This is a genomic window from Bifidobacterium sp. LH_743, assembly GCF_056355775.1.
The window spans coordinates 1-57671 of sequence record NZ_JBKESZ010000010.1 but is presented as its reverse complement, the minus strand read 5'-3'; the positions used below and the strand labels follow the sequence as shown (position 1 = coordinate 57671).

Below are 57671 nucleotides of genomic sequence, written 5' to 3'. Positions count from 1 at the left end.
CATGGGTGCCGGATGCGGTGATACGGCCCTCCTCCATGACGAGGATCATGTCGGATTCCTGCACGGATGCGATGCGCTGGGCGATGATGATCTTCGTGGTGTCGGGGATCTCGTTGCGGAACGCGGAGCGGATCAGCTGGTCGGTCTTGGTGTCGACCGCCGAGGTGGAGTCGTCGAGGATCAGGATCTTCGGCTTCTTCAGCAACGCGCGGGCGATGCACAGGCGCTGGCGCTGGCCGCCGGAGACGTTGGTGCCGCCCTGTTCGATGTACGTGTCGTACTTGTTCGGGAACTCCTGGATGAAGCCGTCGGCCTGAGCGAGCTGGCAGGCATGGCGGACTTCCTCGTCGGTGGCGTTCGGGTTGCCCCAGCGCAGGTTCTCGGCGATGGTTCCGGAGAACAGCACGTTCTTCTGCAGCACCATGGCGACCTGGTCGCGCAGGACCTCCATGTCGTAGTCGCGCACGTCGACGCCGCCGACCTTGAGCGAGCCGGAGGTCACGTCGTACAGACGCGGCACGAGCTGCACGAGGCTGGATTTCGCCGAACCGGTGCCACCGACGATGCCGACGGTCATGCCGGAACGGATCTTCAGGTTGATGTCGTCGAGCACCGGCTTCTCGGAATTGTCGGAGTAGCGGAAGTTGACGTTGTCGAATTCGATGGAGCCGTCGGCCACTTCCTTGACGGGGTTGGTCGGGTTGGTCACCGTGCTTTCCTCGTTGAGCACCTGGCAGATACGTTCCGCGGACGCCTGGGAGATGATGCACATGACGAAGATCATGGACAGCATCATCATGGCCATGAGAATCTGCATGGCGTAGGTGACCAGTGCGGTCAGGTCGCCGGTGGTCAGGCCGAGGGCGGCGTTGTTGCCGGAGGCCACGATCTGCTTGGCTCCCATCCATGCGATGAGGATCATCGAGACGTACACGCAGACCATCATGAGCGGGTTGTTGAAGCTCATCACGCGGTCGGCCTTGCTGAAGTCCTTGTAGATGCGCTGGGAGATGCGGCCGAACTTGTCGACCTCATGGGATTCGCGGGTGTAGGACTTGACCACGCGGATGCCCTGCAGGTTCTCGTCGACCACGTTGTTGAGCTTGTCGTAGGTGTGGAACACGCGCTCGAACACCGGGTGCACGTACACCGCCAGACCGCACAGGCCGATGGCGAGGATCGGGATGCAGGCCAGGAACACGAAGGAGATCGACGGGCTGATGCGGAACGAGAAGATCCATGCCACGATCATCATAATCGGGGCACGCACGCCCATGCGGATGATCATGGAGTAGGCGTTCTGCAGGTTGGTCACGTCTGTGGTGAGCCTGGTGATGATCGAGCCGGTGGAGAAGCGGTCGATGTTGGTGAAGCTGAAGCCCTGCACCTTCTCGAACTCGTCGTGGCGCAGGTTCTTGGCGAAGCCGGCGCCGGCGATCGCGGCGAACTTTCCCGCGAGGAAGCCCGCGGCGAGCGAGCACAGCGAGCACAGCAGCAGAATCAGGCCGTATTTGATGATGGCCGGCATGCTGCCGCCGGTGATGCCTTCGTCGATGAGCGATGCCATCACCGTGGGGATGAGGATTTCGAGAATGCCCTCGATGGCCACGGCCACCGGGGTGAGGATGCTGACTTTTTTGTATTCACGCAGGGATCTGCCGAGCGTGCGCAGCATGTGCTGCTTGGGCCGTTTGGCCTGTTCGGGCCGCGTCGCGGCCTGTGTTGTTGCCGTCACTGTTCTTCCTTTCCTTCTTCTTCGTCTTGTTGTTTGCAAATCTCGTCGATATCCAGGCGTGAATATCTGCTTTCGTCGCCTATCTTGCCGGTACTGACCAGATTGGTCTGCATTTTGTCGAGCACACGCATGAGCTGGCGGATTTCATCATCGTCCAGCCCTTTCATCAACTCGTTCTCCATGCGTTTCGCGTTGTCTCGCATCGCTTCGGCTATGGCACGCGATTTGTCCGTCAGCACGATTTTCTTCAATCGTGCATCACGCGGCACCGGTTCGCGTGCGATCAGCCCCTTGCGCTCCATCAGGCCGAGCACACGGCATGATGTGGAGCGCGTCACCCCGAAACGGCGTTCGATGTCCTGCGGGAAGATCTCCTCGCCTTGATGGTGTGCAAGGAAGACGATGATGTCGATATTTCCCCCGCTGACATCCTTCACCTGTTCGGGTCGGGTGACGTACAGATACCGGTTGATGACGTTGTGCAGCGCCCGGATGGCGACGCTCGGTGGCTTGCACCGATCGTTTTCCCAAATCTCGATCAGCTGCGGGCTGATCGATGATTCCTCGCTCGTTGCGTTGTCTGTCACGTCGGCCATCATAATCCGTTGCATATACAACAGTTGCATATACAACAATCAGCGTGTCGCGAAAAGCACCCCCGAGAACGCGGAAAACCGGGGGATTCGACCGCGTCGTTTCATTCGCGGACCAATCCCCCGGTCATATTCCTAGCGAATCATCTCTAGACAGACGATCCGCCGATGTGCGGTTACCAGCAAATCACCGATTCATCAGGCGACCTTTCTGATCAGCATGATGACGACCGCACCCACCAGCACAGACGCGACCGCGATTGGGAAGATCTGCGCGTAACTGCCGGTGGCAACCACGACGGCGCCGGTTACCACAGGAGCAAGCACCTGGCCAACGGTGTTGGCGAGATTCAGGATGCCAAGATCCTTGCCAGCTTCGTCGGCGCTCGGCAACACATCCACATTCAGCGCTTGATCGACGGCGATGTAGATGCCATAGCCGACACCGCCGACACCCGCGTACAGCAACATGCCGGTGGCAGTGGGCATGAAATACGGAATCGCCAGTCCCACGGCGATAATCACCGAACCGACCGCCACGATGATCTTGCGCTTGTGCAGCTTGTCGGAAATCGGCCCGGACACAATCGAGCAGACGATAAGCACGATCATCGAAATCACCGACATGGTGGCAAGCGTCGAGGCCGCCGATTCCTTGCTCAGCCCACAGAATTTCTTCAGGATGTACAGCTGGTAGCCGGAGACCATGGACCATCCGAAGATGAGCAGCAGACGGCCGACCAGAGCAAGGTAGAAGTCACGGCAGTTCCTGGTGGGCGGAATGAACGATTTGGCGATGGCCGCCGGGCTCAGCCTGACGTTCTGCTTGGTATCGTCCAGGGCACTGCCCACTTTGGACGAACGTTCCGCAGGCCAGATGATCACCGCCAGAATACCGGTGATGCCGAAGAGTACGGCGCCAATGATGAAGCCCGCGCCCATGGCGTCGATGAACTTCGATCCGAGGAAGGTGCCGGCGGACTGACCGACGATCATTGCACCACCATAGAACGACGAGAAGGTACCGCGCACATTCTCGGGAATACGGTCGGACAGCACCGCCACAGCCGGAGCGATCATCATGTTGACGCCGACCTGCACGACCGACCAGCCTGCGACGATGCCAACCAGCGAAGTACTGGAGAAGGCCAGCACATAACCTGCCGCTGTGACCAGACCGCCCGCCACGATCCACGGCGTACGCTTGCCGAAACGCGAGCGGGTGATGTCGGACAGTGCGCCGAACACGATGTTGGCGACGAGCGCGAACACGCAGCCCACCGAGTTCATGGCGCCGAGAATCACTTCCGGAGTGCCGATATCAAGCTCGTCGAAGCGCTGCGGCAGCAGCACCCCCGACCCCGATGTGCCGGCCGTCATCCATAGCAGCGAAAACAGCGCAAAGCCGATGCCGAAGCGGATTTTCTCGCCTGTCGACAGTCTTTTGCCCGTATCGGGCGCCAGATCCGACGGAACAGCTGTAGATTGCGTCATTGCAATTCCTTTCCTTGCGATTCTTTACGTGTCATCCGGAGCATCACACCTGGCATCACAGCGCCATGGTGAGATGATGGGTTCCCGCCCCCAGTTCGACAGGTTCATGATCGGGCAGATCGACCACGGCCGAGGTACCGACGGGAACCGTCACCTCAAGATCGAGCTTGCCGGCGGCCGTCATCCAGCTGACGGACGCCTTCCCATACGGCGTGATATGCGAAGTACCGGCATGGTCGAGTGCGGCATACGCCCGAGGCGAGACACGGAAACGTTTCCAGCCCGGTTCGATGGCTTCCAGTCCACCGACGCGTGAATGCAGCCATTCCGCCACCGACCCGAGGGCATAGTGGTTGAATGAGGTCATGCCGCCCGGATTGAGAGACCCGTCCTCGCGCATGGAATCCCAACGCTCCCATGTGGTCGTGGCACCCATCTTGACTTGGTAAAGCCAGCTCGGGCACTGCGTGGAAAGCAGCAGGTCGTACGCCTCCTGGTCATGTCCGGTCGCGGAAAGCGCAGGCAGCACGAACGGCGTGCCGGCAAAACCGGTGCTGACCTTGCCACCGGATTCGCGCACCAATTCGGCCAGGCGGTTGCCTGCCTTGATGCGGCGCACCGGTTCGCCGTCCAACAGACCGAACGCGATGGACAACGCATAGGCGCACTGCGTATCGGATGTCATGGTGCCGTCCAGCTTGGTGAATCTCGCGATATAGCCCTGGGTCACGTGATCACGAAGCGCCGCAAAACGGACCGCATCGTCTTCACGCCCCAGAATCTGTGCGATGCGGGTGGCCTGCGCACACGAACGCGCGAAGAATGCGGTGGCGACAAGTTCCTTTTCGGTCATCGCCTGCGTCGGATCGTCCGGCGGGGCCGTCGGGTCGAGCCAGTCACCAAGCTGGCCCAGTATGTAATCCGGCTTGCGATCCCACACGCCGTCCTCGGAAAGATAACCAGCCACCTCATCGATCCAAGCGCAGGTCAGATCGTACGAATCCGCAAGCACTTGCGGATCACCAGAATCCATATACAGCACCCATGGCACGTTCACCGCGGAATCGCCCCACGTGGAAATAGCCTTCGGATGCGCCCAACCTCCCAGCGGAACGAAGGGCACGTAAAACGGCACAGTCCCCCACTTGACCTGTTCGTTGCGCACATCGCGCAACCACGATCCCAGGAACCCTTGGACGTCATACAGGTAGGCGGCCGTCGGCGCAAACAGACAGATATCGCCGGTCCAGCCCATACGTTCATCACGCTGCGGGCAGTCGGTGGGAATGGAGACGAAGTTGGAGCGCATCGACCACACCACGTTGCTGTGCAGCTTGTTCAACAGCTCGTTCGAGCAGAAGAAGTCGCCTGTGCGTTCCATCACCGAATGGTATACATGGCATTCAAGGTCATCCGCAGTGAGTTCGCCCGGAAGACCCTCGATGGTCGCATAGCGGAAGCCGTGCATGGCGAAGCGCGGCTCCCACCATGCGTCGGCACCATTGGAGGTATACACATCACACTGCTGACCGCGACGCAGCGTACGAGTGGCAAGCGAGCCATCGGGTTCCAGCACCTCCGCGTGATGCAGCGTCACACGCTCCCCCGACTTCAGACCACGCATATGCAGTCGAATGCGCTGCGAGCAGTTCTGTCCGAAATCCACCAGCCAGATGGTTCTGCCCTCGTCGTTCACTCCATATTTCGCAATCGACTTGGGCGCGTGCAGCTCATGGCCACGAACCGGTGACGTCATGGGGTTCTCGATGCGCGCGGGGTCGTACTGTATTTCTGCGACCGGTCTCCAAGCGGAATCATCGAAGCCCGGCATCGACCAGCCGCTCATCTCTTCGCGAGCGTCGTATCGCTCGCCCTCACACATGTCGGAGCAGATGATCGGACCGGGTGCGACCTTCCACTGGCGATCCCATGCATTGGAATACACACGCGTCTGGCTGCCGTCGGCGTACTCGACCTCCAATTGGGCGAACACGCCGATTCTGTCACCATAGAAGTTCGCATACCCTCCATCGAATCCCAGACGGCCACGGTACCAGCCGTCACCGAGCCAGAAACCAAGCGCATTCGCGCCGGCCTGTAACTCGTCGGTGACGTCGTAGGTCCAGCACTCGACGCGGTTGTTGTAATCGGTCCAGCCTGGAATCAGCGCATCATTGCCGACTTTCCTGCCGTTGATTTCGGCTTCGACCAAACCCAAAGCGCTCAGGTACAGCCTGGCACGCACCGGTTCGTCATCAAGCTCGACTTCCGTGCGGACCAAGGGCAGACGTCTGTGATCGGTCTCGGCTTCCGGCCAGGACGGTCCCACGAAATCGGCTATATGGTCGAACTCCTCGAACAACCCAGCCTCGAAATGCAGCACCTCGCTCACCGCGCTCAGCGGCTGGTGCGCGGCGGACACGATCTGCACTGTGGCGAACACCTCCTCACGCGAGGCCAGCGGCTCAAACTGCCATGGCACCAGCACGTTGGAATCGGCAGGCAGATAGGTTTCCTGCGCACGCGAGCTGCCACCCGGCATACGGCGGGTGACGCTTACATGAATCTGGGAACCGTCGGGAACCGGACGGGAATAGATCCAGTTCATACGCGGCGTCGCGGTGGGGATGCCCAGCGCATCACCGGGGAAATGCTCGATGGTGAATCGGGTGATGCCCAGATCACCCGTGGCCACAGGCTTGATGACCTGAACCTGCGCATGTGTTGAATCTGCAGCAGACATTGAAAACTCCTTCGTCGCGTCTATAGCTTGGACCGCCGAATCAATCGGCAGTCGGGAAAAATGTAGATGATATGAATCAGGGCCCGGGAAAAGAGAGCAAAACCGGGCCCTGTTCACGGATTGTGTGTAGCCGTCAGGCCTCGACGCCGGCTTCGCTGGCCTTGGCCTTGAGCTGACGTTCCTCGTCGGTACCGTACTTCTTCTGCTTGGTGATCATGACCGAGCCGGCGATGAGTTCAAGCACGACCACACCTACGAAGCACCACATGGTGGTCTTGATGGTAGACGGCATCACAAGAGCCGGGGTGACGAGTGCGAACAGGCCACACAGCAGGCGGGAGAAGCCGTTGATGAAGCCCTGGATGGACGCGCGGATCTCAATCGGGAACGACTCCTGGGTCCATACCTTGTACAGGGCCTCGCCGGCGAACGGACCGCCAAGGTTCATCAATGCGGTGGCGCCGAAGATGACCCACATGTTGGTGCCGCCCAGAGCCAGGCAGACCATGGCTGCGATGGAGATGCCCATGCCCACGAAGAACAGCTTGTTACGGTACTTGCCACCGGCGATGGAGGCGAAGGCGATGTTCAGAGCGAGGGTGATGAAGTTCAGGATGATGCCGAGACCAGTAGCCAGGGACTGGGAGGCGTGCGCCTGCACCAGCATGTAGGTCTGGAACTGTCCCCAAGTGTTGGCCAGCAGGTTCCAGCCGCAGTAGAAGATGGTGATGGCCAGGAAGAAACCCCGCAGCATCCTGCTGTTGGCGGTGCCGGAGAACAGCATCTTGACGACGGAGACCTTCTTGTCGGAAGAGACGGCATGGCCGGCGGCGGCATCACGGGCGTCGGCCTCCTCATGGAATCGGCGGAACGTCGGGGAAAGCAGACGCCACAGCCAGGCGACGACGGCGAAGACGGCGAGGATGGCGAAGACCACACGGCCGCCCATCGCGCCGTCCATGGTGGAGACGAGGAACGCGCAGATGAAGGAGATGAACACACCTACCTGCCAGAACACCTGGGTGGTGGAGACAAGCTGAGCGCCGACCTTATCGTTCGGAGCATCATGGGAAACAATGGTCATGGAGATCGGCAGATCCGCACCGGAGGCAACACCGGCGATCACCAGGCCGATGAGCAGCACGGTGAAGTTCGGGGCGAATACGCAGATCGCCGCACCGATGGCATACAGCAGGTTGATCCAGTTGAAGACCAGCACACGGCCGATCTTATCCGCTAGTCTGCCACCGAACAGCGAGCCGAACGCAATGGCGAATGTCAGGATGCCGGACAGCAGGCCGACCTGGGCAGTATTGAGCCCAAGGCCCTTCTGCCAGACGGTGATGGTTGCGGACAGACCGACGATGATGCCGGAACCAAGCATGGAACCGATACCTGCGGCCACGGCAAGCGGCATGTATCCGCCGAGTTTCTTCTCATTCTGCGCTGCAGTACTCATTTCTATTCTTCCTTTGAAATGTTCAACGAGCCTTGCGACCCCATTGTTGCAGTTGTTTTCTTCATTGACAGTTGAAATACTAACGCCGCGTTTTGAAAATTTCAACTTATTTCAGCATCCGCGTGTTGAATTTTTCAAATTCTTATCGTTGAAAAAACGTATACTGAACATAGATTTCAATGAAAAGCACGATGGCGCTTCAAGGAGGACCAATGCCGGCCAATAAGAAAGTGGGGATTTCGGACATCGCCAAACATGCCGGGGTATCCATCGGCACCGTATCGAACTACCTCAATTACCCGGAACGCGTATCCGACACATTGAAGGCCAGAATCAGCAGTTCCATCGCAAAACTCGGCTACGTCCCCAGGCATAGCAACGCGCAGATTCCGCGCTCCAACACCACACCGATCATCGGATTCGTGATGACCGACATCGAGCATTCGCTGTTCACGTCGATATTCGAGGGCGCACAGGAGGTCTGCGAAGACCATGGCATGCAGGTAATCGGATTGAACGCGCTATCCGACAAACAGCGCCAGAGTGACATGGTCCGTTTGCTGATTCAAATGAACGTGGCCGGCATATTGCTCAGCACCGTGGAGGACTCCCCCGACGACGTGGCCGCCGCACGCGCCGCGAACATCCCGATCATCCTGATCGACCACACCAATCCGCAGGACGCCGATCCCGTATGCAGCGTGATGACCGACAACGTGGCGGTCGGGCAGATTGCGGCGGCGGAACTCATCAGAACCGGATGCACCAGACTCGCGTTCCTCGCGCATTCCTTCGATTACGAATCCGTACAGGACCGGCAGCTCGGCGCGCAGAAAGCGGTGATGCTTGCCGGTGGAGACGTTTCGCTCGAAATCATAGATTCCGGCGGACTGTACATAGAGGATGGACACGAAGCGGGATTGCACATAGCCGAACGACCGGCGGATAAACGCCCAGACGGCATCATCAGCGCCACGGATACACTGGGCATCGGATGCATCAACGCGTTCCTCACCGAAAGCGATATCCACGTCCCCGACGATATCAGCGTAATCGGATGCGAGAACGCCAAAGTCGAGCCAGCGGGAATGATGCCGCTGACCTGCGTGGAGCCGTCGGCTGCGGACATCGGGCGAAAAGCGATGACGCAGCTGCTCGACCATATCGAGGACGAGAACGCGCATGTGCATGCCACCACGTTGATCAAACCCACTTTGGTGCGAAGGAGCTCCACAAGAAAATAGCCCCCGCACATCCTATGGACCTATATGAGAAAAGTCCGGGGATGAAAACCGCATGCCGGTTCATCGCGCGGTTTTCGTCCCCGGACCAAACATCAATGCTCCCGATGCCTACTTGGTGAGCCTGTCATATTCGGCCAGCATGAAGGCAGTGATCTTCTTGCCACCCTCGCTCATGAGCATGGGCATGGAATTGATCGGCATGGAGCTGAGGAACATGCGCATCATGTCGTTGTCCGGCAGCTTCGGCAGTTCGCCGCGTTCGCCCGCCGCGCGCACGGCGTCAACGACCTTGGAGCCGACCGGATCACAGGACCACTCGCCGAACGTGGACCATTCGGTCAGCGGTTCGGCCTTGCCGTCGCCATCGAGCGTGACCGTTGCGACGCCGGCGATATCGCGGCTGGACGTGCCGACCTCGATGCCGTATTCGCCGGCCTCCACATGCCAGTCATCGAACTTCTCGGACCAGTAGGCGAAGGCGCGCTCGTCCAGATCGAAGGAGACCTCCGCCGATTCGCCGCCCTTGAGGAACACCTTCCGGAACCCCTTGAGTTCATGCTTCGGTCGCGCCACCGCGGCCTTGCCCGGCGCCACATAGACCTGCACGGTCTCGGCGGCGTCCACATCGGAGGTGTTGGTGACGGTCGCAGTGACGCGTGCGGTGTTGGCGCCGGTCTTCTCCGCCTTGACGCCGGAGACCTCGAAGGTGGCATAGCTCAGGCCGTATCCGAACGGATAGTCGACGGTCTTGCCGTAGGTGTCGTAGTAGCGATAGCCGACGAACACACCTTCGCCGTAGTCGACATGCCCCTCCTCGCCCGGCCAGTTGATTATGCTCGGATCGTCGTTGATGTCCATCGGAACGGTCTGCGCCAGCTTGCCGGAAGGACTCACCTTGCCGAAGATCACGTCGGCGAGTGCCGGTCCGCCGGCCTGGCCGAGCAGCCAGGATTCGAGGATGCCTTTGGCGTTGGCCGCCCATGGGGCCACGGAGACGACGGAGCCGTTGGAGAGCACGACTACGATGTTCTTGTTTTCGGCTGCGACGGCTTCGAGCAGTTCGACCTGCTTGGCGGGGATGTCGAGGGTTTCGCGGTCGAAGCCTTCGGATTCGGCGGCTTCCGGCAGACCGAGGAACATGAGTACCACGTCGGCGTCCTTGGCGGTTTCGACGGCTTCGGCTTCGAGCGTCTTGTCCGCCGGTTCGAGGTCGAGGGTGAATCCGGGCGCGAACTTCGCATCAACGCCGTGTGCGGCGAGGGTGTCGAGGAAGCTGGTCATCTTGGTCGGGGTGATGTGCGAAGAGCCGCCGCCCTGGTAGCGCGGGGTGCGAGCGAATTCGCCGATGACCGCGATTCTGGCGTCTTTGGCGACCGGCAGGATGGCGTCGTCGTTCTTGAGCAGCACCATGGATTCGATGGCGGCCTGGTGGGCCACCTCGTTGTGGGCGTCCACGTCGAAGCGGTAGCCCTCGACGCTCATGGCGGCGCGCGTCTTGTTCACGAGGTCGATCATGCCCTGAGCCATGCGGTCGAGCTGTTCCGGCTGGATGCGGCCGTCGCGGGCGGCGTACACGATCTGGTCGTCCGTGTAGCTCGGCGGCATTTCGAGGTTGAGTCCAGCGTTGAGGGAGGCGACGCGGTCGTGGTCGGCGCCCCAGTCGCTCATGACGATGCCTTGATATCCCCATTCGTCGCGCAGCACGTCGGTGAGCAGCCAGCGGTTCTGCGCGGAGTGCACGTCGTTGATGCGGTTGTAGGAGCACATGATGGTCCACGGCTGGGCGGTCTTGACGATGTGCTCGAAGGCCGGGAAGTAGATCTCGCGCAGCGCGCGCTGGGAGATGTTGGCGCTGATGCGCAGGCGGTCGGTCTCCTGGTTGTTGGCGGCGAAGTGCTTGAGCGAGGTGCCCACGCCCTTGGACTGCACGCCGGCGACGATGCCGACGGCCTCATGGCCGGCCAGATACGGGTCTTCGGACCAGTATTCGAAGCAACGGCCGCCAAGCGGATTGCGCTTGATGTTGACACCGGGTCCGAGGATGACGGCGACCTTCTCCTGGATGCATTCCTCGGCCATGGCTTCGCCCACCTGATGGATGAGGTCCGGATTCCAGGAGCTGGACAGTCCGGCGGCCGGCGGGAAGCAGGTGGCCGGCACGGAGTCGTTCAGGTCGGTTTCGCCGGTGCTGGACGCCAGGGACTTGCGCAGTCCGTGCGGACCGTCGGTGATCATGTAGCCGGGGATGCCTTTGGATTCGACGCCCTGCAGGTGCCAGGCGTCGCCGCCGGACGTCAACGAGGCCTTCTCCTCAAGCGTCAGATCGTCGACGGAAGGGTATGCGGTGTCGTTCATATGCGCCTCTTTCATAGGTATGGTGTTCGTTTGTCTGCGGTCTCGGTCGGTTCCGGCAACAGCTCAGCTCCGAGCTATCTACCAACCGATTGGTAAGTACTTTATCAAACTCCGCCATACGACACGCCAACCACCTTGAAAAGGTGGCTAACCGACCATACAGTAGGTTGCCGAGTGAAGAATGACCATGGCATGTATGTATTGCCGGCGATAAAGATGGGAGAATAGCGCGATATGGCCAACGATGAAGTCGACCGTAGAAGCGAAATCCTCAATGCGGCGATCGAATATTTTGGAAAATTCGGCTATTACGGCACCTCGCTGCAGAGGATCGCGGATCGGGTGAAGCTCACCAAGGCGGGCGTACTGCATTACGTCGGCAGCAAGGAGGGCCTGCTCATGGCGGTGCTCGACGGCATGTTCGACCGCGGTACCGAAAACGTCGTGTCCGACATGCTGACCCTGAGCAAGCCAACGATCGCGGAAATGTGGCGTCGGACCATCGCCATCAACGCCAAGCGACCGGAGCTCGTGCACATGTTCTCCACGCTCAGCGCCGAAGCGCTTGACCCGAGCCATCCCGCACATGACTATTTCGCCGAGCGTGAGGAACGAGTCGTCGGCGTGGCCAAGAACATCCGCTGGTATCTACCCGAAGGCGTCGACGCCGAGCAGTTGCTGCGCGCGGGATTCTCCATGATGGATGGCGTGCAACTGCGCTGGCTGCGCGTGCCGGGCCGTGACCTCGTCAAGATGTGGGCCGACTGCGAGGAGATGCTGTTCCCCCTGCCCCAGTGGGAGGGCTACCGGTAGGCCATGCGCTATCTGCTGGCACCGGATTCGTTCAAGGAGGCCGCTTCCGCACAGGCCGTGGCTGAGGCGATGCGCCGGGGCGTGGCGGCCGGCGATCCCGACGCCGAATGCCGCATGATGCCATTGTCCGATGGCGGCGAGGGATTGACCGACGCGCTGGTCCAGGCCACCGGCGGCGAATTGCAATCGGAGCACGCGCATGACGCGCTGGGCCGGCCGATCATCACACGATATGGATTCCTTGGCGAGGGTGGTTTCGGAACATCCCACGATGGAGAGAATCCGCGCACCGCGGTGGTCGAGTTGGCTGCAGCGAGTGGCATCGAGCGCATCTCTCCCGCCGACCGCGATCCGTTAGCGGCGTCCACTTTCGGCACCGGCGAGCTGATTCGCGCCGCGATCGACGCCGGAGCGGAACGCATCGTACTTGGATTGGGCGGCAGCGCCACCACCGACGGCGGCACTGGCCTGGCCCGAGCGCTCGGCTATCGTTTCCTTGATGCGGACGATTGCGAGCTGCCGCTTGGCGGCGGCGCACTCCCCCGGCTTGCCCGCATCGACGACGCCGAGGTTTCCGACGACGTACGAAACATCCCGATCATATTGGCATGCGACGTCACCAATCCGCTGACCGGGCCGGACGGCGCCGCCGCCGTGTTCGCGCCGCAGAAAGGCGCGGATGCGCAGCAAGTGACGACGCTTGACACCGGTCTTGCCCAGCTTGCCGACGCCATCGAGGCGCTGAACGGCCGCATGATCGCGAATCGGCCTGGGGCGGGCGCGGCAGGTGGTACCGGCGGTGGCATGCTGGGCCTGTTCAACGCGTCCATGCGTCCCGGCATCGAGCTGGCACTCGATGTGCTGCATGCGCGCGAAGCCTGCGCGTGGGCCGATATCGTGATCACCGGCGAAGGATCGATCGACGGACAGACGCCCTATGGCAAAGTGCCGAGCGGCATCGCACGGCTGGCGAAATCGCAAGGCAAACCGGTCATCGCCATCGGAGGCAAGGTGACGCGGGATCCGCAGACCATGGCCGCATTGCGTGAAGCCGGCATCGTCGCGACGTTCGGCATCGCGCCGGGCCCAGCCGCCCTGCCGCAACTGCTCGCCGACACGGAACGCAACGTGGAAGCCACCTGCGCCGCGATCGCCGGGCTGCTGAGCGTCGCGTGCAAGTATGTGCGTTGAAACCACATCGATTCGGTCATGATTGACCAGAATCATATTTTGGCCGATCACACTGGCGTAGCGTCATGAACATTCACTAAAAGCCGATGCCGCAATGGTCTTTCGTGTCGAGCAAACAGACAATATTCAACGTGCATCACCCGGTCCCGTCGCTGTACGCGTACGAGAGTAATCTGGGCGAAAGAGCAGGCACTCAGTCTGCCGCACCGACATAAGGACTGCTTTTTGGTCATTGTTCTGTAAGGAACGGCTTGCCACCGTTATGCATCCACACTTCGCGGAGGCATATGGCTCGGTTTTGGCATGCCCGTTTCACCCTTTGATTTATTCGTAATCGATATTTCAATGACATACAGAACAAGGAACAATCATGCGTTTTTCGAAAGCGAACACATTCGATCAGACCCTTATCCGATCCAAAATCATGGGTCCGAATCCCCTCAAACTCTGCGAAGAGCTCCTTGCCGACGCCGGAATCCCCGCCGGTTCGACGGTATGCGATCTTGGATCAGGAACCGGCATCACCAGCGCGATGCTCGCCCGTGAATACCATCTCGACGTCTACGCCGTCGATCTGTGGAGCGATCCGGATGACAACCGGAGGTTTTTCGACGGACTCGGCATTCCCGCCAAAACCATCCACCCCGTCAAAGCCGATGCCTCGCGGGGCCTGCCGTTCGGCCATGGTTTCTTCGACGCGGTAATCAGCATCGATTCGTACAACTACTACGGACGTGATCCGCAGTATCTTGGCACGAGACTGTTGCCGTACGTCAAGAACGGGGGCATGCTGTACCTATCGATTCCTGGCATGAAACACGATTGCCATGACGCGTTGCCCGATTGTCTGCTCAAGTCGTGGACGCCCGAGCAGCTCGAATACATGCACGACATCGATTGGTGGCGGGCGATGATTTCGCTCACATCCGGCATCGACATCATCGACATGCATGAGATGCATTGCACCGCCGAAGCGTGGAACGATTGGCTGGCTTGCAACAACGCATACGCGGACGGCGACCGAGCGGCCGTTGAGGCAGGCGCGCTCGAGTATCTCAACACCATCGCCATCACCCTGCGCAAGCGCTGACACGCACGACTATCGACTCGGCTTAGGCGGGTACACGGCATCATCAACCGGCCGCTCGCCTGAGCCGCGCATGACCGGCTATGCGGCGCGCTTGGAGAAGCGGAACATGAGCAGGGCCAGGATCTCACCCGTCACGGCCATGCCGAAGAACACCCACATGCTGGTGGAAAACCCGGCGACGTAGGCGGCCGCGGACTTCATGCCCGCGGCACGGTTCACTGCGGAAAATTCGGCGATCAGCGTGGACGCGACCGCGGTGCCGATGGCGCCGGCGAGCTGCTGCACGGTGTTCATCACCGCGGAACCGTCGGCGTTCATCGCAGCCGGCAGCTGGTTCAGCGCATGCGTCTGGTCGGGCACGAGCACGAATCCGGATGCGGCCATGAACAGCGCGTAGGCGATCGCGACGGCCCATTCATGCGCGCCGCCGAGCATCATCACGATATCCATGATGGCCACGCCGACAAAACCGCAGGCGATGAATTTCGGCGGAAAATGCGCTTTCAGCGCACCTCCGATCAACGGCGCGGAAATCGCGCCGACCACGGCACCCGGCAGCAGGATCAGGGCTGCGATCATGCTGGTGTGGCCGAGTCCGCGCTGCAATAGAATCGGCAGCAGGAAGTTCACGCCGAGCACTCCGCCGGACGACATCAGCAGAATCAGCATACCCAATGTGAATCCGGGAAATGCGAACGTACGCACCTCGATCAGCGGATGCTCCATCTTGAGCTGCACGGCCGCGAACACGCCCAGCACCACGATCGCGCCGGCAAGCACCGTCCAGAACCGCCAATCGCCATTCCACTGCGCGAAGAAGCTCGCAGCCACGATGATGCCGGCCAACCCAATCGCCACCAATATCAGCGACGGCACCGACAGGTAGCCCTTCCCGCCATGGCGGATGTCGGGGACGGTGGCGCATCCCAGCACGAGGGAGAGAATAAGAAACGGAATCATCGTGTAGAAGATCCAATGCCAGTTGAGGAATTCCATGACGAGCCCGCCGAACACCGGACCGATGGCAGGGGCCGCGCAGGTCACCAGACTGACCAGTCCAAGCATCATGCCGCGCCTGTTGAACGGCGCTTTCTCCAGGATGATGTTGGTCAGCAGCGGCAAGGAGACTCCAGTGCCCAGCGCCATGATGAGCCGCGCCGCGAGCAGCATCGGAAAGTTCACGGCGAGCGCGCCGACCACCGTGCCGGCCGAGAACAGCGCCACCGCGGTGACGAACAGGCCTTTGGTGGGGAACGTGCGCACCATGAACGGCGAGGTCGGAATGGCGATGGACAGCAGTAGCAGGTAGCCGGTGGTGAGCCATTGCACCACGTCGGCGGAGATGGCGAACTCCCCCATCAGCGTGGAGTACGCGATGTTGAGCGACGTTTCGGACAGAATGCCGAGGAAGGTGAGGATGGCGAGCGCCACCACCACGATGGTGAGTCTGCCTTCGCTCATGGTGCCGGCGGAGCTGGCTGCCGGTGTTGTCCGATGGTTGTGTCGTTCGTCGTGGATGCTCACGGTTCTCCTTGTCGTGTTGGTGTCGTCGGCGTTGACGTCCGCCGGCGATATCCGCATATCGTATTGCCTCGCCTATATCTAGGGAGGAAAAGTTACGCGAAATTGCATGCGCGCATTCGGACACGCCTCCGATTGCACCTGCTGCCTATGATGAGATGAAAGCGTGCCGATTACGAAGGGTGCGCATCAGTATAAGGAGAGACTGATGAGAAGGACACCGTTGCTTGTGTTGCGCGGCGGCATCGCGGCGGCGGCCGCGGCCGTCATGGCGCTGGGCGTCACCGTGCAGGCGCAATGTGCTGAACCGTACCCCTCAGATACGAGCCAGCCGGACTATACGGCGCTGCTCAGCGATTTCGGCAACTATTACCAGCCGGATCTCACCAAGCCCGCCACGGGTCTCTATGGCCACGTGGTCAATGCGGACGTGCTCAGGGCGAACAGCGACGCCGCGGTTTCGGTGAACCATAAGGCCAACGAGGGGCGGACCGGCAACGACGCTCCGCTCAACGCGCAGCAGCAGCGAGCGTTGAAGGACAGCGATCTTCTCTTCGAGGAGACGTACCCCGATGCGCTCGGCTCCACCTTGGGCGAGTTTCTGAGCGAGGGCATCGAACGGGGCGACCTGCCGCTGTCCACGACGCTGCTGGTCAAGCAGCCTCAGGACGGCGCCGCCTCCGGACATGACCGGACCGCGCTGCTTTCGAATTACGTGAAGAGTTCCGCCGTGAAGAAGAAGTACGTCCATCCGCGCCCGTTCGCGGACCGCACGAACGGCGGCTACGTGGAGGCGGGACTGCCGAAGACCGAGGACATCATCCGCCTGCCGGAATGGACGGACGGTTCCGGCAATCAGCATGATCCCGGCTACGATTCGCTCGTGTCCACCGGATCGTTTCCCTCCGGGCATACCATCGTCGCCTATGCCGGCGGCATAGGGCTGGCCACGCTGCTGCCGCAGCTTGCGCCGGAAATTCTGACGCGCGCATCGGAGGCGGCCAACAATCGTCTGATCATCGGCGTGCATTACCCGCTCGATCTGGTGAGCGGGCGCATTCTCGGCGAGGCCGGGCTCGCGACGCGTTGGTCCGATGAACAGTTCCGCAACGACAAGCTGATGCCGGCATATCAAGAGATGCAAGCGTATATGGCGAAGCGTTGCGTGGGCGCCAATATCGTTACCCGCGCGGCGGATGATCCGACGACCGTGCAGAATTGCGTGACCGCGTTGAACGCGAATTCCGCTGATTCCTCCAAGCCGAGCGGCGGATACACCAACGATTTCACCGACGATTTCAGCACACAGCCGGTGACCAACCGCACATCGGCATTGGCCGCCTACCAAGCACGCATGAGCTACGGATTCAAGCCGACCTCCGCCACCGGCAAGGCCGCCGTCGTACCGGAAGGCGCGGAAAATCTGTTGATCACCGCGTTCCCGACGTTGAACGCCGAACAGCGGAGGGCCGTGCTGGCCGCTACGGAGATTGATTCCGGCGAACCGTTGGATGCAAGTTCGAACGGCTATCAGCGGCTGAATCTCGCCGCCGCCTACAGCGCCAAAGTGACGCCGTCCGCAGACGGTTCCGTGGTCAAGGTGGAGCCGGGGCAGGCCGTTGCCTCCGTGGTGTGCGAGAACGGTTCGGCCGATTCCGACTCCTCGAATGGAAGCAATGATGCCGCTGCCGGCACCACCAAAACCATTGCGAACACCGGCTCGGACATGCTGGCTCCGGCGAGCATGATGGTTGCCTGCCTCATGCTCGGCATCGGATTGATGCTGACCCGCCGACGCGCGTAAGGCAATAGGTCGGGTCACCCTATGGGAGGTCCGACCTTCACTTACCTATTGGAACGGCAACGACGCCGATGCTCATTGCAGCTTGTACTCCAGATACACCTGATTCTCCTCTATAAGCCCCTGAAGCAGAGCCTTCCCCCACCCTGCGATGCGGAATCCGCACCGTTGGTACAGGCGTTTCGCCGGCTCATTATGCGCATAGGTGTCGAGACGGACGACCGCGCAGCCGTGCCCGGCCGCATATTCCGTCGCGTATTGCACCATCCGGCTTCCATACCCGTGGCCCGCGAACCGCGGCGGCACGCACAGCGTATGCACGACAAGCACATCCTCGCCTTCGCCGGGATACCGCCATGCCACGTCGGCGTATTCCGCGGGCTGGGCATGGTTCAATATCATGCTGGCACGGATCTCACCATCCTCTTCCAGCACGACCATCTCCCCTGCGGGCACGGCGCGCTTCGGCACAGCGATCGTCGGGTATACGCCCAATTCCCAATGGGAATCGCCTCCATGCTTCTGCTCGTAGGTCAGCAGGTCCTCGTAGGTCGCGGCAATCGCCGCGATATCCGCAGATGTCGCCTGTCGTATCATGCTATTCCTTCCTTTTCGAACCCCGGTGAGCCGTAACCGATGTGTCATGGCGAGATTCCGTAGGGGGTTTCACTGTTCCGTAGGTGGTCGCCGGTGGTATCGGGGATGAGGAACGGCTTTATTCAAGCCATTCCTTCGGCAGGCATTCGGCCCCAACCACCTACGGAACCCGAAAACCGCCTACGGAAAGACCGGACCTTGCCGCGACCCGGCCCGTATGCATGCACGGAGCCGATACGGCAACCAAGAAGTCATTGTAGAACCGCCCATACGAGCGATGCCCACAATATGCGCGACATGCGCTGCGGCGATTTGTGAAATTACCTGAATCATCGTAAAATACCAAGTGGTAATTAAAGGACACCGCTTCAACGAGGAAAGTGAGCAATCCATGACCAACACCACCGATCTGCCGTACAAGAACCCCGGACTTCCCGCGTCCGAGCGCATCGCCGATCTGCTCGGACGCATGACCCTCGAAGAGAAGGTCGGCCAGATGATGCAGCTTGACGCGCGCAGCGGCGACTTGGACGACCTGATCGTCAACAAGCACGTCGGCTCGATCCTGCACACCTCCCCCGCGGATCTGCCCCGCGCGGTCGAGACCGTGAACACGAAGACCCGTCTCGGCATTCCGCTGATCATCGGCGACGACTGCATCCACGGCTATTCCTTCTGGCCTGGCTCCACCATCTTCCCCTCCCAGCTGGGCATGGCCGTGAGCTTCGATCCGGCCAAGGTCCAGGCTGCGGGCCGTGCCACCGCCGAGGAGGTTTCCACCACCGGCGTGCATTGGACGTTCTCCCCTGTGCTGTGCATCGCCCGCGACACCCGTTGGGGACGCGTGGACGAGACATTCGGCGAGGATCCGTATCTCATCGGAGAGATGGCCTCCGCCATCGTCAAGGGCTATCAGGGCGGCGCCAAGGCCGGCGAGCCGCTTGCCAAGGACGCGATTCTGGCCTGCGCCAAGCATTTCGCGGGCTATTCCGAAACCCAGGGCGGACGCGATGCCTCCGAAGCCGACCTGAGTCACCGCAAGTTGGAATCCTGGTTCCTGCCGCCGTTCGAACGTGTGGCGAAGGAAGGCTGCGGCACCTTCATGCTCGGCTACGAATCCATTGAAGGCGTGCCGGTCACGTTCAACAAGTGGTTGCTGTCCGACAAGCTGCGTGGCGCGTGGAACTACCAGGGCACGCTGATCACCGACTGGGACAACGTCGGCCGTTCCGTGTGGGAGCAGAAGATCAAGGCCGATTACGTGCATGCCGCCGCGGACGCTGTCAAGGCCGGCAACGACCTGATCATGACCACGCCGAAGTTCTACGAGGGCGCCATCGAGGCCGTGAAGACCGGTCTGCTGGATGAATCGCTAATCGATGAGGCCGTGTCCCGCATTCTCGCGCTCAAGTTCCGCCTGGGTCTGTTCGAGGATCCGCGTCTGCCGGACGAGGAGCGCATCAAAACGGTTATCGGATCCAAGGCCCATCAGGAGCTCAATCTGCAGATCGCGCGCGAATCCGTGGCGCTGCTCAAGAACAATGGCGCGCTGCCGTTCTCGGCCGCTCCGGGCAAGCGCATCGCCGTCGTGGGCCCGCTGGCCGACGACGCCCAAGAACAGCTGGGCGATTGGGCCGGCAATTCCGGCCAGGTCAATTGGATGCCGGACGGCCAGCCGCGCGGCATGATCACCACCATCCTTGATGGATTCAAGCAGCTTGCGCCCGAAGGATGCGAGGTCGTGTATTCGCGCGGCGCGAACATCATCGACCTGGTGGACGATCCGGAAGGCGAGTTCTATCCGGACGGCCAGCCGCGTCCGAAGCTCGGCGTCTCCGCCAAATTCGACCAGCAGCTGCTGGATGAGGCTGTGGACAACGCGCGTCATTCCGATCTTGTCGTCGCCGTCGTGGGCGATGTGGTGCAGCTGGTCGGCGAGACCTGCTCCACCGCCACGCTGGAACTGCTCGGAGGGCAGAACGCCATGCTCGAGGCGCTTGCCAACGTAGCCCGCGAGACCGGCAAGCCGCTGGTCGTAGTGCTGATGAGCTCCAAGCCGCAGGTGATGCCGGCATGCGTGATCGGCACCAATGGCGTGATTGTGGACGAATCCGCGGCCGATGGCGTCAGCGCGTTCATGTGGGCGCCGAATCCGGGCATGAAGGGCGGTCAGGCCATCGCGGAGATCATCCTTGGCAAGACCGAGCCGAGCGGCAGGCTTCCGATCACCTTCCCGCGCCATGCCGGACAGCTGCCCGTCTACTACAACCAGATCCGTGGCCAGCATGGCAACCGGTACGCCGATCTCACGCAGGATCCGGCATTCGCGTTCGGCGAGGGCCTGGCCTACACGACCTTCGCATATGGCGAGCCGACGATCACGAACGTACCGGCTTCCGGCACGTTCGCCAAGACGGACACCGTGCATGCGGAGATCGCGCTCACGAACACCGGCGAGCGCAAGGGCACCGAGGTGGCGCAGCTGTACATCGGTGATATCGTGACCTCGTACAGCTGGACGGACCGTGAGCTCAAGGCGTTCCAGCGTGTGGAGCTCGAGCCGGGCGAGACCAAGACCGTCGGATTCGATATTCCGGTCGCGGATTGCACCATCGTCGACCCGGACGCCAACCGCATCGTGGAGCCTGGCGAGTTCGAAGTGCTGATCGGACATTCGAGCCGCCGCAAGGATCTCAAGCGGACCACGTTCACCGTGGCGTGAATGGTTCCAGCTTGGTAGTGGTCGGCAATCGTCATCGATGGTCGGCCACTACCGGCGACTTTTTTTTGGGGGGGGGCGGCCATCAGACTGCCCCCAAATTCATATGCGGATCATCATATACGGATCATCGGCGGGAATCAGCGATAGGAGTCCCACAACGGTGCGGGGAACAGCATGTTCTCCATTTCTGCCCACTCGCCGCATAAATCGACTTCCGGTTCGCGCAGCCACCACAGCTGAATGCCATCCATGATTTCCATGGCTTTGCGCACCACTGGCCGCATGCTGCCGGCCCATGCGCCCAATTGCGGCGGAACCACCCACGGGTATTCCGAGTAGTGTTCCCAGATGTCCTCCATGCGTCCCATGAATTCGTCATGCAATGGGTGATCCGGGTTCAGGGATTCCGCCGACAGCACGGTGAACAGCTGCACCATCATGCGGCGGCGCGAGTTGTGTTTCACCAGGTAGCGCAGATACGCGGGAAAATGCGGCGCGGACGGGTCGCTGCCCGGCATGCCCGAAGAGAAGAAGTCCTCCGGCGTGCCGGTCTGCCCGTAGTATTCGTCATATACCAGCGCCAGCATTTTGTCTTTGTTGTCGACGTATCGCAACACGCCTTGTTTGGAGATGCCGACGCGATCGGCCACGTCCTGGATGGAAATGCCGTTGAATCCGCGTTCGCTGATGAGCTGCACCGCCGCATCCAGCACTTCCGCACGACGCTCTTGTGGCGATTTGCGGGTACGTTTCAAAGTCTCTTCCTCTGCCATGACTCCGAGTCTAATGCCCTTTGCGTCGATTGTCGTTGATTGACGGCGCCGATGCCACGTCATCGTGGGGCGCATCCGCTTGAATCCATCCGTGACGCCATACGCGGGTCAGATCCCATGCTTCGAGATTGCCGCCGTTGCGCGGGTCACGTGGCGGTTTTCCTTCGCCGCTGCCTGGTTTCGCGGAACGCGCAAGCTGGTAGCTCCAATAGACCTGCCCCGCCGACGCATCCCATGCCGCGCGTTGCAATCGCGATACTTGACGGTATGCGTCCGCTCGGTTCCGGCCGTGCAGGGCCCACCGGTTCTCCACGCACCACTCGCCCACAAGTACAGGGATATGGCGGGCCGCCGAACGGATGGCGATTTCGCGCGCACCCACCAGCATTCGGTACAGCCATGGCAGGTGCCGCGATTGCAGGTACAGTCGGCGTGCCGGTCCCGCGAACAACGGCTCCTCCATGGCGATGAGATATTGGTGGGTGTCGAGCATGACGTTGCGCATGCCGGCGCGACGGAACCAGTCGCCCCAGCGGAGCAGTCGGAAGCCGTCATGGAATACGATTATGGTTTCCGGGCGCAGTATGGCGCGCAGCCGGGTGTAGGCGTCGCGGTAGAAGCGCTTCAGAAAGCGTAGTGGGACATGCGTGCTGCCGGAGGCCTCGCGGACGTCCTTCGCCGTATTCGACGTGCCATGGAACACCGACCAGCTCACCGGTTCGTTGAGCACTTCGATGCTGTGTAGGGTCGGCTCGTCACGATATCGGCGGGCCAATCGTTCCAGCACATTCAGCGCGTATTCCACCAAGTCCGGATTCTGCGCCCATTTGCACACGCCCGTCAGACCGCCGTTGTCGAAACCATTCTGTGAGCCGGGCACGGTATGCAGGTCGATCATGATCTTCAGTCCCGTCTCCCGCGCCCAACGGAACGCGCGGTCGAGGTATGCGATGCAGCCCGGATGTCCGGGCCAGTCGCCGAAGATGAAATATGGTATGGGAATGCGCACGAGATTGAGCCCATGGTCGGCGATGATGCGGAAATCCTCCAGGGTGATGTAGGCGTCGCGGTGCCGGCGCAGTTCCTCGGCGAGATTCCGCTCGGACCAGAGGGCGCCGTGCGTGCGGTGCATCCAGATTTCGTCGTCTTCGTCAGTGCGGACGAACGGTTCCGGATCCATCCATTTCTCCAGCACCAGCCAGTTGCCGAGGTTCACGCCGTTGATTCGCTCGTCGATGCCCAGCACCATGCGTCTCACCGCCCTTACATTCGGGGGTTGCCCGACTTTTCGTTTCCGCCCATCACAACCCATGGCAAAACCCATTCAGCCCAATGGGCCAAGGAACCGCGCGTCATTCGCAACGTTCCTTAGTCCATTGTATGTGCCCCGCGAGGGCCCATGGTCACGGCGCGACATGTCGCCGTGACGAGAGACGGGCTACTTCTGGAGGGGGAACCAGTCCTGGGCGATGCAGCGTCCAAGGTCCCATGCGTCCCAGCCGATCCAGCCGGGAGTGTTGACAGTGTCAGTGAGCAGCTTGTAGTTCCAGTAGTAGAAGCCGCTGCCCTTGCTCCATGCGGCGAGCTGGGATTCGGCTACGCCCTGGTACAGCGAGCGCTTCTGTTCGGCGGTCAGGGTTTCGACCTGAGCCCCTTCCTCGCCGTTGAGCACGCTTTGGCCGCCGTGGGTGTCCACACCGCAGCCGACGGAGTTGAACAGGCACCACTCCCCCACAATCACCGGGAAGTATTCGCTCATCTCGGCGATCATCGGCGCGTAGGTATTCCTCACGAAGTCGTCGTAGCCCTCCGCTGTCTGCGGGCAACCCATCGTTTCGGCGGTCATGAGGTATTGGTGGGTATCAAGGACCACGTTCTTAAACTCGGGCGCGAGCTTGCCGTCGGGGCCGCGCATGAAGTCTTTCCACTGTTCGATGTCGAAACCGTCGTGGAACACCACGACTTTGTCGGTCGGCAGCGCGCCCTTGTCGGCGTCGCGTAGACGGTGGTAGGCGGTGATGTAGAAGTTCTTGAGCCAGTCGAATGCGATCGGGCCGGTGCCTTCGGCGAGTTCCGGATCGACCGCCTTGTAGCGTTCGGTCACGTTCGCCATCGGCCAGCAGGTGGTGGTGTTCGGCTCGTTGATGATTTCGATGCCCATCAGCGCCCGACGATGGCCGTACCGCCTGGCGAGGCGTTCGAGCACGGACAGCACGAATTCGACTTCGTCGGGCAGCTGCGCCCACTTGCACACGCCGGAGATGCCGCCGTTGTCGAAGCCGTTCTGGCTCATCGGCGCGGTGTGCAGGTCGATGAGGATGGTCAGGCCGTATTTCTCGGCCCAGTTGAAGGCCTTGTCGAGTTCGTCGATGCAGCCGATGAACGGCGCGCGGTCGCCGAAGATGAAGTACGGCACGGGGATGCGCACGGAGTTCAGTCCCCACGATTTGATGGTGGCGAAGTCGCGCTCGTTGATGTATTCGGCGCGGTGGGTCCTGATGCGGGCCTCGTAGACGGCCGGATCGAGTTGCGTCGGCAGATAGTATTCGTCATCGGCAGTGGTTCCATCGAATAATGCCGGGTTCATCCACTTTTCCAGCACCAGCCAGTTGCCGAGGTTCACACCTTTGATGTAGTCGAGGTTCATATGCACTCCTTTGTACGTTTTCAATCATATTTTCTATTACTTAGTAATCACTAAGTTAGATGATAGTACATCATTTTTCTTCTCCCCGCAACCCGTCTCGGACATCTCTCCGAACCGCTGTCGCACGATTTCGCATAAAGTACCCTTTGCGAAAATCGTGGGGCCGACAATCAAAATCGTGCAGCAATTTCGCAGAATCATGCGATTAATCATAAGGAAAAAGCCTCTTTCTTGCGGGAAGAAAGAGGCAACCTGCAGCCGGAGAGACGATTACTGCTTATCGCTGGCGAATCGTTACGTGCAAGGCACTCACCGAGGCAGCGGGCAACGTTACCGTCAGCTCGGCGCCGCCGGCGGATTCGTGCACGCTCACGGCACTATCCACGTCCACGGCATGAGTGCGCACCAGATCCGGATGCTCCACCGTGTTGCAATCATGCGGGTCTTCGGAAGCAAGCGTTTCCATCGAATCAACCTGAGCGCCGCACGGCAAATGCAGCCGCACTTCGGCACCATCGTTCATATGCGCATTGGTGAGATTAATCAGCAGCTGCGTGCCATCCTCATTACGTGACGCAAACGTATACACGGCAGAATCCTCGGAATCGTTACGCGCCACGTCAAGTGCGGTCATGCCACGATGCATCTTATACATCATGAACACATCGTAGTTAGGCGTAAGGATGGTCCGATCGCCTTCAGTCAAGATCAGTGAGTTAAGCACATTGATGGTCTGCGCGTTACACGCCATGGTCACCTTGTCGCAATTACGCTGCAGCAGATCCAACGTAAGCGCGGTGGTGATGGCGTCGCGCATGGTCACCTGTTGCTTGAGCGCAGGGCGTGCGAAGAATGCGGTCTTGTGCCAATTGCCCCATTCACCGATGATTAGATCGACATGCGCGAGCTTGGAATCCATAGCCACCTCCGGCTCATGAATAAGCGCCAGGCCGTCATTCATCAAACGCCACTGATCACGCAGAATATCTTCAAGTTCGAGGCATCCCTCAATCACCGCATTCCAGCCGTCTTCATCGAACCGGGTGGGAGTGTCGGCATCGTTGTCCACGTTCCAATTGTAGAAATGCAGATCATAGCCGTTGATATTCGGCTGACGATATTCGGCAAGACCGCGGAAGAAATCCTGGGTCCACTGCACGCGTTCGCGCGGCTTGTTGCCGTCGGGACCGCTCGCAATAGCATACATTGGGGTCGGCGCGAACACATCGGTGGTGAAGCTCGGCATGGCGGATGCGAACCTGCGGTATTCATTGAGGTAGGTCCGCGGAGTCATGGTACCGCCACCAGCCCACACTTCGTTGCCGATCCCCCAATATTTCACCCCGTAAGGTGCCTTATGGCCGTTAGCCTCACGTTCCTTGGCAAGATCAGTGGGCTGCGCACGATTGCAGTACTCCATCCAATCCTTCATTTCGGCGACCGTGCCGGAAAGCATGTTGATATTGATCCACGGTTCAGCGCCGAGCATTTCACACAAACGCAGGAATTCGTCGGTGCCGAAGCTGTGATCGTCCAGCTCATAGGTGGCGAAATTCTCGTTGAAAGTGGTTTTACGTTCGCTTCGCGGGCCCACACCGTCACGCCAATGGTAGGTATCCGCATAGCATCCGCCCGGCCAGCGAATAACCGGCGGCTGCAATGCACGCAAAGCATCCAATGTGGCCTTGCGGTAGCCACGCTCGTTTTCGATCGGGGAATCCTCTCCCACCCATAGACCTTCATCAATGCATTCGCCAAGGAATTCAATGAATTGGCCATGCAGTTTCGGATCGATACGACCAATCGTACTGTTCGGGTCAATGCAGACAACCATGGTTTGCTCCTTTTGCCGTAGTGCTCACATCTGCAACGTTCGTAATTCGTATGGTTCTTGTAGTTATTGTGCCGCACAATATATGCGAAATGGCCGAAGATTCCAGGAGAGATAATGAAAGAATCTCCGGCCAAGTTATTTCGAAAAGCGCCGATGCTACTTCACCTTTTTAATCATCAGAATGAAGATACAGGCGAGCACCACCATAATGATTGCCGTCGGGAACACCAGTCCGTACGAGCCGGTAGCTACCACAATGGCGGAGGTGACAATCGGGCCGACCATCTGACCGAGAGTAGTGGCAATGTTCAAAATGCCCAGATCCTTCCCGGCCTCTTCTTCATTCGGCAGAACGTCAACATTGAGCGCCTGATCGACAGAACCGTACATGCCGTAGCCGAAGCCACCGATGGCGGAGAAGAGAATCATGCCCAACGCGTTGTGCATGAGCCATGGCAGAGCATAACCGATGGCGAGCAGCACGCTTGCGGCCACAACCGGAATCTTACGGCGACCGATTTTGTCGGAAATCGGACCTGCGGAAAGCGCGGAAATCAGGGAGACAACCATCAGCACCAAGCTCATGGTGGAAATGGTTGCCGCGGAATCTTCAACACTTTGACCAATGTAGTCCTGCAGAATATACAGCTGGTAGTTGAGAATCATGTAGTAGCTGAACAGCAGCAGGGAACGGCCGATAAATGCCAGCCAGAAGTCGCGAGCGCCTTTGGTCGGCGGACGGAAGCTCATGATAATACCCTTGAAATCAACCTTTTCCTTAGGCATATCCTTGCTGGACTTTTCCTTCGGCCAGAAGACCACGGCAAGCACACCGGAAAGACCCATAGCCACACCGGACACGATGAAGCCCGGGAGCTGCAGGGTGATGAACTGCGCACCAACAATCTGACCAAGAGCAGAACCGAACAACGTACCTGCAGAGATAAATGCGGACATGGTGCCGCGCATATCTTCAGGAATACGGTCAGACAGAGATGCGATGACCGGTGCGATCATCATGTTCAGACCGACCATGGAAATGCAGTAGCTGATGCCAATGCTCACACCGTCCGGCAGAATGCCGATGAGGAACAGCGAAATGCCCGCAATAATGCCGCCCGATGCGATCCATGGCGTACGACGTCCGAAGATCGAGCGCGTACGGTCAGACATGTTGCCAACCACGAGGTTGGAAATCAGCGAGGCCAATGCCGTGGCCGAATTCAGCACACCGAAAATGGCGTCTTTGCTGTCGGGCGCGATATCAGCCAAACGCTGCGGCAGCAGCACTGCAGCAACGATCTGCAACGCCAGCATCCATGCGAATGAGAACACGAAGAACGCTACGCAGAAACGCGTTTTGTCGATTTTGGAAAGCGCGTTGGCATGTTCCGTAGGCCGTGCGTCAGTCATGCTTGTCTCCTTGTCTTTCTTTTTCAAAGTCAGCCCTCTACGTTTTTGCCGAATCTTCAATGATCATGCAAACAACAGGCAAAAGAGGCGTTGTGTTGAAGTCAACTCTCATCGGCTTCGTCAGTTATCTTATATCTTAAAGATATAAGATAACAAATCGGCGTGTTGAACAACGACCTACTTTCAAGCACAGCAATCAACCGCATAACCGCAATATCGAAACCACATGAAAACGCATGTGGGCAGCGGCAATAGTATTCTTCAAATCAGTATGGAACCACAGGAAAACACATCAGCAAACAGCATCAAGAGCCGTCCAATCAACCAAAGAAAACGACTCTCCCCAGCGCAGCGACGCAAGCAAATCGTACAAGAAGCGGTAACCCTAATCACGCAATACGGGTCATACGGCTTCCCCATGCAAGCATTAGCCGATGCAGTTGGCATGACCCTGCCCGGACTCAACCATTACGTCAAAAACCGAGAAGAATTACTCTCATTGGTCATCGAAACGTTCTACGACTCCGAAGAAGAAGGCAATGCCCACACAGCATTGGGCGCAGCCATCAGCCACTGCAACCAAACGGATTCAGCAACCAAAGAACGCCGACATCTGCCCAGCACATTGCATGAAACCGTGCGCTTCAACGCCAAACGTCCCGAACTTGTCGCACTGTTCATGCGCCTCGCCATCGAAGCGTCCGATCCAGAACACCCAGCCCACGAGTTCTACCAGAACAGACACAATTCGATTTTGACCGACATGACCAGCGTGGACTGGGAACTACCGGAAGAATACCGCGATCCAGAACGCCTGCATGACCTCATCGTCACCGCGTTCTTTGCCATGGACGGCGTGCAAATCCAGTCGTTAACCAATCCCAACGAATCCATGATGCAACTATGGGAACGTGCAGAACACATCCTATTCCCCTCCCCCACATGGGACGGCTACCGCTGAACAGAGCGCAAACAAGCAAAGACACCGCAAAAGCAAAAGGCGTTTGCCCGCGGCGACCGGTAACCGATCACCATAGGCAAACGCCCCGCAACACAACACCGGCTTGCGAAGATGACAGGAAGAGAAGGAAACCTGCCACCCGGCATTCAACAAACCGTTGCCACAACCAAGCCGACGCGTTACGCACACATTCGCATCAGCCAGGCAGCTCCCGTCAGTCCAGCACGAAGGTGTTGAACGATCGAGGGGCAAGCGTTGCCTTGAAGCCGCGATCGGCATTGCAAGGATCGGCAAATTCAAACGGACGCTCCTCTTCGAGAGCGTTCTGGGCCACCACCACAATGGTGCCATCCGGATTACGGAACGCAATAGCCATCGAATTGAAATGACCCGTAGTGCCAAGCACATGCGCACCCGGCTTAACGAAATGCGAGAAATGACGCATCACATAATATTCCGGATTACGGCGAACCTCATGCGTATCCGCAGTAATGGTGAACAGTGAATTCTGCCACCACCCCCACGTAGAATCCTGATCGTCAAGAATCATATTCCAATAAGTGTAAGCAGTCGCGCCATTACGCAAATAATGGTTGATCAAGTGGAAAATATACTCCGCATATTCCCACGTATTATCGCCCATACCGCATTCGGATTCAGACTGAATCAGCTCGATTTCAGGCCAGGATTCATGCGTACGCGCAATACAGTTCTGGCCGGCCCACTGGTAAGCGATGCCCTTGATGTACTTGCGAGCGCCATCGTCGAACAGAATATTGTCGACAAAACGGTTATAATTATTCAGCTTCATGCCGTAGCCGCCGGTCCACGCCATATCTTCCGGACCATTCAGCGTACCCAGCCAAATATCGGTGTCAAGACCAGCTTCGTCAAAAGCAGGTCCAAGATAATCGCGGATGAACACCTTGAGCGCTTCGGAATCCCACAGGGCGCTCGGGAACTTCTGGTCGGCGAACACCTCGTTCTGCACGTGCAGCTGGTTCACAGTGATGCCGTGCTCGGCGTAGGCCTGGATGTACTTGACGAAGTACTTGGCGTAGGCTCTGAGGTTCTCCGGGGTCTGCACGAGACGGCCGTAGTTGTAGGCCTTCGGACGCTTCATCCACGTCGGCGGACTCCATGGGCTGGAGAACAGCTGCATGTTCGGCTGCCATTCCTGCGCGCGGTGGATGTATGGAATCAAGGTCTGCTCGTCGTGTTCGACGGAGAAATGCTCCATCTCGTAGTCGCCGTCGACCTCGTCGTAGCTGTACCAGTGATCGGCGAAGTCGTTGGCGCCGACGGGGGCGCGGTTGAAGGTGAAGTTCATCTCGTCGGGGCTGAACAGCTCCTTGATGATCTGGTCGCGTTCGGCTTCGCTGACGTTCTGCAGCGGCAGCCAGCCGAGTTCGTTGAAGCAGCCGCCGAAGCCGCGCAGGGCTTGGTATTCGTTGCCGTCGAGCTGCAGGTCGGCCGCGGTGGTGGCGTTGGTGGATTCGATGTCGGAGGTTCGGTCGGCAAGCTTGTCGTCTTGCGTCGTTGCAATCCAGGTGGTCATGATGCTCCTTGGTATCGTCGTTGATAATTCGAATATGCGTTGATGGTTGGTATGGATGGGAGGCGGGGCGATTCGGCCCCGCGGAGGGGAGACGGTCTACGGTACGGCCGTCTCCCCCGGTTTGCAGCAGCTGTCTTACTTGACCTTCTTGATGGCCATGATGAAGAAGCAGCCGATGATGGCCAGCGCGATGGATGTCGGGAACGCGAAGTTGTAGCCGAGGTTGACCACGATGGCGGACATGACGACCGGGCCGCACATCTGGCCGAGGGTGGTGGCCATGTTCAGGATGCCTAGATCCTTGCCGGCCTCTTCCTTGTTCGGCAGCACGTCCACGAGCAGCGCCTGGTCGACGGCGGAGTAGACGGCGTAGCCGAGGCCCGCGATGCCGGCGAACAGGTACATGCCCATGGTGGACTTGAAGATCCACGGCATGGCGATGCCGACGGCGAAGAGCACGGAGGCCACGACGACCGGGACCTTGCGGCGGCCGATGAGGTCGGAGACCGGGCCGGAGATGAAGGAGCCAACCAGGGACATGACCATCATGATCATGGACACGACGGACACGGTGACGGCGGATTCCTTGACGGACTGGCCGATGTAGTTCTGGATGATGTACAGCTGGTAGACGTTGATCATCTGGTAGGCCATGAGCATGCAGAAGCGGCCGGCGAACGCCTTGTAGAAGTCATGCGCGGTGGAGAACTTCGGCGGGCGGAAGGAGGAGAGGATGTCCTTGGCGGAGCCTTCGTCCTTCGGCAGGAAGTCTGCGGACTGCTCCTTCGGGATGATGATCACGGCGACCACGCCACCAAGGAACATGAGCACGCCGGCGACGGCGAAGCCCGGAATCAGGTTTTCGATGAACAGTGCGCCGAGCATGGTGCCGATCGGAGCGCCGATGGTGGAGCCGGCGCCGTAGAAGGCGGACATGGTGCCGCGGATCTTGGAGGGCACGCGGTCGGACAGGATGGCGACCATCGGTGCGATCATGCAGTTCAGACCGAACATGCAGGCGCAGTAGAAGATGGTCAGCAGCACGGCGTTATGCGTGGTGCCGGTCAGGAACAGGGTGACGCCACCGAGCACGGCTCCGAAGAGAATCCACGGAGTACGACGACCGAAGCGGGAACGGGAGCGGTCGGAGAAGTTGCCGAACATCAGGTTGGCGACCAGGGATGCGACCGCGGTGAACGCGTTGACGATGCCAACCAATGCATCGGCGTTGACGCCCGGGATGGTCTTGTAGTGCATGGGCAGCAGCACTGCGGAGACGATGCCCAGACCGGACATCCACAGCACGCCGAACACCAGGAAGCCTGCGCCGAAGCGCGCGGCGTTCATCTTGGACAGTGGCTTGCCGGTTTCCGGGGACAGCGTCGGATCCTTTTCCGCGGCCGCGATGTTGGCGTTGTACGCGGCCAGCCGCTCTGCTTTGCTTGCGATTGCTTCACTCATGAAACTCTCTCCTTCGAATCATGCTTCAATAGTGAACTTATGTTGTGTGCGATTCCGCACCTTAGCGGTGTATGTGGTGGTGGGGCGGCTTCGCCCCATCTGTTAACTACCATATGGTAACTAACGTGTTTGCCAGTGTAAACCATCTTTCGCAAAGACGCAAGTCGACGTCATGTCATCGCCGTCTCGAAGCGTTTGCAAAACCAGCCAGACACTGTTTCGTTCGGTTCCGCAATCACTGGTTTTTTATTACCTAGTAACTGCTTAGTTAAAGCATATTACAAATCGTTTGTCTGCGATAATCCGGCGTGTTCCAAGGGTTTCCATCGTCTTCTTCTCCCCCTTCTTGTACCTTAGTAAGCACCAGATGAAGGAGAGCATATGCGTCGCCGCACCGAAAACAAACCCAGAAAGCGAATGAGCGCCGAGAATCGCAGAAAAGCGATCCTCGAGACCACGGTCTCATTCATCTCCCAGTTCGGTTTCTGGGGCTTCACCATACGCGATGTGGCCCAGGCTCAGAACATCACCGAAGCCGGCCTCCTTTACTACTTCAAATCCAAAGAACAACTGCTTGAGGAAACCCTAAAATACGCCGATCGGACCAATCAGATCGCCATCGCCGAGCATCTTGGCGTGCAGGGCGTGACCGGCGAAGTCCTTGACGACGGCATCGCATACCACTGCGATCTGGGGCTGAAGGCCATTTCCACGGGAACCGTGGAGACCAACGCCGACCGTCCGGAGATGGTCCGGCTCTACACCCTGCTGGAAAGCGAGGCGCTGAGCAAGGACCATCCCGTGCACGAGTATTTCGAGCAGCGCGAGATCAATCTGCTGAAGGAATACGCGTTCGCGGCCAAGCGCGACGGCGTCGCCGATTCGGAGCGCACCGCGCTGCAGGTCCTGTCCGCGATGGAGGGTCTGCAGCTGCGCTGGCTCAACGGATCGCATGACGTCGACTTCGTCGGGGAATGGAAGGCCATCATCGACCTGCTCATCCCCTGACCCGGTCGGGCCGGCGCGCCGCCACCGCTTTGCGGCTCAGCCGGCGATGACGACCACATTCCAGCGGCCGATCGTCAGCTTGTCGCCCACCTCGACCTTCGAGCCCTCCTTCAGGGCGATCGCCGCGGTGGCGGATTCATCGACGGTGCCGTCGGTGCCCACCGCCACCGGAGCGACCACCACATCGCCCGCCACCGGGCTGTCGATGGTGACCTCGTTTGCGGAGTAGTTGAGCAGATACGTCACCTGCTCGCCTCGGGTGTTCGTTCCGCGACGCACCGTCACCTGTCCGGCGAGCGCGGTGCCGGCATCGGCGATGCCCGCGTGTTCCACGGCTTCGCGCAGGACGGCGCGGATGGTGTCGGCGTCGAGCAGGGTGGCGATCCATTCGGCGTCGCCCTTGCCGAAGCCGTGTCGGGTCACCGCGGCGTAATCCTTCCACGCGTAGTGGCCGTAGCTGGCGAGCACGTCGGTGCCGTCGAACGGGGTGACCAGTTCGATGAGCGCCTGTGCGTCGCTTGCCGGGGTTTCGGCGAGCGTTCCGGCGAATTCCACGGATACGTGGCCGTTCGGGCGGGTGAACTGGTTGTAGCTCATGCCGAACACGTCGGTGAGGTTGTGCGGCGCGCGGTCGTGCCATACGGTCACCTCGTCGTCGGTCACGAAGGAGCGCATGGTGGAGACGAGGTGGCCACCGTTGGAGACGAATTCGCGCAGACGGTCGGTTGTTTCCTGCGGAGTGCAGTACAGTGCCGGGGTCACGATCATCTCGTATTTGGCCAGGCGTTCGGCCGGCGCGTCGGACGGGATGAAATCGCATTCCACGTTGAGTTCGAACAGCGCGTCGTAGATGTTGCGCACCACGTCGTTGTACTTGAGGGTGCCGCCGAACGGGAAGCCGGCTTCGATGAGGAACCAGTCGAGCGCGGTCAGCGATTCGTTGCTGACCATGATGGCCACCTTGTTGTGCTTCTTCAGGTGGACGAGCCGCTCCCCCACTTCCGGTTTGGCGATCTCGCGGCCGAACACGCCCGCCTCACGGTAGGTGGGATTCGGTTCGAGATCGTGGCTCAGCAGGCCCTTCCAATATGTTTCAAAGGAATTGTGGATGGAGTGCCAGTGCCAGTATTCCACCATGTCGGCGCCGGAGGCGAGGTGGGAGTAGGCCTGCAGGCGCAGCTGGCCCGGGAACGGCACCCAGCCGTGCTGGCCTTGGGCCTCCGTTTCGAGCACCAGGTAGTTCCTGCCGTCCTTGGTGGAGCGGGTCATATCGCCGCCGAAGGCGATCTCCTTGCCGGTCAGGTCGTCCTCGGTCGGGTGGTAGATGTCCACGCCGGTGATGTCCACGGCGGTCGAGGCCTTGAAGTGGTCGACGGCCGGCTGCACGCCGTAGGAGTATCCGCGCCATTCGAAATCGAAGTTGTGGGTGATGAACTGGTCGTCATGCGCGTATTCGCGCACGATGTCGGCCTGCCACTGCAGGAAGGCGCGCACCTGGTCGCGACGGAACTTGTCGAATTCGCCGCCCAGGGATTCGTTGATGGTGGCGGTCACGTCCGGGAAGTCTTCCCAGGAGTCGATGCGGTTGGACCAGTAGTCGAGGCCGAAGTGGTGGTTGAGTTCGTCCAGATCGCCGTGGAACTTCTCGCGCAGATACTTGACGAACAGGCGCTGCATGTCCTCGGAGACGGAATCGTAGTATTTCGTCTCGTTGTCCACCTGGTAGCCGATGACGGCCGGATGGTCGGCGACGTGGGAGATGAGCTTGCGGATCACACGTTCGCCGTAGAAGCGGTAGGTGGCGTTGACGATGTCCATGATCTGACGCGCGCCGTACTTGCCCTGTCCGTTCGGCGTGACCGCAAGCACGTTCGGATCGAGCTTGACGAGCCAGCTGGGCACCGCGTAGGTCGGCGTGCCGACGATGACGTCGATGCCGGCACGCTGCGCGGCGTCGAGCGCGCGGTCCACGTAGGTGAAGTCGAACACGCCCGGCTGCGGTTCGCAGGTGCTCCATGTGGATTCGGCGATGCGGATGACGTTCAGTCCCGCAGCCTTCATCATCGCCATGTCCTCATCGATGCGGTCAATGCCCTTCATCATGAGATATTCGTCGTAGTATGCGGCGCCGAACAGAATGTGGTCTGCCTCGTAACGGCTCATGAGTCCTCCATCGTCCTCGTTGACTTTTATATCTAACAGTTATTAGATATGAGAACTATATATCTTCCGGAAAAAATCGTCAAGTGCCGCAGATTTTCAGGCGTTTCTTAACTAACAACCATTAGATACGTATCAGCGGAAGGCTTACCGGTATCCGTCCCACACCGGCGAGGGGAAGATCATCCGCTCGAAGACGAGCCATTCGTCATACAGGTCGATCGGCGGCTTGCGCGTCCACCGCAGCTGGACGCCGTCCATCGCTTCGATGCATTGCCGTACGATCGGCCGCATATTGCCCCATCCCCCGATCTGCGGCGGCAACTTCCATGCGAACTGCGAATAATGCTCCCACGTTAGATCCGGCCGGTTCTCGAAATACTCGTGCAGCGGATGGTCGGCGCTGAACGATTCGGTTTCCAGCACCATGTACAGCTGCAGCAGGCTGCGGCGTTGCGCGTTGTACCGGACCAGGAAGCGCAGATAGGCGGGGAACAGCATACCGTCCGGATCACTGCCGGGCAATCCCGACTTGGCGAAGTCGGCGGGCGTGCCCTGCTGGTCGTAGTTATCGGTGACCAGCAGCGACAGCAGCCGCTCCTTGTTGCCGATGTAGTGCAGCAGGCCGGGCTGGCTCATACCGATGGCGTCGGCGATGTCCTTGAGCGATGTGCCGTAGTACCCCTTCTCGCCGATGAGCCTGCCTGCCGCCGCGATGATTTCGGCTTTGCGTTCCTGCGGCGATTTGCGGATGCGTTTCTTCCCCTCGTTACTCATACGCAACAGCGTATCAACGGCCGCGGTCCTATGCCTGGAAGACGTCCGGATGCTTCGGATCGCCCGGTTCGTCGGCGAGCACGCCTTCGAGTCCCAGGAACTCCTGCCAGAATTCCAGCGAATTGCCGTATGGGGAGGCTTGGCGTCCACGCGCCTGCAGATTCGCCTTGGCTTCGAACACATCCTCCTCGCGGATGCCGTCGAAATAGCTTTCCAGGCGTTCGAGGTTCGTCGGATCGTAGAACAGCGAGCCGATGATCTCAGTGAGGCGTTCCGCCCGGGCGACCGGCAGCGAATCCCAGTGGCGCAGTTCGATGAAGTTCTTCAGCCGCACATCGTTGAAATGCGTGGAGATCACGTGGTTGATCTCGTACGCGTTGAGCTCGCGGTCCGGATACACGTCGTTCGCGTTTTCGTAGAACGCCGGATGGTGCAGGTCGGTGCCGGGCACCGCCAGCGCCTCCGGAGTGTGGGTCAGGTCGGCGAACATCATCGGCGTGGACAGCACGTCCACCGCGTAGTCCTCCCAGCCGAAGCGCGGGTCGAACAGGCCGGGGATGACGTTCGTGCGCTGGAAGTCCAGATAATCCCACATGCGCTGGCGCAGCAGCGGATACGGGTTCTCACGGCCTTCGAAATACGGGGTGTTGCGGAAGAACCATGCCAGAATCGGGCCGATGATCGTGCCGAGCCGCAGCTTGGTGATCGCGTCCCGCTCGTCGGTGTAGTCGATACTCACCTGCGTCGAAGCGGAGCAGCGCATCATGCACGGGCCGAACTGGCCCACACGGCCCAGATAGGCGGTCATTGCCTTGTAACGGTCCTTCGGGTTGACCGGAATGTCCGCGTAACCGGACTTCGGCTGATAGCCGTAATTGACGAGTCGGATGCCGAGTTCGTCGAGAATCGGATCGGCCTCGCGGCGGAACGCGCCATACAGGGCGTTGAGTTCCTCGGGGGTGCGCAGCACGCCGATGGAGGTCTCCAACTGGCCGCCCGGCTCGAGGGATATGGAGATGCCTTCCCTGGCAAGGCCCACCAATCGTCCGTTCTCCCAGTATTCCTTGCGCTCGTCGTAGTAAGGGCGGATGCGGTTGAGCAGCGCCTCGATGCCATGCTCCTCGTAATAGGTCACGGCGGTGTCGTCACTGTTGTGCACCGGCAGATGTTCGATCTCCACGCCGAAGCCGCCGGTGCCGCGTTCCTGGCAGCCGGATTCGAAGAATCTGACCAGGCTTTCCACGTGCTTCGGATTTGGTTCGGTGAGCAGGTGCGCATACGTGATCTTTGGCGTTGTCATGGTGGCAATCCTAACGAAAAACGGCATCCGCAACGCAGATGCTGCTATATGGAAAATCGATAACCACCCATCATTCCCCGTCGGTCCGATGGTGTGACGACCGCCGAGCGCACGTCCAGATAGCTGCCGGATGTTCGCCCGGCGATACGGATGCGATGGCCCGATCAGGCCGCCGGTTCGCTGTTGCGTGCCGTTTCGGCGGCGCGGGCCGCCTTCTTGGCTGCGGAGATCATCAGCTTGATGCGGTTGAGCTGGTTGGCTTCCGAAGCGCCCGGATCGTAGTCGATGGACACGATGTTGGCTTCCGGATGCAGTCGGCGGATCTTGCCGAACATGCCTCGGCCGGTCACGTGGTTCGGCAGGCAGGCGAACGGCTGCGCACACACCACGTTCGGGCACCCGGATTCGATGAGCTCCAGAATCTCGGCGGTCAACAGCCACCCTTCGCCGGCCTGCACGCCTACGGACGTCACCTCGTCGGCCTTCTTGACCAGTTCCGGCATCGGCAAGTCCTGCGAGAACTTGCCATGTGCCAAATTGATCGCCTCGTGGACCGGCGCGTTATACAGGTCGAGGCCCTTGCGCATCAGCGCGTAGCCGAGCTTGCTACCGCCCATGCCGAGGTAATGCTCGTTCCAGTCGGAGATGTACGGGCGGGTGGTCATGAATTCCATGATGCCCGGCACCACGGCCTCGCAATCCTGCGATTCGATGACGTCCACTACGTGGTTGTTGGCGTCCGGCTGGTACTTGACGAGGATCTCGCCGACCACGCCGACGCGCACCTTGCGCGGCTCGTCCTTCAGCGGCAGCGCGTCGAACGACTTGACGATCTCCTTGACGAGCGTCGGATACGGCAGGTAGCCCTTGCCTATGAACTTGCGCGCGGTCTTGGAATGGCCGTGGTGTTCAAGCGTCTCACGTACGATGGTGTCCCACGTATGGTACAGCTGGTTCGCGCTGCCGGGTGTCACTTCGTACGGACGCACGCGGTACAGGCACTTCATCAGCAGATCGCCGATGATCAGCGCCTTGATGGCGCGGTGCAGCAGCGCCGGCGTGGCGGTGAAGCCGGGGTTGTCCTCGATGCCCTGCGTGGAGATGGCGATCACCGGGATCTGCGGATAGCCGGCGTCCACCAGCGCCTTGCGGATCAGGCCGAAGTAGTTGGTGGCGCGGCACATGCCGCCGGTCTGCGTGATCGCAAGCGCGGTGTGGTCCGGATCGTATTTGCCTTCCAGAATCGCGTCCACGAGCTGGCCGATGACCATGATGGCCGGATAGCAGGCGTCGTTGTTGACGTATTTCAGGCCGGTTTCGACGTCCTCGCGGCTGGCGTGCTTGAGGATGTCGAACTTGTAGCCGCCGGAGCGGATGACGGATTCCACCAGCGAGAAGTGAATCGGGCTCATCTGCGGGGCCACGATGGTGTAATCCTTCATATCCTTGCCGAACGGGATGCGGTTCGCGTACTTGGACATGGTGGCCGTGTTGTGTGCGGACGAACCGTTGCCGGCGGCGCGCTTGGAGGCGGCCTTGACGGATTCGGTGAGCTTCGGGTTGGCTTTCATGACGGTGTCGAGCATAACCTGGCGGCCCGGGGTCGGTGCCTCGGTTCCGGTCTTGCGGAAGCCGTCGTTCTTCTTGTTGCGTTCACGCTCCTCGACGGCGGCCTTGAGCGAGCGCAGGCGGATCTTCGCCGCGCCCAGGTTGGAGACCTCGTCGATTTTCAGCATGGTGTACACGTCGGCCTTGTCCGCCAGGATCTCCGACACCTGGTCGGTGGTGATGGCGTCGAGGCCGCATCCGAAGGAGTTGAGCTGCACGAGCTCGAGCCCCGGATAGGAGGCCACGAAATGGGCCGCCGCGTAGAGGCGCGCATGGTAGGCCCACTGGTTGGTGACGCGCAGCGGCATCTTGGTCACAGTACGGTCATCGACATGGCGGAAACCGCTCGCGTTCTTCTTGCGGGGATCCTCCTCACCTTCGGCGAGGAATTCGCTCAGGTTGAGCTTCTCCCCTGGCTGCAGTTCGCAGATGGAGTCTTCGGACAGCACCACCATGCCCAGCGAGCAAATGGTTTCCGGAATGCCGTGGTTGATTTCCGGATCGACGTGGTAGGGGCGACCAGCCAACACGATGCCCTTGCAGTTGTGCTCCTTCATGTAGGCGAGGGCCCTGAGGCCTTCCATCTGCACGTCGTGCTTGAACACCTCGTTTTCGGCGTAGGCGGCCTTGACCGCGGTCTCGGCCTCCTCGCGGGTCACATTGGCCCAGGCGAATTCCTCGACGATGCGATCCACCATGAGCTCGTGGTTGGCCATGTTGAAGTACGGGCGCATGTAGCGCACGCCTTCCTCACGCAGTTCGGGCATGTTCGCGCCGATCACCACCGGATAGTTGGCCACGACCGGGCAGTTGTAGTGGTTGTCGGTGTTGGGAACGAAGTTCTCCTCGTAGCTCACGCACGGGTAGAAGATCGTCTTGATGCCTTTGTTGAGCAGCCACTTGATGTGGCCGTGCACCAGCTTCGCCGGATAGCAGATGTTCTCGGAGGCGATTGATTCAATGCCGGTTTCGAACAGTTCGTGCGAGCTGCGGCCGGAGATCATCACCTTGAAGCCGAGCGAGGTGAGCAGCGTGAACCAGAACGGGTAGTTCTCGTACATGTTGAGCACGCGCGGAATGCCGATTTCGCCGCGGGTGGCCTTCTTGTCGGTGAGCCTGCGGTAGGCGAAGCAGCGCTTGTACTTGTAGTCGTACAGGTTGGGCCTGTCGGAACGCTGCTTTTTGGCATCGCCGCCGCGTTCGCAGCGGTTGCCGGTCACGTAGCGGGAGCCATCCTGGAACGTGGTGATGGTGAGCTTGCAGTGGTTCTGGCATAGCTTGCACACGTCGCGTTCGGTGGTCATGGACAGGTTGTCGAGCTCGCTGCCGGACACGATGCTGGACGCGGTATGCGTGACGCCGTCGATGTCGACGGTCTTGCCTCCGTCGGCGTCCGCGTCGCCGTCGTCGAGTCCGTCGGCGATGTCGGTGTAATGCATGCGCGCGGTCAGCGCGGCGCCGTATGCGCCCATCAGGCCGGCGATGTTCGGTCGGGTCACCTCGCGTTCGGTGAGCAGTTCGAAGGCGCGCAGCACGGCGTCGTTGAGGAACGTGCCGCCCTGCACCACCACGGTGTCGCCGAGTTCGCCGGAATCGCGCAGCTTGATCACCTTATAAAGCGCGTTGCGCACCACGGAGTAGCACAGGCCGGCCGCGATGTCCTCCATCGAGGCGCCTTCCTTCTGCGCCTGCTTGACGGAGGAGTTCATGAACACGGTGCAGCGCGAGCCCAGGTCGACGGGATGCGTGGAGTTGAGCGCGGCCTGCGTGAACTCTTGGATCGTCAGTCCCATGGACTGCGCGAAGGTCTGCAGGAACGAGCCGCAGCCGGACGAGCAGGCCTCGTTGACGGCGATCGAGTCGATCACGCCGTTGGAAATCGCCAAGTATTTCATGTCCTGGCCGCCGATGTCGATGACGGCGGTGACGCCCGGCGAGACCATTTCCGCACCGCGATAATGGGCCATGGTCTCCACCACGCCCTCGTCCAGGTGCAGGCCGGTGGTGATCAGTCCCTCGCCGTATCCGGTGGCGCAGGAGCGTGCGATCCACGCGCCTTCCGGCAGCTGGCTTTGAATCTGCTTGACGATGTTGACGGCGGCCGTCAGTGGGCTGCCTTCGTTGGTGGCGTACGACGACCATACGATTTCGCGGTCGTCGTTGACGAGCGTCGCCTTGATGGTGGTCGAGCCGGCGTCGATGCCGAGGAAGTGCGGGCCTTGCGCGCCTTCCAACATGCCGATGTGCACATGCTCGCGATGGTGGCGCTTGTTGAACGCCTCGCGGTCCGCTTCGGTCGGGAACAGCGGCGGCATGGTCGGGGTGTTCGCCGGCAGGTTCTTCAGGTCCTCGAGGCTCTGCAGGATGTCGGCGCAGGTGCGCGCCTCGAAATGCTGGCCTTCCTCAAGCTGGTCCGGTTCGCCGGCCAGCAGCGCGGAGCCGAACGCCACGTACAGGTGGGCGTCGGTCGGCACGATGAATTCGTCGACTTTGCCTTCGAGCGCGCGATGGAACGCCTCGCGCAGCTCGGACATGAAGAACAGCGGGCCGCCGAGGAAGATGACGGTGCCGTGGATCGGACGGCCGGAGGCCAGGCCTGCGATGGTCTGGGTGGCGACCGCGGTGAAGATGGATGCGGCCAGATCGGGCTTGGCCGCGCCGTCGTTGATCAACGGCTGGAGATCGGTTTTGGCGAACACGCCGCAGCGGGAGGCGATCGGATACAACGTCTCGTAATGCTTGGCCATCTCGTTGAGGCCCGCCGCATCGGTGTCGAGCAGGGTGGCCATCTGGTCGATGAACGCGCCCGTGCCGCCTGCGCAGGAGCCGTTCATACGCTGTTCGGGCGTAGGCTTCAGGTAGGTGATCTTGGCGTCTTCGCCGCCAAGCTCGATGATCACGTCGGCCTGCGGATATTCCTCGTCGATGGCGCGGGTTTCCGCGATGACCTCCTGCACGAACGGCACGTGGAGGTTGTCGGCCAAAGCGAGGCCGCCGGATCCGGTGATGGCCAGGCGGATTGGTTCGTCGCCACGGCCAAGGGACTCCAGCTCCTTGTGGATGTCTTCCAGCAGACCCGCCACCGTGGCACGCACATTGGCGTGGTGGCGCCGGTAATCGGAGAAGAGTACGGCATCAAGGGAGTCGGTCTGATCGAGCACCACGGCCTTCACTGTGGTGGAACCGATATCAAGACCCACACGCAACGGCTTCACGTCGCAGGTTTTGACCGCAGTGTCTGCTGCTTCGACCATGTAATGTACCTCTATCGTTCTCGTCCGCCGGGCCGCGTTCCTGCCAGCATGGAAGCGGTAGAAACGCCCTCTCCCCGGTTATCCAAGCATGTAATCGTAGTCTGTGCCCACGCCTAATCGCGCCCGGCGATGAATGATTCGCACGACACGGCGCATAATTAGACAACGAATTTAGTCAGCATGCATAATTTTCGTCCCGAACCGACCATATCCGCATCCACAGACCGGCCGTCCATCGGCGAAGCTCAGGAGGCCGCACCCTCCCCAGCCGAGCGGTCCTTGCCGTAGATCTCGGGAATGAATCTGGTCTGGTCGTGCAATTTCTCCCAAATCACGACCTCGCCGCGCTCCAGCGACTTGGGCACATCGATGATGCGCTGGTTGCTGCTGCCTCGGAACTGCAGCAACGAATCGTGCAGGTCCTTGATATACCGTCCATCCACAAGGATGTCGATTTGTTCGAGCAGCTCGCGCTTGTCGGGGGTTTCGCCGTCTCGCATGAGCTCTTCCCACGTGTATCCGGTCCAGCACCAGATGTCCTTGGTGTGGCCGAAACGTTCGCGAATCCTGCGCGCGAGCGGCAGCAGCACGCCGGTGTTGAGCAGCGGCTCGCCACCGAGGAACGTGATGCCCTGCACGTATGGCAGGCTCAGATCGCTCATGATTTGAGCCTCAAGCCGGTCGTCGTATTCGTGGCCCGCGCGGAAATCCCATATCGAAGTGTTGTAGCAATCCTCGCAATGGAACGGACAGCCGGATACGTACAGCGAGCAGCGGATGCCTTCGCCGTCGGTCATGAGGAACCGCTTGTAGTCGGCGATCATGTTGCGGCTCATGGCGTTCGTCCATTGTCCCGCCTTGGGATTGCTGGAACGGTTCGTCGGAATGAACGGCCCGCGTCCGGTTTCGCCCGACGCGAAATCCCTGCGGACCACGGAAGAATCGGCGCTGCTTACCATGCGTTGCTCCTGTTGTTTCTATTGTCCATGTGCGATATGTGCGATCTACCACGACGATCTGCGGTGGGAATTCTGCGATCGCGTCGCAGTCGTGGGAAAATCCGCGACGGACATGCGAAGAGGGCGGATCGGCTCCGCCCTCTTCGTCATTATTTCGTTATCTTCTCCGCCACTGCACGGCGACCGGTTTACTTGGCTTCCTCGAACCACTCGCGTTCGGAGCCGTCGTCAAGGGTGACATGACCGGTCTCGCCGCTCATGTGCTTGACCCTGTGCGCGATCTCCTCATGACGGCCGTGGACCATCGGACGCTGCACCGGATTGCCGAGATAGCCGCAGGTGCGCTTGGTCACATTGCAGCGGTCGGGATCGGAATTTCCGCATTCCGGGCACTTGAAGCCTTCCTCGGTCGGCTCGAAATCACCCTCGAATCCGCATTCGTAGCAACGGTCGATCGGGGTGTTCGTGCCGAGATAGCCGATGCCGATGCCGTAGGCGTAGTTCCACACAGCCTCAAGAGCCTTCGGGTTGGCCTGCAGGCACGGGAATTCGCAGTAGTTGATGAAGCCGCCGGAAGCGTAGTACGGGAAGTCCTTCTCATAGTCGAGCTTCTCCATCGGCGTGGGCTGCAGCCATACCGGATAATGGAAGGAGTTGGTGTAGAAGTCGTGGTCGGTGACGCCCTCCACCTTGCCGAATTTCTCGCGATCCATGCGGTTGAAGCGGTCGGTGAGCGATTCGGCCGGGGTCGAATACACGGAATAATGGTAGCCTTCCGCAGCGCTCCAGTCCTTGCACAGCTGGTTCATGCGCTTGACGATGGACAGGGCGAACTCCTTGCCTTCCGGATCCCAGCTGTGGTCGCGCATCCAGTCCTTGCCGTAGAACACGCTGGTCGCCTCATACAGGCCGATGTAGCCGAGGGATACGGTGGCGCGCTCGTTGCGGAACAGCTGGTCGACGCTGTCGTTGGCGCCGAGACGGCCGAAGGCTCCGAAACGGAACAGGGTCGGCGCGTTGACCGGCGTGGCCTGCTTGCAACGCATGATGCGGAACTGCAACGCCTGGTGCGCGACGGCCATACGCTCGTCGAAGATCTTCCAGAAGCGGTCCTTGTCCCCATGGGATTCCAACGCGATGCGCGGGATATTCACGGTGACCACGCCAAGGTTCATGCGGCCGTCCTCGACATCCTTGCCCGTCTTCGGATCGGTCCAGCCCTGCAGGAAGGAGCGGCATCCCATCGGAGCCTTGAAGGAGCCGGTGATCTTCACGATGTTCTCATAGAAGATGACGTCCGGGTACATGCGCTTGGTGGCGCATTCGAGGGCCAGCTGCTTCATGTCGTAGTTCGGATCACCCGGATCGGCGTTCACGCCATGCTTGATGGTGAACACGAGTTTCGGGAAGATGGCGGTGTGGTGTTCGGAACCGAGGCCACGGATGCGGTTGAGGAAGATGGCGCGCTGGATCTCACGGGCGAACCAGTCGGTGCCGAGGCCGAAGCCGACGGTGACGAACGGAGTCTGGCCGTTGGACACGCGGTTGGAGTTGATCTGGTATTCCATGGTCTGCATGGCGTCGTAAATGGCCTTGCGGGTCTGGATCTTCGCCCAGATCTCGCGCAGCTGCTGCAGACGGCTGGCGTCCTTGCTAAACGGTTCGTCCATCGGCAATGCCGGACGGTCCTTTTCGAAGTGCAGACGCTTCGGCTCGACCTCCTTGGCCATGCGCACCTGACGTTCGGCGATTTCGATCGGCAGGTCGTCGGGCATGATCTCGTGGGCCTGCTCGAGGAACTTGTCGTAGTCCTTCTTGGCGTACGGCACGAAGTTCTCGTCGGCGCGGTTCGCGGTCTGGCCGCCATACTGGCTGGAAGCCACGTCCTTCATGATCTGCGTGATCTGCGTGGCCGCGATGGAGATACTGTTCGGCGAGCCCATCGGAGCGTTGCCGAGGGTGAAGCCGTTGGCAAGCATGTCCCAATAGTTCGGCAGAGAGCAGTTCGACTGCGCGGTGAACGGCGAATAATCGGCGTCATGGAAGTGGATGTCACCCTTCATGTGGGCATTGGACACCGCGTCCGGCAGCATGGAGAAGGCGGAGGCCTTGGACACCGCTCCGGCCAGCAGGTCGCGCTGGGTGGAGTAGACGTTGGAATCCTTGTTGGCGTTCTCGCGCACCAACGCCTCGTCCCTGTCCACCAGACGGCGAACGGCCTCGTTGATGTCCGTGGCCTTGGCCCGTTCGATGTCCTTGTTCAGACGGTAGTTGGTGTAGGTGCGGGCCACGTCGTACAGATGGTCCTCGATCAGACCATGCTCGACCAGATTCTGGATGTCCTCGATCTTCGCCGGACCGTTGTAACGATCCTTGATTTCGGCTTCGACCTGATTGGCGAGGTCTCGGACCAGCCGCTCCTCCTGCGGACCGATCTTCTTGTCGAGGTCGGCGAAGGCGGATTTCACCGCGCTGATGATGTTGATCGGATCGAAATCCACCACGCGTCCATCACGTTTTTCGACAAGTACCTTGACCGTTGCCGGCGCAGTCGCCGTTGCGGTTGCGACGCCATCCAGAGTCTGGGTTTCCATGTATTGTTTCCTTTCCGGGTCGGTCCCATCCGACCAGGTTTCATGCCTCTTCCGCATGCCATTTCCTTTGTACAGATGGACACTGTACGCCAAGGTCGTCACTAAATATAGTATCGCCACGCCGCCAGAGAAACTATATATTCCATTTTCGGCGTAATTCCGCCGTTCTTGAGATTCTGTGACAAAACTAACGGATGAGACACGGAGTGTCGCTTTGACAGCACCCGTCCAAGCGGCTATTTTCACTCAAGGCGCATCCGCAACACTCGAACATATGTTCCATTTGTCCGCAAGATGATGGAACCTTGACCTATGACTTGGAATCCGAATTACGCCCCGACGACGACGCAGCCGCAGCAGACGGCATCGAAGCCCCTGCCCCGTCTTGCGGGCGAAACCACAGCGGACAATCCATGGCCGGTGAGCCTGCTGAGCGAGAAATTCCACACCGCGGTCGAACGTTGGCCTTCCGTATGGGTGGCCGGCCAGATCACGCAGATCAACACGCGCCGTCAGGGAAGCGCCTATATCACGCTTCGCGACGATTATCAGGATATTGCGATGGAGGTCAACGGCTTCGGCCAGTTCGCAGCGGCCGCGGCACCGTTCGTGCAGGGAGACCGCGTCATCATCCACGGCAAGCCGAACGTGTGGATGAAACGCACGTCGCTGTCGCTGCGCGGCGACGCCATCATCGCGGCGGGCGCTGGCGGCAGTCTGAAGGCCATGATCGACGAACTGCGCAAAAAGCTCAAGGGCGAGGGACTGTTCGACGCGGACCGCAAGAAACCGTTGCCGGAATTCCCGCATTGCATCGGTCTGATCTGCGCGCCGCAGGCGCGCGCGGAAGGTGATGTCATCACCAATGTCCAGCTTCGTTGGCCCGTCGTCGATTTCAAGGTGGTGCATGTGCATGTGCAGGGCGACCAATGCCCGTCGGACGTGGTGGCGGCCATCAAGCAGCTGGACGCCGATCCGGACGTGGATGTGATCATCGTGGCGCGCGGCGGCGGCGCGTTCGAGGATCTGATCGGTTTCTCCGACGAGAACGTGGTGCGCGCGGCGGCCGCGGCGAACACTCCCCTGATCTCCGCCATCGGACATGAGGACGATTGGACCCTGCTCGACTTGGCGGCCGATGTACGAGCCTCCACTCCGACCGACGCGGCGAAGAAGGTCGTGCCGGACGTGCGCGAGCAGATGCAACTGATCCAGGTGAATCTGGACCGCATGCGCATGCGCATCGACGCCACCGTCTCCAACGAGGCCAGACTGATCGAAGGCTACGCGAACCGCCCAAGCCTCACCCATCCGCTCACCATGCTGGAGCCGCATCAACGGTTCCTCGATGACGCGCGCGCACGCATGCGCATCGGATTGACCCGCATCGTGGATGACGCGAGCCTCACCATCGAAAAAGCCCACGCCTCGCTGACCGCGTTGAGTCCGCAGTCCACGCTCGACCGCGGATACGCGGTGGTGCAGAGCGCCGACGGACATGTGGTCGACGACGCGTCCTGCGTGAAGGCGGGCGACCAGCTGACCATGACGCTGAAGCACGGCATCGTCGTGTCCGAAGTGAAAACCGTGAAGTAAAAAGAAAATCGCAGCAAAGCAGCAATAAGGAGAAACACATGGCCAACGAGACTAACGAAGCGACCCCGGCATCCAGCCTGACCGACAAGGAACGTGAGGCGATCGCGCAGATGCCCTACGAGGAGGCGAGGGACAAGCTCATCCAAGCCGTGCAGTCGCTGGAGGCGGGTGGCCTGAATCTCGATCAGTCCATGCGCCAGTGGGAGATCGGCGAGGCGCTGGCCAAGCGCGCGCAAAGCCTGCTCGGCGAGGTGCGTGCGAAGCTCGATGCGGCTCAGGCCGAACAGGCCACCGCAGCCAATACGGCGGGCACTCAGGACAATCTCGCCTGATAGCACGAATGCAACAGCCGTTCCACTCCCCCATGGATATTCCGCAGGGATCCTTTTTGAACGGCTTGATCCGGAACGATCCATCGTGCGCCGATTCCGGACATCCGTCATGTCGAGTCCGCATTGTGTGTACAATGGTGACTCGTTGCCTCAGTAGCTCAGTGGATAGAGCACTTCTCTCCTAAAGAAGGTGTCGTAGGTTCGATTCCTATCTGGGGCACTTTTTCATGTCTGCTCCGCAGTTGGCTCACATCCGAGCCAAACCCGCCATCGACGAGTCCATGCCATATGACGGCGGAGATGAACATGGCGGTGAGGATGACACCGCCCCAACCGCGGAATCACCCCACCGCCATATCATCGCGATCGACTATAGGCGAATCCTCTGCACCGCGTCCTTCAACGCGTCGACCTTATCGGTCCTCTCCCACGTGTAGTCCGGATCATCATGGCCGAAATGCCCGTAGGCGGCGGTCTTGTAATAGATCGGACGTTCCAGATCGAGCTGGTCGATGATGGAGAGCAGACGGAAGTCGAACACCTGCTCCACCGCCTTCTGGATGATTTCACGCGGCACCTGTTCCGTGCCATACGTCTCCACGTCGATCGACACGGGAGCGCCCTGTCCGAGGATGAAGCCAAGCGTCACCTGCGCGCGATGCGCGAGCCCCGCGGCCACGATGTTCTTCGCGGCCCAACGAGCCGCGTACGCTTCGGAACGGTCCGCCTTGTGCGGATCCTTGCCGGAGAACGCGCCGCCGCCGTGGGAGCCGATGCCGCCGTACGTGTCGACCACCACTTTGCGGCCCGTCAGTCCCGCGTCGGAATGGGGTCCGCCCTGGATGAACGGCGTGCGGTTGATGACGATCCTCGCCTTGGAATAGTCGAGGCCAAATTCGTCGAGCACCGGCTCGAGCACTTGCTCGCGCACCTGGCTACGCACGTCCTCCAGCGCGATGTCCGGGGAATGCTGGGTGGAGATCAGCACCGCGGCGAACCGCAGCGCACGGCTCAGGTCCTCGTTGTATTCGACGACGACTTCGGTTTTGCCGTCCGGCCGAAGCTGTGGAATGATGCCGTTCTTGCGCACATACGCGAGCCGTTGCGCCAGTTTGGTGGCTGCGACATACGGCAGCGGCAGGTATTCCGCGGTCTCGTCGGTCGCGTAGCCGACGACGAGACCCTGATCGCCTACGAACGTGTCGTAGATGCGTTCCTTCTCCTCCTCACTCGACGCGTCCTCCTGACCGTAATCGCCCAGGTCGGACGAGAAATCGCGCGGCCACACATTGTTGATGATGCCTGCGCCACGGGGGTCGAGGCCGCTGTCGGCATCCGTGTAGCCGATCTCCTCGGCGGCCTTGCGCGCTATTTCCCCGTGGTTCAGCGTGAACGGCGCCGAAATCTCGCCCTGCAGCGAGATGAGCCCTTCCTTCACCACCGTTTCGACGGCAACGCGGGCGTCCGGCTCCTTGGCGAGGTACGCGTCGACGATGGCGTCGGAAATCTTGTCCGCGACCTTGTCGGGATGGCCTTCGGTGACGGATTCGGAAACGAGATAACGAGACATGATGGAAGCCTTTCTTGTTCGGACCAAGCCGACCACGGCGCAGGTCCGGTTCATACGGATATGGATGATGTTCGGATTTTTGGGTTGCGCATTGCGGGCTACGCATTGCGAATGATGGAATCGGACGCGAGTCAGCGTTCCGCCGCAGGTTTGGTGGCGATGATGGCCACGTAATTGCCTTGTGTGTATCCGGGGACCGGGTCCTCGACGACGTCGTTCTGGAATGTGGAGTTCGCCAGCACCGTCTGTCTGAACCGCAGGTCGGTGAATCCGATGCGTTCGAGCAGGTCGATGTAGAACGTCGTCACATGCCAGTTCGGCTTGTATGTGGGCACTCCTCCCTGCGCGATGTCGAAGAACGCGGTGCCCGAAAGCAGGTCGGCGTATGGGCTTCGGTCGATTTCCGGATGGTTGAGCACCGTCAGCAGCAGAATGCCGAGCGTGCTTTCCTTGGGCACGTCCGAAAGGATGAGCCGACCGCCGGGACGCAGGGCATCGTAGTTCTTACGGAACGTCGATTCCAGATTTTCGTCGTCGATGAAACCGTGGCTGGAACCGTTGTAATAAATAGTGTCGAACGATTCCGGCTCGTAGGGGTACTCCTCGGCGATGCCTTTCCACGCGTGGAAACCCTTCTCCAGGATGGCCGGGAACAACGCGTCCGACGGTTCCACGATCTCGTCGACGGTGAAACCGTACCGGTCGCGTAGAGCCTCCTCGACGTCTCCGGTTCCGGCACCGATCGAAAGCGTGCGTCCGGGGACTTTCGTGGTCAGAGCGGCCCACAGCAGACGCAAACGTGATTCCGTGACGTTCGGCCGTTCCGTATAGTGGCGTTCGAAACGATGGTATTCGAATCCGTCGTTAGCACCATCAGTAGTCATTACAGTATTCCTTATTGAATTAAAAAAACGCGCAGTGAAGCTATTAAAAATGCATAGCAAGGCTTATTAAAAGCGCGTTAATACATGAATTAAAAGATGAATTGATGAATTGCGGACAGGAATAAACATCCCACGCAATCAGCAAAAACGGCACCGCGTCCGACGTATCGGGCCCTCCGTACGCATTTCAAAAATCGGAGGCGGACACCGCGGATCAGCGGTGCCGAAAAAAGATAACAGCCGGGTAAAACCTTAGCGAATCGCAGGTTCCACAGGCATCATGCCCATACAGGAATCCGCCATACAACACATTCGCTTGCTTCCTTCGTTGGAAATCGTCATCGTACGAGACATGCTACCGGACTCCTTTCTGGAATATCGATTATGTGAACGGGCATCCAACTTTTCCAGCCCGCAACCGACGATAACAAACCACACAGCGCAACACAAGCGGTTTATCATAATTTCTTTTTATAAGGAATCATCTTTCCCGCTTTTCAAAAGGAATTAATAAGACAATATAATTTTTAATATTGGCCAAAACGGCGGGCAATATCTTCCGATGTGCTATCATCCATCACACCGGTTCATCCAACAACCGTTCCAGTCCTTTTCGATTCAATCCCAACCCAATTCCGATTCGCATCATCGCCGCGAAGCCGTATCAATGTCGGACCGCGGCCCATTGAAAGGACTTTCCATCATGAGCGACAACCTGCAGAACACCGTCGGGCAAACCTCCGCGTCCACATCTGGACGGACGCCGTCGGACGTGGACGCATCATTCTCATCGCTTGCCCTGCATGCGGGCTATAACCCGGTGGAGCACCACAATTCCAGTAGCGTTCCCATCTACGCGACGGCCGCATACGCGTTGCGCAACGAGGAGCATGCCACGCAGATCGCTTCGTTCGAACTCGTCGACGACATCTACACACGCATCTCCAACCCGACGACCGGCATACTCGAAAAGCGTCTGGCGGCCCTTCATGACGTGGAAGGCGCGGTGGCGACATCCTCCGGTCTCGCGGCGCTCAGCGACACGATCCTCAACATCGCCGCGGGCGGCGGACGGATACTGACCTCGTACCGTCTTTACGGAGGCACGGTCGCCGCGTTCTCCAACATCCTGCCGGATTACGGCATCGATATCGACATCGCCCGCAATCCGGACGATCCGAAGTCCTGGGAGGAGGCGATCCGCCCCGACACCAAGGCCCTGCTCGTGGAAAGCGTCTCGAATCCCCTGAACGCCATCGCGGACCTCGAGTCGCTCGCCGAAGTCGCGCACAGGCATGGCATCGTCCTCATAGTGGATAACACGGTCGCCACGCCCTACCTGCTCAATCCCTTCAATTTCGGAGCCGACATCGTGGTGTATTCGACCACGAAGGCCATCAACGGCCATGGCAACGCGATCGGCGGCGTCGTATTGGAGAACGGCACGTTCGACTATGCGAACAACGAACGCTACCCGCAGTTCTCACGCAAGGCGTGGTTCTTCAAGACGCGCGACGGAAGGGAGCGCAGCGTGTTGGAGATCGCTCCGAACGCGCCTTTCACGACGAGGTTGAGGGCCTTCCTCGTCACTTTGCTCGGCTCGTCGCCCAGCCCGTTCAACAGTTATCTGACGCTGGTCGGCCTGGAGACGCTGACCGCGCGTCTCGATAAGGAGCTTGAGACCGCGCGGACCGTGACGCGATATCTCGATGGCGACCCCCGCGTGGGAAGGGTGTATCATCCGGACGCGAATGGCTATGGCTATCGGGATTGGGCGAGGAAATACCTCAAGAGGAACGGCAGCACGATAATCACGTTCGATTTGGATACGGTCGAGCACAAGCGCGCCACGCTCGACGCCCTGAAACTGTTCAGCCTGCAGGCCAATCTCGGCGATTCGAAGTCCCTGGCGGTTGACCCGTTCGTCGTCACCCACCCGGAACTGACGCTTGACGAGCTCACCGCCGCGGGCATACATGCCGGCGCGATCCGCCTGTCCATCGGCCTGGAGGAGCCCGACGATCTGATCGCGGACCTCCGGCAGGCGTTGGACCGAACGTATGGCCCGGTAGAGGATTAATTAGACCGTCCGCCTCCGAACGAGGGCCGGACAGGGCCGGGCGCGATCCGAACGCAATCCGGATGCGGGCTAGTCGATGCGCACAATCGCCAGCAGCGCCTTATGGTCGCTGCCATCCACTTTGACCGTACGCACCTGACCGGCCCGCATGCCGGAATCCAGCACGATATGGTCGATTCCGGCGAACGTTGGCACGTAGTCGATGTTCGCCGGCCAACTGAATTTCAATCCGTTCGCGGCCTGTCGGGCGGCGTCGGAAAAACGGTTTCCCAGAAAATTACGGAACGGCGTATGGTCGTAGGTCGCGTTGAAATCGCCCATGAAAATGTATCGGCGTCCGGTGTCGAAACGAAGTTTCGCCAGTTCGTCGAGCGACCGTTTCCATTGCTGCCAGTAACCGTTCGTCGGCGACGTGGTGTGTACTGACACGAAACGCACCTGCGAGCTTCCCCCGTTGAACGAGATGGTCGCACCGGGCATGAAGGACGCGCTCGAATCGACGTCGTCGTCGGATGGATCGGAAAGCGGGCTCGCCGACCATATTCCGTTGCCGTACACGCCATCCGAACTGGCCACCTGCGAATACGGCAGATAAGCGGCGATGCCGGCGCTGTTCAACGCGTTCACGAAATCGTCGGTCGTCTCCTGCAACGCGAGCACCTCGACATGCTCGCTACGCACCAGATCCACGATCTCGCGCGCGTCCGCACGCCCCTTGTACACGTTGCACGTCATCAGCCGGGCATAACCATCGTCCGTGTTGACGTTCTCGCCGGACACCGCCGCGACCGCCGCACGCGGCAGTTGCGTGGAACCGTAGAAGAACGGATACTGCCAGAACACCTGCAACGCGATCGCCAGAACGGCCACCACAGTGGACATCACGCGTTTGGAGACAATACCACAGATCAATGCGACCACGGCAAGCAGCGTGAACCACGGCACCAAGGAAACGACCACCGGCATGTACGGCAACGCCTGCAATTCTTCCGGCAGGATATGCGTGGCCGTTCCCAGCAGCGCCGCAAGCGAGAAGACGAAGGCGACCACGGCGCAGATGAAGTTGCGCACACGGTGTTTTCTTCCTTGTTTCAGCGTGCGCAACGGCTTCACGGGCCTCGCTGCGGATGTTTTGGCCGATTTGCCCGCCGAAGTCTGCGGTCGGCGCGCTCTTGACTGAGCCATGCTCTTCCCAACTTTCCGAAATTCGCGTCCGTAATGGTTATCGCGTGCTTATCCGACGTGGTTTTCATAGATGGCCGCGCCGGTTTCCGTACGTGGTGCCTCAGTCGTCGAGACCGAGCTCATGACGGATGCCGTCGATGATGATGCGGCTGGCGGTGGTGCCGCGTTCGCGCGCGTTCTCCTGCAACATCATCTTCAGATCGGACGGAATCTTGAAGCTCATGAGCACACGTTCGCCGTTGACGCGCCTGCGGGCGCCCTGCACGCCGGTCAACGATGCGGCAGCCGCGGCCTTCGCGCCGCCATTCGATTTTCTGGCCGTCATCAGACGATCGTCTCCTTAAGTTTTAGATACACATTTTGACACCCGCTATATAAAGCGTATATACGTTTTATATATTATATGGGCGACCTTGTCATGGATTCCATGACCCTTGACCGATTCTCGATTCCGTCTTCGAAAAGGACGTAGTTCCGAAAAACACGGTTTCGGAAGGACATGCCAGCTGATTCGCATATGAAAAATCCCGAGGAGCTCGGCTCGACTCGGGATTTAAAAAGAGTAAACGCGGCGACTTGCTACTCTCCCACACCCTCTCGAGTGCAGTACCATCGCCGTGCTAGGCCTTAGCTTCCGGGTTCGGAATGGGACCGGGCGTCTCACCTAGGCTATGATCACCGCAAGAGAAAACAATACGCGCATGGCCTCCAATCGCCAAATCACAGCGTGTCGCATACCGGGTCGGCCGGCGATCAACCATCAATCGATGGCAATGACGCGAATCGCCATGCCGGTGCGCTACAGTCGAGACAACGCTTCCATCAGCAACGAAAGAAGGCCAGCAATGACGATCGCCTCCTGCGGTTCCGTTTCCGCAATTACATTGGGTCTACCGAATTCCACTGCGATTCCCGCCGAAAAGGCGACGCTGCCGAAAGGACTTTTCGTGGCGAAGATTCCGGTTTCCGCAAAAACGAAGCAACGATTGGCCGGCGATATCGAGACAATCACCATGCTGTCGCTGCTGCAACCGCGCAACACCGGACTTGCCGCCGGTACACGAATTCCCGAAATACTGGTGATCGGCCTGCGATTGCACGGGACGAACGCCGCCGTTCCGACGGACATCGTCGAATTGATCGCCATGCAACGCAAGTCGGGCATGCTGTTCGTCTGCGTGCGCGACGCCGATTTCGAAGACACGACGCGTCAGGAATGCGCGTTCGCCGTGCGTCGAGCCTTGCCGGCCCGCGCGGGACATACGACCACGTCCAAGATATTCGTTTCCGATTGGAAGCCTGCCGGCGAGGCCACTCTGGAGGCCGCGGACCCGTCAGTCGATTCCGTGGATGCCTTGTGGGAATCGTTCTGCTCGCAGGTGATTCTGGACGATCCCTCCCCTGTCAACCTGGACGCGCGTCTCGCACGACGCATGCAGATCGCACGGCTCACCACGCAGATCGACAAACTCACACGCGACCATCAGCGCGCCAAGGATGCCGAACAACGTAACGAGATCTACGCGAAGCTGCACAGGATGAGGAAACAGCTGGAGGAATTGCAGAAGCAATGAAAGCTCATGGGGCTGGTGTCGGGCTGACTTGCAAAGCCAGTCCGACACCAGCCCCATCGCATAAACGCACGATTAAGCGCACGATCCAGGTTTCAGAAACCGAGCCTTGTACGGCCGAACTGGTCGAGCCAGCGCAGAATCGCACCTTCACGCAACGCCCACGGGCAGATTTCGATTTCCTTGACGTCAAGCGCCTTCATGATCTCATCGACCACCAGACCGCCGCCGACGATCTGATAGGTACGTTCCGGCGTGACTCCCGGCAGCGCGGTACGCTGGTCCGGCGATATGGAGGCGAGGCGGGGAAGCCAGTCCTCCAGCTGGTCTCGGGTCATGACGGAGGTGTCGACGCGGCCGGGAACGCGTAGCACCGCACCTGCGAGCCGGGCCAGGGAACGTATGGTCTTGGATGTGCCGACAGCATGCATCGGATGCTTCGACTTGGGGAACGACTCCACCATCGGTTCGAGGATCTTGCGGATCTTCTTACGGGCCTTGTCAAGCTCCTCCTCGTTGGCGATGCCGCTTTCCGGCAGAAATTCGCGGGTCACTCTGCCGGCTCCGGCGGGTACGGAAAGCGCCACGGTCGGGTCCTCGTCGGATCCCATGGCCACTTCAAGCGAACCTCCGCCGATGTCGATGACGAGCAGGCGACCGGCATCCCAGCCATACCAGCGGCGGGCGGCAAGGAAGGTGAGGCGCGCCTCATCCACACCGGAAAGCACGGTGACCGGCTGTCCGATGGCATCCTCGATCCTGCGCAGGATCTTGCCGCCGTTCGGTGCCTCACGCAATGCGGAGGTTGCCAGGACCAGCAGTTGGGTGATCTCGTATTCCTCGGCGAGCGCCATCGCCTTGTGCACCGCTTCGAGCACGGCTTCGACGCCGGCCTTTTTGATGGTGCCGTCATCCTTGAGGTATTGCATGAGACGGACCGTGCTTTTGACGCTTGCCTCGGGCTCGGGACGGGCTCCGGGAGCTGCGTCGACGATCAGCATGTGCACGGTGTTGGAACCAATGTCAAGAACGCCAAGACGGGTGGCGCGGGAATGTAATTTGACCATGTTCCCAGCATAGGTATTAACCGATTAATCCGTTGTCCGACATGCCATTGACATCCTTTGCAAATATGAAGGCGCCCACCCTTGAAAAGGAGGATGGGCGCCCAATGGCCGCAATGCGGGAAACGATTGCAGAGGTGCGGAAAAATTCCGCAGAAAATCTCAGCCGATCGAACGACGGGACGTTTCCACACCGAAGATGCCGGTGATCAGCATGGCGATCACCGCGACGATCGAAATCGCGATGAACACAGAATTCGTGCCGACCGCAACGAGCATCCAGCCGACGATCATCGGCATCAGCACGTTCAGCAGTTTCGCCACGGCATTGGCGAAACCGACGCAACGGAAACGCACCTTGGTGGAGAACAGTTCCGGAGCGTACACGGCCACCACGGAGGCCATCAGCACATACAGGCACATCGTCAGCAGGAAGCCGCAGACGATCGCGCCGACCGTGGTCGTCTGAGCGGCATAGGCGAGGCCGAACACCGCGGTCAATCCGAATGCCGGCACGATGACCTTCTTACGTCCGATGTGGTCGAGCAGGATGGAACCGATCAGGCAGCCGACGGGGGCGCCGCACATCATCAGCGTGCTCGTCCACAACGAGCTGGACAGATTGATGCCGCGCTTGACGAGAATCGTCGGCACCCAGGAAGTGAACGCGTACGAGCACACGTTCGTGGCGGCGACGGCCACCACGCCCACCATCAGGCAGATTCCCAGCGAATGGTTGCGGCGTTCACGCGCGCTCATGGAGGTCACGTCCGCAGCGGACTCATCGGAACGTGCGGCGACCTCGTCGTATTCGGAACCGTTGGCCTCAAGCTGGCGGACGATCGCGTCAACCTCCTCGTAACGTCCGTGCACGGCAAGCCAGCGCGGCGATTCCGGAACGTCACGACGCAGCCACCAGATCACGGCAGCGATGATGCCGATGCCGACGAACAACGGACGCCACGACCAGCGCGGAATGATCCATGCGCACAGCAGCATGGCGACCGGCACGCCGCAGTTCGCCACCAAGGACACAATCGCGCACCAACGTCCGCAGCGTTCGACCGGCGCGAATTCGTTGACCATGGCGAAACCCGTCACGATCTCGGCACCCAGACCGAGACCTGCGCCGAGACGGCACAGGGACAGTACGGACATATTCGGCGCGAACGCGCCAAGGAACGTGAATCCGCCGAACAGCAGTAGGTTGATCTGGTAGGCGACGCGACGACCCTTCAGATCGCCGATGAAACCGGCCAGCAGCGAACCGATCAGCAATCCCAGGAAACCGGCCGACATGAACGTCGAATTCTGCGCCACCGTCGACCAATGCGTGGACAGGGAGCTGGACGCCACGGCCGATCCGATATACACGTCAATGGAATCCATCAGCATACCCGCCGCCACCAGCGCGACGATCTTGTGGAACATACGCGTCTCCTTCGCGTAATCCACACGACGGGTAATCTCCTCGACTTGCCTCTCCTGGACGGCGGACAATCCTTCCACCACCGACGAGGACTTCCGCTTCACATTCTGCACAGCCTGTGCGGTCATGATGCAATACCTCTTGTAATTATGCTCTTCTTCACCCGTTTAAGACGGTGAGGGCAGTCCCATTGTGTATGAACTGCGCCCCGATTGTTGGACGCTGTTAATTAGGATACAGCCCTAGACCGCGAGGGACATGCCCCGGAACTCCTCCGGGGTGCGTCCCTCGAGTC

General features: G+C 60.1%; 39 protein-coding genes, 1 tRNA gene and 1 rRNA gene (1 of these 41 running past the window's edge). 13 read left to right on the top strand and 28 right to left on the bottom strand.

What is annotated here, in order from left to right; genetic code table 11:
- From AC1ATL_RS09705 to AC1ATL_RS09685, 5 genes are all read right to left on the bottom strand, one after another.
- A protein-coding gene (locus AC1ATL_RS09705) for an ABC transporter ATP-binding protein (protein WP_476570070.1) crosses the window boundary here: on the bottom strand, positions 1–1675 show its 5' portion. The gene continues 86 nt to the left of window position 1, outside the view; 1675 of the gene's 1761 nt are visible here — the first part of the coding sequence; it begins with the start codon at positions 1673–1675; its stop codon lies beyond the left edge, outside the window.
- Between the two features lie 56 nt (positions 1676–1731).
- Entirely contained in the window at positions 1732–2331 is a 600-nt protein-coding gene (locus AC1ATL_RS09700; RefSeq protein ID WP_476570056.1) for a MarR family winged helix-turn-helix transcriptional regulator, read from the bottom strand.
- 195 nt (positions 2332–2526) lie between these two features.
- Positions 2527–3822: an MFS transporter gene (locus tag AC1ATL_RS09695; RefSeq protein WP_476570055.1), complete on the bottom strand. Its 1296-nt coding sequence runs from the start codon at positions 3820–3822 to the stop codon at positions 2527–2529.
- 55 nt (positions 3823–3877) lie between these two features.
- Entirely contained in the window at positions 3878–6565 is a 2688-nt protein-coding gene (locus AC1ATL_RS09690; RefSeq protein ID WP_476570054.1) for a family 78 glycoside hydrolase catalytic domain, read from the bottom strand.
- Positions 6566–6698: 133 nt separating this feature from the next.
- On the bottom strand, positions 6699–8024 hold the full coding sequence (locus tag AC1ATL_RS09685) for an MFS transporter (RefSeq protein ID WP_476570053.1): 1326 nt from the start codon (positions 8022–8024) through the stop codon (positions 6699–6701).
- A 212-nt stretch (positions 8025–8236) separates the two neighbouring features.
- Here AC1ATL_RS09685 and AC1ATL_RS09680 point away from each other — a divergent pair, with 212 nt between their 5' ends.
- Positions 8237–9268, top strand: a complete 1032-nt coding sequence (locus AC1ATL_RS09680; RefSeq protein WP_476570052.1) for a LacI family DNA-binding transcriptional regulator — start codon at positions 8237–8239, stop codon at positions 9266–9268.
- Positions 9269–9376: 108 nt separating this feature from the next.
- On the opposite strand, the gene AC1ATL_RS09675 is transcribed toward AC1ATL_RS09680, so the two are convergent.
- Positions 9377–11623 (bottom strand): exo-alpha-(1->6)-L-arabinopyranosidase, encoded by a 2247-nt coding sequence (locus AC1ATL_RS09675; RefSeq protein ID WP_476570051.1) that lies wholly within the window; start codon positions 11621–11623, stop codon positions 9377–9379.
- 234 nt (positions 11624–11857) lie between these two features.
- On the opposite strand from AC1ATL_RS09675, the gene AC1ATL_RS09670 reads away from it, so the two are divergent.
- The 3 genes from AC1ATL_RS09670 (at position 11858) to AC1ATL_RS09660 (ending at position 14717) form a co-directional block, all read left to right on the top strand.
- On the top strand, positions 11858–12436 hold the full coding sequence (locus AC1ATL_RS09670; RefSeq protein WP_432623532.1) for a TetR/AcrR family transcriptional regulator: 579 nt from the start codon (positions 11858–11860) through the stop codon (positions 12434–12436).
- A 3-nt stretch (positions 12437–12439) separates the two neighbouring features.
- Positions 12440–13627 carry a glycerate kinase family protein gene (locus AC1ATL_RS09665; protein WP_432623534.1) on the top strand — a complete coding sequence of 396 codons (1188 nt, stop codon included), beginning with the start codon at positions 12440–12442 and terminating at the stop codon, positions 13625–13627.
- A gap of 370 nt (positions 13628–13997) precedes the next feature.
- Positions 13998–14717, top strand: coding sequence for an SAM-dependent methyltransferase (locus AC1ATL_RS09660; RefSeq protein ID WP_432623536.1), 720 nt, complete (start codon positions 13998–14000; stop codon positions 14715–14717).
- Positions 14718–14795: 78 nt separating this feature from the next.
- Here AC1ATL_RS09660 and AC1ATL_RS09655 read toward each other — a convergent pair whose 3' ends face one another.
- Positions 14796–16241, bottom strand: coding sequence for an MFS transporter (locus AC1ATL_RS09655; RefSeq protein ID WP_432623538.1), 1446 nt, complete (start codon positions 16239–16241; stop codon positions 14796–14798).
- Between the two features lie 205 nt (positions 16242–16446).
- Between AC1ATL_RS09655 and AC1ATL_RS09650 the strand changes: the two genes are divergently transcribed.
- A complete protein-coding gene (locus AC1ATL_RS09650; protein WP_476570050.1) occupies positions 16447–18042 on the top strand; it encodes a phosphatase PAP2 family protein in 1596 nt (531 codons plus the stop codon).
- 72 nt (positions 18043–18114) lie between these two features.
- Here the strand turns inward: AC1ATL_RS09650 and AC1ATL_RS09645 are convergent, their stop codons facing one another.
- Complete coding sequence (locus tag AC1ATL_RS09645) at positions 18115–18636, bottom strand: N-acetyltransferase family protein (RefSeq protein ID WP_476570049.1); 522 nt, start codon at positions 18634–18636, stop codon at positions 18115–18117.
- 391 nt (positions 18637–19027) lie between these two features.
- Here AC1ATL_RS09645 and AC1ATL_RS09640 point away from each other — a divergent pair, with 391 nt between their 5' ends.
- A complete protein-coding gene (locus tag AC1ATL_RS09640) occupies positions 19028–21358 on the top strand; it encodes a glycoside hydrolase family 3 N-terminal domain-containing protein (RefSeq protein ID WP_432623544.1) in 2331 nt (776 codons plus the stop codon).
- Between the two features lie 137 nt (positions 21359–21495).
- On the opposite strand, the gene AC1ATL_RS09635 is transcribed toward AC1ATL_RS09640, so the two are convergent.
- From AC1ATL_RS09635 to AC1ATL_RS09615, 5 genes are all read right to left on the bottom strand, one after another.
- Complete coding sequence (locus AC1ATL_RS09635) at positions 21496–22131, bottom strand: TetR/AcrR family transcriptional regulator (protein WP_432623546.1); 636 nt, start codon at positions 22129–22131, stop codon at positions 21496–21498.
- A 10-nt stretch (positions 22132–22141) separates the two neighbouring features.
- Positions 22142–23380 (bottom strand): glycoside hydrolase family 5 protein, encoded by a 1239-nt coding sequence (locus tag AC1ATL_RS09630; protein ID WP_085346797.1) that lies wholly within the window; start codon positions 23378–23380, stop codon positions 22142–22144.
- A gap of 189 nt (positions 23381–23569) precedes the next feature.
- On the bottom strand, positions 23570–24778 hold the full coding sequence (locus AC1ATL_RS09625; RefSeq protein ID WP_432623548.1) for a glycoside hydrolase family 5 protein: 1209 nt from the start codon (positions 24776–24778) through the stop codon (positions 23570–23572).
- Positions 24779–25055: 277 nt separating this feature from the next.
- Positions 25056–26612: an alpha-N-arabinofuranosidase gene (locus AC1ATL_RS09620; RefSeq protein ID WP_432623550.1), complete on the bottom strand. Its 1557-nt coding sequence runs from the start codon at positions 26610–26612 to the stop codon at positions 25056–25058.
- A 156-nt stretch (positions 26613–26768) separates the two neighbouring features.
- Positions 26769–28025: an MFS transporter gene (locus AC1ATL_RS09615; RefSeq protein ID WP_085346805.1), complete on the bottom strand. Its 1257-nt coding sequence runs from the start codon at positions 28023–28025 to the stop codon at positions 26769–26771.
- 226 nt (positions 28026–28251) lie between these two features.
- On the opposite strand from AC1ATL_RS09615, the gene AC1ATL_RS09610 reads away from it, so the two are divergent.
- Positions 28252–28986: a TetR/AcrR family transcriptional regulator gene (locus AC1ATL_RS09610; RefSeq protein WP_432623553.1), complete on the top strand. Its 735-nt coding sequence runs from the start codon at positions 28252–28254 to the stop codon at positions 28984–28986.
- A gap of 214 nt (positions 28987–29200) precedes the next feature.
- Here AC1ATL_RS09610 and AC1ATL_RS09605 read toward each other — a convergent pair whose 3' ends face one another.
- Together AC1ATL_RS09605 and AC1ATL_RS09600 are read right to left on the bottom strand one after the other, a co-directional pair.
- Entirely contained in the window at positions 29201–30544 is a 1344-nt protein-coding gene (locus AC1ATL_RS09605; RefSeq protein ID WP_085346809.1) for a glycoside hydrolase family 30 protein, read from the bottom strand.
- A gap of 135 nt (positions 30545–30679) precedes the next feature.
- The gene (locus AC1ATL_RS09600) at positions 30680–32005 is read right to left on the bottom strand and encodes an MFS transporter (protein ID WP_432623555.1); all 1326 of its coding nucleotides are present in this window, start codon (positions 32003–32005) and stop codon (positions 30680–30682) included.
- Between the two features lie 381 nt (positions 32006–32386).
- Between AC1ATL_RS09600 and AC1ATL_RS09595 the strand changes: the two genes are divergently transcribed.
- Positions 32387–33013, top strand: coding sequence for a TetR/AcrR family transcriptional regulator (locus AC1ATL_RS09595; protein ID WP_432623557.1), 627 nt, complete (start codon positions 32387–32389; stop codon positions 33011–33013).
- A gap of 36 nt (positions 33014–33049) precedes the next feature.
- Here AC1ATL_RS09595 and AC1ATL_RS09590 read toward each other — a convergent pair whose 3' ends face one another.
- The 6 genes from AC1ATL_RS09590 to nrdD all read right to left on the bottom strand — a co-directional run bounded on the left by AC1ATL_RS09590 (position 33050) and on the right by nrdD (position 45665).
- Positions 33050–35176 carry a beta-galactosidase gene (locus tag AC1ATL_RS09590; RefSeq protein ID WP_476570048.1) on the bottom strand — a complete coding sequence of 709 codons (2127 nt, stop codon included), beginning with the start codon at positions 35174–35176 and terminating at the stop codon, positions 33050–33052.
- A 144-nt stretch (positions 35177–35320) separates the two neighbouring features.
- Positions 35321–35950 (bottom strand): TetR/AcrR family transcriptional regulator, encoded by a 630-nt coding sequence (locus AC1ATL_RS09585; protein ID WP_432623561.1) that lies wholly within the window; start codon positions 35948–35950, stop codon positions 35321–35323.
- 28 nt (positions 35951–35978) lie between these two features.
- Entirely contained in the window at positions 35979–37250 is a 1272-nt protein-coding gene (locus AC1ATL_RS09580; RefSeq protein WP_476570047.1) for a glutamate-cysteine ligase family protein, read from the bottom strand.
- Positions 37251–37414: 164 nt separating this feature from the next.
- Positions 37415–42112, bottom strand: a complete 4698-nt coding sequence (locus AC1ATL_RS09575) for an acyl-CoA dehydratase activase-related protein (protein WP_476570046.1) — start codon at positions 42110–42112, stop codon at positions 37415–37417.
- Positions 42113–42357: 245 nt separating this feature from the next.
- Entirely contained in the window at positions 42358–43071 is a 714-nt protein-coding gene (gene nrdG / locus AC1ATL_RS09570; RefSeq protein WP_432624445.1) for an anaerobic ribonucleoside-triphosphate reductase activating protein, read from the bottom strand.
- A 188-nt stretch (positions 43072–43259) separates the two neighbouring features.
- Positions 43260–45665: an anaerobic ribonucleoside-triphosphate reductase gene (nrdD, locus tag AC1ATL_RS09565; protein WP_432624444.1), complete on the bottom strand. Its 2406-nt coding sequence runs from the start codon at positions 45663–45665 to the stop codon at positions 43260–43262.
- 312 nt (positions 45666–45977) lie between these two features.
- On the opposite strand from nrdD, the gene xseA reads away from it, so the two are divergent.
- The 3 genes from xseA to AC1ATL_RS09550 all read left to right on the top strand — a co-directional run bounded on the left by xseA (position 45978) and on the right by AC1ATL_RS09550 (position 47813).
- Positions 45978–47261 (top strand): exodeoxyribonuclease VII large subunit, encoded by a 1284-nt coding sequence (gene xseA / locus AC1ATL_RS09560; RefSeq protein ID WP_432624443.1) that lies wholly within the window; start codon positions 45978–45980, stop codon positions 47259–47261.
- 38 nt (positions 47262–47299) lie between these two features.
- On the top strand, positions 47300–47593 hold the full coding sequence (locus tag AC1ATL_RS09555) for an exodeoxyribonuclease VII small subunit (protein WP_026646730.1): 294 nt from the start codon (positions 47300–47302) through the stop codon (positions 47591–47593).
- A gap of 147 nt (positions 47594–47740) precedes the next feature.
- Positions 47741–47813, top strand: a tRNA-Arg gene (locus tag AC1ATL_RS09550).
- A gap of 150 nt (positions 47814–47963) precedes the next feature.
- Here the strand turns inward: AC1ATL_RS09550 and metK are convergent.
- Together metK and AC1ATL_RS09540 are read right to left on the bottom strand one after the other, a co-directional pair.
- Positions 47964–49163, bottom strand: coding sequence for a methionine adenosyltransferase (metK, locus tag AC1ATL_RS09545; protein ID WP_476570045.1), 1200 nt, complete (start codon positions 49161–49163; stop codon positions 47964–47966).
- A gap of 131 nt (positions 49164–49294) precedes the next feature.
- Positions 49295–50047, bottom strand: coding sequence for a class I SAM-dependent methyltransferase (locus AC1ATL_RS09540; protein WP_476570044.1), 753 nt, complete (start codon positions 50045–50047; stop codon positions 49295–49297).
- Between the two features lie 703 nt (positions 50048–50750).
- On the opposite strand from AC1ATL_RS09540, the gene AC1ATL_RS09535 reads away from it, so the two are divergent.
- Entirely contained in the window at positions 50751–52127 is a 1377-nt protein-coding gene (locus AC1ATL_RS09535) for an O-acetylhomoserine aminocarboxypropyltransferase/cysteine synthase family protein (RefSeq protein WP_476570043.1), read from the top strand.
- A 69-nt stretch (positions 52128–52196) separates the two neighbouring features.
- Here the strand turns inward: AC1ATL_RS09535 and AC1ATL_RS09530 are convergent, their stop codons facing one another.
- From AC1ATL_RS09530 to rrf, 3 genes are all read right to left on the bottom strand, one after another.
- Positions 52197–53312, bottom strand: a complete 1116-nt coding sequence (locus AC1ATL_RS09530) for an endonuclease/exonuclease/phosphatase family protein (RefSeq protein ID WP_432624744.1) — start codon at positions 53310–53312, stop codon at positions 52197–52199.
- Positions 53313–53412: 100 nt separating this feature from the next.
- Positions 53413–53637, bottom strand: a complete 225-nt coding sequence (locus AC1ATL_RS09525) for a hypothetical protein (RefSeq protein ID WP_432624743.1) — start codon at positions 53635–53637, stop codon at positions 53413–53415.
- 241 nt (positions 53638–53878) lie between these two features.
- A 5S ribosomal RNA gene (gene rrf / locus AC1ATL_RS09520) occupies positions 53879–53995 on the bottom strand.
- Between the two features lie 162 nt (positions 53996–54157).
- Between rrf and AC1ATL_RS09515 the strand changes: the two genes are divergently transcribed.
- Entirely contained in the window at positions 54158–54886 is a 729-nt protein-coding gene (locus tag AC1ATL_RS09515; RefSeq protein ID WP_476570042.1) for a DUF4391 domain-containing protein, read from the top strand.
- 92 nt (positions 54887–54978) lie between these two features.
- On the opposite strand, the gene AC1ATL_RS09510 is transcribed toward AC1ATL_RS09515, so the two are convergent.
- Together AC1ATL_RS09510 and AC1ATL_RS09505 are read right to left on the bottom strand one after the other, a co-directional pair.
- Positions 54979–55950, bottom strand: a complete 972-nt coding sequence (locus tag AC1ATL_RS09510; RefSeq protein ID WP_432624626.1) for a Ppx/GppA phosphatase family protein — start codon at positions 55948–55950, stop codon at positions 54979–54981.
- A gap of 159 nt (positions 55951–56109) precedes the next feature.
- Positions 56110–57504, bottom strand: coding sequence for an MFS transporter (locus AC1ATL_RS09505; protein WP_476570041.1), 1395 nt, complete (start codon positions 57502–57504; stop codon positions 56110–56112).
- Between the last annotated feature and the right edge of the window lie 167 nt (positions 57505–57671).

What these genes read in the sequence shown, in the direction of transcription:
- AC1ATL_RS09700 (WP_476570056.1), bottom strand. Translation starts at nt 2,331, where the DNA reads ATGGCCGACGTGACAGACAACGCAACGAGCGAGGAATCATCGATCAGC.
- AC1ATL_RS09695 (WP_476570055.1), bottom strand. Translation starts at nt 3,822, where the DNA reads ATGACGCAATCTACAGCTGTTCCGTCGGATCTGGCGCCCGATACGGGC.
- AC1ATL_RS09690 (WP_476570054.1), bottom strand. Translation starts at nt 6,565, where the DNA reads ATGTCTGCTGCAGATTCAACACATGCGCAGGTTCAGGTCATCAAGCCT.
- AC1ATL_RS09685 (WP_476570053.1), bottom strand. Translation starts at nt 8,024, where the DNA reads ATGAGTACTGCAGCGCAGAATGAGAAGAAACTCGGCGGATACATGCCG.
- AC1ATL_RS09680 (WP_476570052.1), top strand. Translation starts at nt 8,237, where the DNA reads ATGCCGGCCAATAAGAAAGTGGGGATTTCGGACATCGCCAAACATGCC.
- AC1ATL_RS09675 (WP_476570051.1), bottom strand. Translation starts at nt 11,623, where the DNA reads ATGAACGACACCGCATACCCTTCCGTCGACGATCTGACGCTTGAGGAG.
- AC1ATL_RS09670 (WP_432623532.1), top strand. Translation starts at nt 11,858, where the DNA reads ATGGCCAACGATGAAGTCGACCGTAGAAGCGAAATCCTCAATGCGGCG.
- AC1ATL_RS09665 (WP_432623534.1), top strand. Translation starts at nt 12,440, where the DNA reads ATGCGCTATCTGCTGGCACCGGATTCGTTCAAGGAGGCCGCTTCCGCA.
- AC1ATL_RS09660 (WP_432623536.1), top strand. Translation starts at nt 13,998, where the DNA reads ATGCGTTTTTCGAAAGCGAACACATTCGATCAGACCCTTATCCGATCC.
- AC1ATL_RS09650 (WP_476570050.1), top strand. Translation starts at nt 16,447, where the DNA reads ATGAGAAGGACACCGTTGCTTGTGTTGCGCGGCGGCATCGCGGCGGCG.
- AC1ATL_RS09645 (WP_476570049.1), bottom strand. Translation starts at nt 18,636, where the DNA reads ATGATACGACAGGCGACATCTGCGGATATCGCGGCGATTGCCGCGACC.
- AC1ATL_RS09640 (WP_432623544.1), top strand. Translation starts at nt 19,028, where the DNA reads ATGACCAACACCACCGATCTGCCGTACAAGAACCCCGGACTTCCCGCG.
- AC1ATL_RS09635 (WP_432623546.1), bottom strand. Translation starts at nt 22,131, where the DNA reads ATGGCAGAGGAAGAGACTTTGAAACGTACCCGCAAATCGCCACAAGAG.
- AC1ATL_RS09630 (WP_085346797.1), bottom strand. Translation starts at nt 23,380, where the DNA reads ATGGTGCTGGGCATCGACGAGCGAATCAACGGCGTGAACCTCGGCAAC.
- AC1ATL_RS09625 (WP_432623548.1), bottom strand. Translation starts at nt 24,778, where the DNA reads ATGAACCTCGACTACATCAAAGGTGTGAACCTCGGCAACTGGCTGGTG.
- AC1ATL_RS09620 (WP_432623550.1), bottom strand. Translation starts at nt 26,612, where the DNA reads ATGGTTGTCTGCATTGACCCGAACAGTACGATTGGTCGTATCGATCCG.
- AC1ATL_RS09615 (WP_085346805.1), bottom strand. Translation starts at nt 28,025, where the DNA reads ATGACTGACGCACGGCCTACGGAACATGCCAACGCGCTTTCCAAAATC.
- AC1ATL_RS09610 (WP_432623553.1), top strand. Translation starts at nt 28,252, where the DNA reads ATGAAAACGCATGTGGGCAGCGGCAATAGTATTCTTCAAATCAGTATG.
- AC1ATL_RS09605 (WP_085346809.1), bottom strand. Translation starts at nt 30,544, where the DNA reads ATGACCACCTGGATTGCAACGACGCAAGACGACAAGCTTGCCGACCGA.
- AC1ATL_RS09600 (WP_432623555.1), bottom strand. Translation starts at nt 32,005, where the DNA reads ATGAGTGAAGCAATCGCAAGCAAAGCAGAGCGGCTGGCCGCGTACAAC.
- AC1ATL_RS09595 (WP_432623557.1), top strand. Translation starts at nt 32,387, where the DNA reads ATGCGTCGCCGCACCGAAAACAAACCCAGAAAGCGAATGAGCGCCGAG.
- AC1ATL_RS09590 (WP_476570048.1), bottom strand. Translation starts at nt 35,176, where the DNA reads ATGAGCCGTTACGAGGCAGACCACATTCTGTTCGGCGCCGCATACTAC.
- AC1ATL_RS09585 (WP_432623561.1), bottom strand. Translation starts at nt 35,950, where the DNA reads ATGAGTAACGAGGGGAAGAAACGCATCCGCAAATCGCCGCAGGAACGC.
- AC1ATL_RS09580 (WP_476570047.1), bottom strand. Translation starts at nt 37,250, where the DNA reads ATGACAACGCCAAAGATCACGTATGCGCACCTGCTCACCGAACCAAAT.
- AC1ATL_RS09575 (WP_476570046.1), bottom strand. Translation starts at nt 42,112, where the DNA reads ATGGTCGAAGCAGCAGACACTGCGGTCAAAACCTGCGACGTGAAGCCG.
- nrdG (WP_432624445.1), bottom strand. Translation starts at nt 43,071, where the DNA reads ATGGTAAGCAGCGCCGATTCTTCCGTGGTCCGCAGGGATTTCGCGTCG.
- nrdD (WP_432624444.1), bottom strand. Translation starts at nt 45,665, where the DNA reads ATGGAAACCCAGACTCTGGATGGCGTCGCAACCGCAACGGCGACTGCG.
- xseA (WP_432624443.1), top strand. Translation starts at nt 45,978, where the DNA reads ATGACTTGGAATCCGAATTACGCCCCGACGACGACGCAGCCGCAGCAG.
- AC1ATL_RS09555 (WP_026646730.1), top strand. Translation starts at nt 47,300, where the DNA reads ATGGCCAACGAGACTAACGAAGCGACCCCGGCATCCAGCCTGACCGAC.
- metK (WP_476570045.1), bottom strand. Translation starts at nt 49,163, where the DNA reads ATGTCTCGTTATCTCGTTTCCGAATCCGTCACCGAAGGCCATCCCGAC.
- AC1ATL_RS09540 (WP_476570044.1), bottom strand. Translation starts at nt 50,047, where the DNA reads ATGACTACTGATGGTGCTAACGACGGATTCGAATACCATCGTTTCGAA.
- AC1ATL_RS09535 (WP_476570043.1), top strand. Translation starts at nt 50,751, where the DNA reads ATGAGCGACAACCTGCAGAACACCGTCGGGCAAACCTCCGCGTCCACA.
- AC1ATL_RS09530 (WP_432624744.1), bottom strand. Translation starts at nt 53,312, where the DNA reads ATGGCTCAGTCAAGAGCGCGCCGACCGCAGACTTCGGCGGGCAAATCG.
- AC1ATL_RS09525 (WP_432624743.1), bottom strand. Translation starts at nt 53,637, where the DNA reads ATGACGGCCAGAAAATCGAATGGCGGCGCGAAGGCCGCGGCTGCCGCA.
- AC1ATL_RS09515 (WP_476570042.1), top strand. Translation starts at nt 54,158, where the DNA reads ATGACGATCGCCTCCTGCGGTTCCGTTTCCGCAATTACATTGGGTCTA.
- AC1ATL_RS09510 (WP_432624626.1), bottom strand. Translation starts at nt 55,950, where the DNA reads ATGGTCAAATTACATTCCCGCGCCACCCGTCTTGGCGTTCTTGACATT.
- AC1ATL_RS09505 (WP_476570041.1), bottom strand. Translation starts at nt 57,504, where the DNA reads ATGACCGCACAGGCTGTGCAGAATGTGAAGCGGAAGTCCTCGTCGGTG.